We start from the raw sequence: 57,671 nt of genomic DNA on the forward strand, positions 1-57,671 counted from the left end.
TGTCGCCTGACGATAATGAGCCAGTAGTTCTTCCGTACTCATGTGGTTAACGATCGCAATCCGTTTCGGCATAAGACGTAGATAGATACACTGCAACGATCCCAGCTTTATTATAAGTATTTATCCGAACTTGATATTAGGGACTTTTGCAAGAGGTCTAATTAACAGTAGCCTCAGAAATAACTGTTACACAGGCATTTACTAAAGGTAACAACGGCCCTATTTGCTCTTGTCCATTCACTGCTAAATCGCTGTGGCACAAATAAACTCTTTCGGATACACGAGAGAGTAAATCTGTCAAAATCCTTTGCAGTCGTTGTTCTTCTGCTAATTTTTCATCTTCTGCTGTCCAAGGTTCGCCTAATCTGTCTCGCAGGAAAAACGGCGCACCGAATAAAGTCGCTGCACCACCTTTCGCCCACAAAGGTGAACCAGCATCGAGCCAAAAATGCCAACGGTGCGATCGCCTACTAGATCGATATTGAAATATAGTTGCTAAGGTGACAGCTTTTCTCGCTCCACCAATGGGACGCACCGGGTAAGCGTTGGCGGTAATCGTACCACGCCGCAGTAGTTGAATGAATTCAATAATAGTTGTCTGAGGCGTTGTCTCAGCTGGGGTAATTTGTCGTAATCTGGTGTCAATTTCCCAGTAGTGTTGGGCAGTTTCTAATAATTCCCGCAATGCTGCTAGTTGTTCGTAGGGGAGATTGCTACCATTCCATAAAAAGCGCTGAATTGCTCTGTCTAAGAGAGAAATAGGACTGGGAATTAACCGCAATTCTTGTTGCGAGCGCTGCTGTTCTAACCACTGTAATATCTCACTATAGGCTGTAGTAGCTGCATAGCCGATTCGATCCCAGCGCTCGAAGGCTGACACTGGTAGCAAGTTGGGGCGATCGGGATGGGGTACAAAGCAGTAATCTGCAATCAAACCAGCACGTACCGGGTCAATATCAGTGCTGAGTTGTGAGTGCTGAGTGCTGAGTGAGGAGTTAGGAGTGAGAAGTGAGGAGTTTTCTGGTGGTTGTTGTTTCCTGCTCAATACAACCAGCATTTCTGCCACCGCATCTCGATCTACCAGGCGTCCCAAGCCGGGATAAACTAGTGCCAGCATGGTGAGTAAGGCGCGAATAACGGGCGAACTAATTAGGGGACGTTGGTCATTGAGCGATTCTACTGGGATATTTTGCTTGACGAGGATTTCTACTAAAGTATAACGAGCGATCGCATCTAAACCTGGTGCAATAATCGCCACTTCTTCTGGTTGCACTTGCTGCGATTGGATAGCATTAGCAATTACCTCTGCTGTTTGCCGCAATAATTGGGCGCGGGAGGTGGTTTGAATTGAATGCACTGTTTTTGGTAAACTCAACATTACCATCGGGGAAGTGACTAATTCCACCATCTGTTTAGTCAGTTGCTCGCTCAGAGACTCTGGAGGCGGCCCATTCAATATTTCTACCCGACAACGTTCTGCTAATCCTTCTAAATAGTTAGGATCTGCTCCCAATCCCAATCGCACCGCACCGTCAGGATTGTAGCTAAACGCGCCAACTGCACCTCGATCTAATAGCAACTCAAACAAAAGACGCGCTACGCTAGGATAGTCATCGACATCATCCGCCAGTACTGCCTGATAGCGTTTAGTTAGGTGCTGTTGGTAGTTGCGATCGCTTAATAAGTGCTGACTATAAAGTTCGGTAATAATCCCATAAGTCAGTAACCCCCTCTCTAAACACCAATTACGCCAATCTAGCAGCAAAGATGCCAAAAATTCCGGCTCTAAAGTTGTGGTATTTTCCCCAAAACCCTTGGACAAAATCTGGGCAATATTTTCGCAAGGTATACCACTGTAAGCTGCTAATTGTAATAAGTCCAAGATGCGACGCACCAAGCGAGATTCATTCACTCCCGCAAGACGTAAAATTTCTTCGTCTAATTGCGCACGCCAAAGTTTGGTTGCTAACTCTTGTTCGGTTTCCGGTCGCAATCTTACCGGAAACTGTGCTTTCAGGTTCAACGAGTTAATCAGCAACGGCCAAAATAAAATAACTTCATCCTGAAAAAAACCTAGTGGCGTCTTGGCACGAACCGGATATTTACCTAATGTAGATGTGACAATTATATCTCCTAATTCTCGGCGATTATCATCATTGGCAGCTAAGACTAAAACTCCTGGCTCTGTTTGTTTAAGATATAACAATTCAGGTACATCGCTAGTTTTTTTACGCCCTGGTTTTTTTGTATAAAATGATTCAGTATATTGTTTTTCTGATGTTACCCAATTACAAAATTGCTCTACTAAGCGAGCCGTCTTACCACTACGGCTAGTGCCAACAATCCAAACCGAATGAGAAACCACAAACTTTCTCCTTGTAGATTTGTTAGTATACCTCGTGCGTTAACTTAAGGTTAATAGTCATCAAACAATGCTGAATGATTGTCTGCAATGAAAAATTCTGTTTTTAGTCAAAAAATCTATTCTTTCTTGCTTGCTGCTTTTCGATGGTACTTACAGACTCCTGAACGTTCTTTAGATGAAGCTTACAATGCAGCATTAAAAATTCAGGAAATAGAAGATAAGCATTTCAATGGTAATAAAATAGACATTGACTCGTCCATGTACAGTAACAGTGTGATGGATTATTTTGAGTCAGACCTCAAGAAGCTATTAAAAATTGCTAGGATGCGGCTGACGGAGTTTAGAGGAAGCCGTTGGTTTCTAAATGAAGAAAATCAAAAAGCTGCCGAGAAAGCAGGTATAGAGTATCTAAGTCCTTCTTTAGTTTTGGAAAAGCTCAACTTTATCGATCGAGTTATATCTAAATACACAACAAGTTCAGATAAAACAACTTCTAACGCTTTAGTAGTACAACCTCCAAATCTACCAGTTAACTCTGTGACATCTGACGACAAATCGCTGCTCGTTAACACTCCAACATTACCACCCAAAATACCAAATCCAAACTTAAACAATAAACCAAAAGCCAAGAGCAAAACCGATACAACAGGTGTTTTACCTCGCTCTATTTTAAGTACTATCAGTCGTCTGCAAGTTGAATTAGACCCTAATTCGGAACAAGAAGTAATTCAGAGTTTTCGTCAAACTCAAAAAAGAACAATAATATCTATTAGGTTTATTTTACTATTAATTATTGTACCACTTTTAACGCATCAGATAGCAAAAGCTTTTGTAGTTGGCCCAATTATTGAGAGATTTAGAAGTACTGAGGAAATGCAGATATTTCTCAATTCTGAAATGGAAGAGGAAGCCCTTTTAGAATTAGAAAGATTTGAAGAAAAGCTCAAGTTTGAAAATCTCATTGTCAAAGCTCCTCCACTGTTACCTGAGGAGATGGAGACTGAAATGAAAAAGAAGGCGAAAGAGCTTGCTGAAGAGTTTCGTCACGAAAGCTCTGGTGCGATCAAAAATGTTTTTGCAGATATGTTCTCGGTGGTTGCTGTTATCTGGCTTTTGCTAGTCAGTAAGTCTTCTATTGCTGTGCTCAAAGATTTCTTTGATAATATTGTCTATGGACTTAGCGATAGCGCGAAGGCATTTATCATTATTTTGTTTACTGATATCTTTGTCGGATTCCACTCTCCTCATGGCTGGGAAGTCTTGCTAGAAGGAGTATCACGCCATTGGGGATTACCGGCAAATAGAGATTTTATCTTCTTATTTATCGCTACATTTCCGGTGATTTTAGATACTATCTTTAAGTATTGGATCTTCCGATATTTGAATCGGATATCGCCTTCTGCTGTTGCCACTTACCGTAATATGAATGAATAAAGAATAGGGCATTGGGCATTGGAATTGGAAAAAATTTTTGGTGTTTGATTTTGGAATTTGAGCGAGGTGGGAGAATCTTAAAAGTTTTGAATTTTCATGAAAAAAACACTTATTGGGTTAGGAAAGTTTAACAAAACTATCGCTATCAGCCTACCTGTGATTTTGTCGATTTTACTGGTGCGGATGCAATCTTTCACGCATCAGGAACTCCTTGCGCCAGAATGTCAGGTGAAAAAGTGGGATATACCAGTGTCCTTGACTGCTGAAAATCAAGATGCATTTTTGCAAAAACAAAAATTACCATTAATCCAGAGACTACCAATTACTTGTTGTCAAAGTGATACCTCTTGTCTGGATGAAGTCATTTATGGCAAAATACCAGAGAAAAAGGCGCTGATCGGTGCGATCGCTCGCAGTCTCCAATATCTGCAAACAGCTAATGCTGCGGCTGCTTATCAAAACTATCCGGTGGCTGGGATTACGCGCGATCGCGTCATCAAAAGCTTGCAAAGATTCCGCGAACTTCTATTAAAAACCAATTCTGCAACAGAATTACATCAAGCCATTGAGCAGGAATTTGTTCTTTACCAGTCAGTCGGTAAAGATAACCAAGGTTCCGTTTTATTCACCGCCTATTATGAGCCACTTTACGCAGCCAGTCGCGTCCCCACAACAGAATATCGATATCCCGTTTATCGCTTACCTCCCGATTTCAACTCTTGGACTAAGCCTCATCCGACACGCGAGGAGTTAGAAGGAGCTGATGGTTTACAAAGTGCAAAAGGGAAATTGCGAGGATTAGAGTTATTTTGGTTTCGCTCTCGCCTTGAGCCATATCTAGCTCAAATTGAAGGTTCGGCGAGGCTTCAACTTCCCGATGGAACTCAGACAACAATCGGCTATGCCGGTCATACCGCTTATAACTACAAAAGTATTGGGCGAGAATTAGCGAATGATGGCAAATTACCACTAGAAGGTATGACTTTGCCAATTATTCTCGATTATTTCCAAAAATATCCCCAAGAATTAAATATTTATATTCCGCGCGATCGCAGCTTTGTTTTTTTTCAAGAAAATCACGGTGAGCCAGCCCAAGGCTCTATTAACGTACCATTAACAGCAGAGCGTTCTATTGCTACAGATAAATCTCTTATGCCTCCTGGGGCTTTAGCGTTGATTCGTGCTTCCATTCCCTTTGTTAATCCTACCGGAAAAATGCAGGAGCGCATTATCAGCCGCTATGTTCTCGATCAAGATACCGGAGGTGCAATTAAAGGTGCAGGTAGAGTGGATTATTTTTTAGGTACTGGGAAAATCGCAGGCGATCGCGCTGGCGTTACAGTCAGCAATGGACAATTATTTTATCTCTTACTCAAGTCCAAAAATTAAACACACTGCGATTTTAATACTAAAATTCCCGACTTTTTTAGAGAAGTCAGGAATTTTAGCCTTTTGGTGAAAATGAAGCAGCCATTCCAAATCAATGGAACGCTTACGCTGTATTCATTTTGAATTTTGAATTTTGTTAGCGCCGGCGGCAAGCGAGTCTGCGAGCGTCATTTTGAATTCCGCCTTGCGCTACTAGGCTTCTAAATCCATGTCACCATCATCATCGTCATGATCGTAAGGGATATCGTCAAGGTCTATCATTTCGGAAATTTCTTCTACTTCAGTTAGATACTCAGATTCTTGATGTTCGCGTTCGATTAGACGACCAGTTGACTTCAGCCATTCCAAGAGAATAAATTCATTACTTGTACGAATTACAGGCGCTCGCTGGTTACGAGGTTCTTCACGCAAAGGACTTATAGGCATAAAAAAAACTCACTTTGAATTTACAGGTTAGCTTACAAAAACGTCAAAATTGTACATTAAGCTCAAATGTCTTGGATGACAAGTCTTTTCTCAACAGACAAAATATGACCCATTGAAATTTTGTCTCAAGTCTATTTAGCTACTTACCATGAAAATGTCCAGATGTCAGTTTTAATCATAAATATTTCAACGGATGCAATATATATTACAAAGCATTTGGTACCTAGACGAGAGTTTCATACATATCAGAGGGTAATGCAGACAGTCTATTCGCTACAGCGACTGCATCAGCTAAGTTACTAAATTGACACCGGACTATCTCTTGTCCATTTCCTGAAGGAAATCGTTTCCTAGCTTTATTAGCTACAGCACAAATAATTGCTAAAGCTTTGGCGAACCCGTCTTTTGTCAATATTCTTTCTTGAGCGAACCCTTCAACAGGGATAAGACAAACCTCAAACCGATAGCCAGGTCTGGGAGAAACAGCTATGTCGATATATGGTTTATCTTCTTTTCTAATTCGGCGTAAATATTTGGCTGTTGAATTAGGATCGTGCAAATTAGTCCCAAGGGCGTAAGTAAAAAAGCAATCTTCTGTGAGGGACTCAGGACGAGTAATTATATCCGTGGGCATAAGTTCCAGTAGTATCCGTATGTTGTCTGCGTGTATGACACACTAGACTTGTCCGTTCTTAGTAGCACATTTATCTTTGACAGTTAAGTGTATTAGTGTCACGCGAGATGTTACAATACATTGCGACTAACTAAAATTTCAAATTTTGGAATACTTGTGACATCAAACACCTTCAGAATCAGAGGGTGTAGAGATTTAGATTCAAAGAGCAGTCTATATAGTCAGTCACATGAGCGAAAATATTTCTCAATAAATAAAATCATAACATAGTTGACGCCAAACCCTGCGATCGCATCACCTGACAGCATCGGTGAATACCTAAAAGCGATCGCGATCGCAAACTATCTGAATATTTATTTATACCCATCAACTTATAAACTTCAATGGTACTCAATTTCCTATCTCTAGTTGAATCAGATAAACTTCTAAAATGCTTGACTATTACTGCTAATCATGTCTTAAATTTGCTAAATCAAGATATTTTCAGGAGTTATTGAGATAAAATTATCGCCTTAATAAATCCCCAAGATTATAAATATAATCCTGGGGTATTACTTTCATATCTTTGCCAAGATATTTAAAAATCTAAAGGATACGAGGGAGGATAATACCAAAAACAGTATTCACCCAATTATGGTTTGACGTAAGTATTCACAACATTTTGAGACAGAGTTTTAATGGCAGGGGGAAGAGGAGCATATCCCCGATTTTTAGCGATCGTGTCTCCGGCTGCTCCGAAAGCCCAACCGATCAATCCTTTAATACCAGCTGCTACTTTAGCGTCTGCGTATTTATCATAAAATAGCACGTAAGTTGCGGTAACAATGGGATAAGCATTTGCAGCTGTTGGATCTGTAACTACGAGTTTAATCCGTTGAGCATTTGCATCTTGGTCGCTCGCACCGACAAAAGCGTTTGAAATTGTAGTTGGTGAAATGGCATTGTAAGTACCTGCCTTGTTCTGCAATAGAGCAGCTTTCAGATTGTTAGCTAACTGCGTAGCATTATCCACATAACCAATTGCACCAGGAGTGGTAGCGATCGTAGTGGCTACACCTCCACCTCCTGTAGCACCTTTGGAACCAACTGGCCAAATAACTGTATCGGCTGGTATTGTTGAGGGTACAGAGCCAACAATACTTTTTTTACCAGTTCCTCTGTTCCATGTAGAAAATGCCGCCTTGAGGTGACTGCTTAAAGCAAAAGTAGTACCGCTGTCGTCACTACGATATACGAGAACGATGGGCTTATTTGCTATTGTTACGCCACCGTTATCTGCTTTGATTTTGGCATCATTCCAATTTATGATGTTGCCTTGAAGAATACCAAGGTAAGTAGCTCGTGAAAGCTTAATTCCACCAGCTGGCACGTTTAGACCAGTGGGGTTATAAGCTAAGGCGATTCCAACGGTGATTGCAGGTACTTGGACGTATGCATTTGCTGGCGTGCCAGCGTTATTGGGACTGCCACTAACTTTTTCTGTTCCTACTACGGGGTCGTCACTAGCTGCAAAAGAGACAGGGCGATTGATAGTAGGACTACCAGCTGGTACGGTTTGAGTGAAAAAAGCTGTTAAGCCTTTACCACTACCAACCGAAGCATATCTAAATGTGACAGCCGCATTTACTGGGCCGGGAGGATTGAGGCTTGAAGGATTTCCAACACCGTAAGTGTTAAACCATGAGCCTTTCGGAGCAAAAGAAGAGGTAGTTCCTGTACCTATAAACAAAGTAGTTATACTGCTTGCACCTGCACCATTTATGGAAGTTACTCCAGTTGTGGGAAGAGTGGTAGAGGTCTGAGCTAGAGATTTATGAGTAGCAGATTGACCTACTACTAAACCAGTTGCTATGGCAAGTACAGAAATTGAACTTGCTAAATAGGTCAATTGGCGATTAGGATAAAAGTTAATGTCAAGATCCTTCAAATTAATTTCCGGTTCAACGCCTATAAAATCAAAATCAAGTGTCAAACTGACGATTAAAAACAACCTCATATCTGCATAAGCAATTAGCATTATCAAGGTTATTTCTAAATTAGAAATTGACACAAAACGCTGAAAAATGTAGAGCAAAACTAAGACAAAACTTTCAAGATATAGAGAGTATGGCTCTATCGCTAATCCACCCTAAAAATGATATTTGCTAGTTAAAAGCTCTACATTCTTAAAGTAAGTTTGTATAAATATTCAGTGGCTTTAATATAAGAGAGTAGTTATTAGGACTATGAATCATGTTTCCATTAGCATTCTTCTCTTATTTACTTTTAAAAGCCATGTTTAATTTTACCCACTTACTTGTTTAGTATGGCAATTTTATTTGAATTATGGAAATCACTTTCTTCAATATCAATATACAGTAGTTTCTTACAAACTACCGCTAAGTGCGAAGTAAAGAAATTTAGTAGGATTCCACAATTTTTTGATAACTGCTATAGGTAATAGCTGTTAAATTTTGCCAATGGAATCAAGAGTATAATGTCAAGGTAAATTTTAAGTCATGGTTACATTATGAAATGATTAAAAAGCTTCAATATATTTTGGTAATTTAAAGGTGTTTTAAAAGTAGTTTTTGTAGTACAATTATTATTTATTTGGAGAAAAATAAAAACATTTCATTTAAGTACGTAGTTTTTTTATTAAGATTTTTTAGAGGCTTTAATCAGTATTTAATAGAGTTTACAGTTACTTGACAAAAAGTACGCCATCTGAATTATTTTCACTCCAGAGTATGTGACTATATTTTGTCAAAATCGTGGATTTTTCCCTGTTTTTTGTGTTTTTCACGACATCAAAAAAATAAATCATGGTTTATGCTACCTAACGAAATCATTAATCGTGTCATTCACGTTATTGACTCAGTGCTAGTACGGTTTTTGTGTTGTAGGTAAAACAGGCTTTCTGAGTCCTTTCAAATAGGGCTATACCAACATTTAAGGCATTTTATTACTCATACCTAAACTGAAAAGTTATACCAGTTTTAGGTAAAACTGCGATCGATACATAGATTGAGTCGTAGCAATATCTTGTAGATGACGGGTAAAACCTAACACATACAAGATATAGAGGTATTGGGTTGCCTCTTCAAACGCCACTTGCTTCTCTCTTTAGGTAAAAGGGAGAGGCTAGGCGTAGCTTTTAAATGCAGAAAAGCTGGAAAACCCTTCTACAGAAGTGGCTTTCTAACCTACATTTGTAGCGATCGTTTTTCAAATTGGTATTAGTCATGAGTAGCAGCGATGCCGAAGGCGGGCTACGCCTACGCAAAATCCGTTAGAACTAGCTACTATTCCGTCTCCATCAAACTTTTTTGAGGTATTCAATGAACAAGATTAATCTGCACAAACAACAACACCAGACCAAAAATCAATACCTGATTTTTACTTCTTTGACTGTTTTGGCTTCTTCATTAGTACTACCCTTCCAACAAGCCTTTGCTGCAACATTGACTACTGTTGTAAATTTCAACGGCACCAACGGAGCTACACCAAGAGCTGGTGTACTTAAAGGCAACGGTACTGATGACAATCTTTATGGAACTACTTCTGCTGGTGGCACTTCTGGCAAAGGAACTGCATTCAAGTTAACTGCTACTGCTTACACTACTCTGACCACACTGATAAACTTCACCGGAACCTCTGGAATTAACAAAGGGACTAATCCAGTTGCTAGATTATTCCAAGCAGCCGATGGCAATTTATATGGGGCAAGCTTTACAGGTGGTACAAGTGACCTCGGTAGTGTGTTTAAGTTGGCGAAAACGGCTTTTACAACCCTGACAACTCTTACAAATTTCACAGGCACTAATGGGGCTAACCCAGCAGGGCGACTGATTACAGGTACTGATGGCAATTTGTGGGGGACAAGCTCTACAGGTGGGGCTAATAATAAAGGAACTATATTCAAGGTTTCGCCAACTACCGGGGCGCTTACCACCATCAGAAGCTTCAGCGGTACTGATGGAGCAACTCCACTAGCAAGATTGCAACTGGCTACCGATGGAAACTACTATGGCAGCGCCTCTGCCGGTGGAGCAAGTGCGAAAGGAGTTGTATTCAAGTTAACTCCCGCAGGAATACTTACTTCATATAGCTTTAATGGCGCCAATGGGGCAAATCCGCAGTCTGGATTAATTGAAGTTAGTGGATTCCTCTATGGGACTTCTAAACTAGGTGGAGCCAACAATAAAGGAGCTGTATTCAAGGTTCCCATCGGTGGCGGTACACCCGTTTTAGTTGCCAGTTTTAATGGCACCAATGGGGCCAACCCAACGGCTGCACTCATAAAAGCAAGCAATGGTAACTTCTATGGCACAGCTTCTGCTGGTGGGGCAAGTAACAAAGGAGTTATCTATCAGCTGACTGGAGCAACCATCACTGGCTTAATTAGTTTTAATGGCACTAATGGGGCAACGCCAGAGTCCACGCTAATTCAACTCTCAAATGGTGCCTTTTACGGTACTGCCTCTTTTGGCGGTAGTTCTAATCTAGGAACTGTGTTTAAGTTTGTAATCTAGTTCCAAATCTAATCGGCGTGTAGAAAATGGTAAAACGTAGATTTGAACGTCTACCTCTACCATTTTTCTACAATCGATCTAAACTTTTCAAGACAGATATTTTAATTTTGGTGACTCAATATTGTTTCATATTATGTTCGCTCCGAAGAACCCTAAAGAACAAAAGCTACGCTTGGTCTGCCCTAAGAGCAAGCCTATGGTGTACATACAAGTCTGAAACATTTATAGCGCTTCGCTCAGATACCTATGAGGTGGAGAAAGTCAAGGCTTGGAAGTTGGTCGATCGAGGCTATCTGTATGAGAAGATTGAAAAAATTCTCAAAGTCGAGAGGAATCTACCAGTTTAATCTCGATACTTGCAATCCAGCTTCTCAAATCGGAGAAATTTCGTTTTAGATAAATCTTAATATCATGTTAACTTAACTTCAGAATACTGATGTAGAATATAGAACTTTACTACAGGTTTATAATTTGATTAATAATGAAATGATGTTAAAGTATGTTGGATTGTAAAATTTGATACAAACAAGGATAAATCATAGTACACCATAGGAAAATTAGCAAATGTTTAGACAAAGTTCTCACAAGAGAAACTTTTTCAAAGCTTTAACTGGTAGTGCGGCGAAAGAATCTCACAAGTTAAGACGGGCATTTAAATCCTGTCTGACTATTCTGCTGGAATCTGTACCTTTTTTGATTGCTTGTGCTGTATTGGTTAGCGTTATCAGCCTCAAAAGTCCTATCTTGATCTTTTGTTTACTGGTTGGTAGTTTAATTGCTCTCATCACCCAGCAAATTGGTCAGCAAGTGAATTTACCAAGGCGATCGCTAATATTATTACAAATTTTAGCAGCGGCGATCGTTCTAAGTTTATATTGGTTAGACTGGTTTGCAGCCCCCGCACAAGCTCAATTTTTTGGAAAAGCTGAAACCTTTTTCAAAGAGAGCTTCCGTGGTTCAATAACCAATGGTAACGATCCCAACTTCGCAATAAGTTTGATATTTAATGTGTTACGGGCGATTTACTTACTCTATATTGCAATTTCCCTAGTTGGTGTGATTAACGCAGTGCGTAAAGATGAAGATTGGCAAAGCATTGCCAGAACTCCCCTATTAGTGGTTGTTGCTGTTACCATTGCTGATGTACTCACAGGCTTTGTAATTGGCACTGGCCCTAATAAATAATTCAGATATTTCAAATGCCTCAAGAGCAGGAACAAGAATTTCGTCCAGTCAATCAGGTTCTAGGAAGCCAACCTTCACTAGGGCCAATTCCTGCCGATCAAATTCTTCCTTGGACGGTAATCGCCTTAGCCTCCTATTTTACTATCAATGGAATTTTCGGGGGGTTTTTCCAAGAAGAATTTCAAAAATGGTTGTGGACAGTACTAATGACTGGTTGGGGAATCGGAACTTGGTGGATCTTAACTGGTGGTAGGAGTTGGAGTTTTTTAAGTAAATTTATCGGGGTTCCCACTTGGACAAGAGGCTTTGCTCGTTATCAAAGCTTATTGGAAGTTAACCATGAAGCAAAAAATCGGAAAACAAAGCGTCAGCGTCGCCGGAAATGAAAGTAGATTAACACCATTTGAAGATGCCTTGCACTTGGCAACAATGCTGCGTGTTGCAATGAATGGACGTGATATTGGCGCTTACCTGTTGACAAAAGGTACTCAAAAAGATCGGTTCTGCTTTGTTTTTGGTTTTGATTGTAAGGGAATTCATACCACCTTAAGACCGGAACAAATTGATACACTTTTTAATAACATTGAAGCTGGATTAAAAGACATTCCTAGCGGTGAAAGGATGACGCTGCACTTGGGTTCTTTTAGTTCAGATAAAGAGCGCCAAAAAGAGTTAGCGGCATTAATCAGAAATGCATCATCGCGAGACATTAAATATTTGTTGATGGCGGAAAGAGCCAGAATTAAAGAACTGACTATTTCTGGGATTCGTAAACCTAAATTTTTACGGATTTATGTAACTTACACCATTGAATCTAACTCGCAACACGCAGATGATTGGATAGAAAAGCTTTTAGTCAAAGCAGAATCATGGTGGTTGAAATTTAAAGGCGATCTTTTAGAAGTAGAAAATCAACGTATTGAAACTTTGATTACAAATGCTTACAACCAGGGGTTTCTCCGCTGGGAACAAATCTTATCTAACAAGATGGGATTGGATGTCAAACCTTTGACTGCTAATGAACTCTGGGGAGAAATATGGAAAAGGTTTAATGATACGCAGCCAATAGATATTCCCCAGTTAATGACTTTAGATGAAGAAGGATTACACGAACAAGTTAATTCAGATTTAGCTAGTACGAAATTACTTCTAGACAATATCCACGGCACAACTTTGCTGATGGAATCTAGTGTACCTTGTGCCGATCGCCGTTGGGTTAATGTTAACAATCGTTATATTGGTACGCTGTCATTTCTGGAAAAACCCGGCGGTTGGCCCAATAAATCGGCTCAATTGCGCTATTTATGGGAACTGTTGGCCAGAGAAACAGTAATAGATACAGAAATTTTTTGTGAATTGACTGCTGCCAATCCAGCATTGGTAAAAACGACTCTGCAACGAGTACTGAAGCAGTCAAACATGACAACAATCCTGGCTCAAGAAAAAAGTAAAACTATTGATGTCAACGCTCAATTAAAATTGAAAAAATCGGTAGCAGCACAAGAACAGTTATTTGAAGGTGCAGTCCCGATTTATACGAGTATTGCCATTTTAGTACATCGTTCAACTTTAGAAAAATTAGATGAGGCGACAAGATATATTGAAAACTGTTTTCAACGTCCAGCTAGGGTAATTAGGGAAACTGAATATGCTTGGAAAATTTGGCTGCAAACTCTACCGATAGTTTGGGAGGGTTTATTAGCAACACCCTTTAACCGTCGCCAGCTATATTTAACCAGTGAAGTTCCAGGATTAATGCCTCTAGTTTTAAGTAAAAAAGGTGATAGACAAGGTTTTGAGTTGATTGCTGAAGAAGGCGGAACACCCATACATTTAGATTTATTTAATCAGCACAAAAATTTAGCTTTGTTTGCCACAACTCGTGCTGGTAAATCGGTGTTGGTGTCAGGAATTTTAACTCAGGCTTTAGCGCATGGGATTCCGGTTGTGGCGTTAGATTTCCCTAAACCTGATGGAACATCTACTTTCACTGACTACACAGAGTTTATGGAGGGGAATGGAGCCTATTTTGATATTTCCAAACAATCGAATAACTTATTTGAGCAGCCGGATTTACGATCGCTAGAAGCAGAACAACAGCGCGATCGCTTTAACGATTATACCGCCTTCCTGGAATCAGCGTTAATGACAATGGTTTTAGGATCGTCCACTGAAAGTCAAATTTTATCGCAAACCGTGCGATCGCTGCTCAACCTCGCTTTAGAAGCCTTCTTTAGAGATGAGGGCATCAAAGAGCGATATCGACAGGCGATGGAAGGAGGATTTGGCACTCTTGCTTGGCAGAAAACTCCTACTTTAAAAGATTTTCTCTTTTTTTGCTCGCCCGAACACTTGCAGCTAAGTTCTTTAACTGGTAGGGTCGAAGATGCTCTTAGTCAAATTCAGTTGCGCTTACGCTTTTGGCTTTCTAGCCGCGTGGGACAAGCCATTTCTGCACCATCCAGCTTTCCTACCGATGCACAACTTTTAGTTTTTGCTCTTAGAAATTTATCAGATAGTGAAGATGCAGCCGTACTATCCTTGAGTGCTTATTCAGCCGCACTCCGACGCGCATTAAGTAGTCCAGCTTCCATATTCTTTATCGACGAAGCACCAATTTTATTTGAGTTCGAGCAAATTTCTGATTTAGTTGGTAGAATTTGTGCGAACGGCGCTAAAGCTGGTATCAGAGTCATATTATCAGGACAAGATCCTGACACCATTGCTAAATCTAAAGCTGCATCGAAAATATTGCAAAACCTGACAACACGGTTGATTGGACGCATTCAGCCAGTTGCAGTAGATAGTTTTGCAGACATCTTGAAATATCCCCGCCAAGTTATTTCTCGTAATGCCTCAGAAAGCTTTTTTCCCCGCAAAGAAGGCGTTTATAGCCAATGGCTATTAGATGATAACGGTACTTATACATTCTGTCGTTACTATCCAGGTTACGAACAATTGGCAGCAGTTGCTAATAACCCTTACGAACAAACTGCACGTAGCCAAATGATGCAACTTCACAGCGATAAATATGAAGCAATTTCTGCGTTTGCGCGTCAATTAGTGGCTACTCTACGTAGTAGTTAATTAAACTAAGTAGATAGTTAATATTGAGTCAAACCATTTTGGATTTTAGATTTCTGATAGTGTAGCACTAGCGAGTTACGAGCGTCTTTTAGATTTACTGCACCCATTTTTGGGTTGTAACTTAGGAATTTTAGATTTTAGAATAGCGTCGGGGATTGAACCGAAAAACTAATTCTATTATCCAAAATCTAAAATCAGAACGGTTCAAAAGCTAAATTTTTACCTCACTATATAATGTAGTCTACCTTTTTCAGGCACAGATGTATGCAAAAAACTACCATTTTTACTTTTACCTTGCTATCTCTGGCAATATTACCAGCAGTTGCACAAATTCAGACGGGCGGATTAGGCCAGGTTTGGAGTGACTTTCAATCATATTCCCAAGATATGCAAGATTACTTTCAACATAATAATTTGAAAAATACCTTAAATCCTTTAGAACAAGGCCAGAGTCAAATTGCTATTGACAGTGCCAAGGGAGATTTGAAGATACCTAACCCCGTTGCTGCAGGACAAAAAATTCGTGATGATTCAATTAACTACTCTTATAATTCAGATGCTAAATCAAGTCGCTTTGAGAATAATGCAGCAGTACGGGGAAATTTAGTTAGTAATGAACTTAATCGTATAATTACCCGTGGAGTAGCGGTAGGTGTTCTTGGTAAAAATGGACAAATTCGGACAAAAACGAAGTTAGAAAATACAGAGAAAAGTCTGGAAGAGATTGAGGGATTTGCCCAGGATTTTGAGGGTAGCAATAATGCATTAATCGGTAAAATTCAGTCTAATATTACTCCGGTAGTACAAGGCGCCAATCCAGCAGCAAGTGCATCAGCAAATGTAGCAGCAAATGCTATTTCTGGATTGGCAGAATTGCTGGGTGCTAGTCAGTTGCAAATGATGAAAATTCAACAAGAACAAATAAAAATTGTAGCGGAAACATTTGGTCAGACATTACAAAATAATCAGGCTTTACAATATTCAAACTTAAATTTGGCAAACATTTCTCAGCAGGCGGAAGAGGCAAATCGCGCTCGGAGAGTAGAAACATCTACAGAAGCAGCGCGACTTTTACGAGCGACTTCCCAACTAGATTTGTTTGGCAGAAACGTTAATAATTTGGATTTGAAGAGAAAAAAACTCTAATCTTTTAGACCATTTTTAAAATACTTGAAATTTTGATAAACCAATAGTAAATCTAAAAAACAGTTTAGCAAGGGTGGGTTATTTTCCTAACCCACCTAGCAAAATCTCAGAAAATAGCCCAGAAACTCAAAATGCAACTTGCTATTAAACTAATTTTTGCCCAAGTAGGCATCGATCAGGTTATCGATAATGGTGCTGCAACTTCCCAAAGTATTGCCGAAGGTTGGGACAAACAATGGCTGGATTTATTACAAAATAACACCAGTAATAACTTGTATGGAGCGCTGACAAATCTGGGTATTTTTTTCGCTGTAGGAACGTTGTTATTTTTTATGATACAATTCCTCAAAGACTTAATATCCTACGAATATACCCGTCCCATATCAGCTTTAATTTGGCCTTTTATTGTGGTAGTACTTTTAAGTAATTCAGGCAATGGAAGTATACTGTCTAATTTGACGCTAGGAGTGCGAAATTTTTTAAACGGTGTGAATCAGCAAGTAGTGGTTTCAGCAGATGCAGATAATATATATCAGCAAGCACTGAATATGAGTGTTGCTGAAGAAGTAGCTGGTTCTTTACTACGTCCTTGCCAATCGTTAACTGGCGAACAACAAAGTCAATGTTTTGTCAAAGCTGCTGAAAAAGTTAACGTTCTCTGGCAGAAATACAGAGAGATTTATGGAAATAAAAGCTGGATAAATAGACTACAAACTAAGATAGATAATATTAGATATGGCACTGGCATTGTATCAGAAACCTCTTTTAATTCTCTGTTAGGTTCTACAGTGCAAACCAGCATCAAAAACTTTTTAGTTTCCTTACAATATGCCTTTCAAAATTTAATAGAAGCTACTATGTTGTTAATAGCAGCTTTAGGGCCAATAGCTGTAGGTGGATCTTTGCTACCTGTAGCTGGCAAACCTATTTTTGCATGGCTGACTGGATTTCTATCTATTGGAATCGCCAAAATTTCCTTCAATATTATCGCTGTGCTAACTGCTGCAGTGATTGTCAATGGCCCAGGTCAAAATGCTAATGTCGATCCAGATTTAATGTGGTTCATAATTTTTCTGGGAATTTTAGCACCAATTTTATCTTTAATTGTGGCTGCTGCTGGTGGTTTTGCAGTCTTCAGCGCAATTAACAGTACGGCTTCTTTAGTTAAAGAGAGGATATAGTAAATTCAAAATTCAAAATTCAAAATTCAAAATTCAAAATTAATAAACTAGTTACAGGTGTTGTAACTAGTAAGTATATGCAAAACATCATATATAATAGCTGAAGTTTTTGCAGTAGGAGGTGAGGAAATGGTGCGTTTACTAGAAAAAAGACAAAAAACAGCAAGTGTTTTGACGTTTTTTGCGATCGCAACCTTCAGTTTACATATATTAGTTTTATTTTTATTTTTATTACAAGGGCTAAATATTCGCCAACTCAGTTTGAGAAAACCTCCTAACTTTGTGCAATTAATCAATGGTAAACCAGTAGCTAATATTGATGATTTAGCAAGAGAACCAGAAGCAATTCGCCAATTTATCAGCAAAACGATGATCTCAATGTTTAGTTGGTCTGGAACCTTACCACCACAAAATATTGAAGAAGTCGCAAGCCCCAAACCAGATTTAGGAATACTGATTAACACACCTCAAGGTGGTAGCCAAAAAATTACTACCAGTACTTGGGTAGCTAGTTTTGCCTTATCAGAAGACTTTCGCAAAGGTTTCTTAAGCACAGTTGCAGAAATGACACCGCCAGAAGTTTTCTCAGAAAATCCCAACCAAGCGATGACTTCACAACTAGTAATTAAGAGAGTTTATCCGCCAAAACAAATTGCACCAGGAAAATGGCAAGTGGGTATGGTAGCCGACTTAGTTCAAAAAAATCGAGTTGGTGGTGCAAAACTTATAACTCCTTTTAATAAAGATTTCCTTGTACGTGCATCAGATTATTTTGCTAATCCCCAAGCTGACAATAGTACCGACTTGCAAAAAGCAATTTATAGTGTCCGTGCTGATAAACTAGAAATTTATGAAATTCGGAATTTATGTTTGCTAGATGACTACAACCCGAACAAAAATCAATCACAACAATGCGGAACTGGACAAACATCTGATAGTTTTATCAGATAATCAATTTCTGACGTAAAAAAAAGTTCAGTATTATAATTCTACGAACGATTATTAATGCAATTACTCAAACCAGAAAATAATAAAAAAAATAGCCCTTTACCCCTATTGGCAGTAGGAACATTTGGTTTACATCTATTTACCTTGCTGTTACTAATATTTCACTGGTCTATGTTACAACAGTTAGGCCGACAACTCACACCTCAAAGTTTAGTACAACTTGTTGATGGTCATGCGATAACGGTAGACCCCCAACCCAATTTAGAGCGGCAACCAGAGACGATTCGGCGTTTTGTGGGTGAAACTATGAGTTTAATGCTTACCTGGTCACAACAACAGCCGCCAACACAAGTCTGGGAAATTACCTCACAACTGGTAGCTGATGATTTTAAAGAAAAACTTAAGTCAGAAATTACTAATTTAAATCCAGATAGCCAATTTGAAAATGTTAATAGAGGTGCAGAGAATGTCTTAGTAATCCAAAAAGTTTCTCAACCTCAAGAAATAAGTAATGGAAAGTGGAAAGTAGAGATACTTGCAAATCAATTAATTTTTAACAGTTATGATAAATTAGGGAAGTCAGTTTCCTTTAATAAACAAATTTTAGTTAGAGCAATAGATCGACCTGTAACTTCACTACCAAATGCAGCACTACCTTCGCAGTTTGCAGCTTACCGCCTTGGAGAAGCCAGATTAGAAATTTATAATATATGTGAAATTAAAGATAATAATTGTTCTGGAAATCCAAACTAGGCTCTACCATGACCCGATACTCAATTCCTGCCGAAACACCTCCTCAAAATGGATTTACTTTAACTACCGACGATCGCCAACCAGAAGTAGAATCTGGAGATTGGGAATCGCGGATGTCAAGGTTGGTCGGTTTTGAAGAAGAATCTTCTAGTGACACCGAGGGATCGGAAGACTCTGCAACGCCGCCAGAGCCGCTATCTCAACCACAAGAAGTTCAAACTAAGCAAGCACTCTCATCTAATCCCTTTGCCAAGTTAGGCTTGGTAGGGGCTGCTACCTTAGCGATCGTTTTGGTGGGTGGTGTGTTTTTGTCTCAGTTGATGAGTGGTAGCAATCAAAAGCCAAAAACTATTGTTTCTCCACCAGTGCAAGAGCAGCCTACTGATGAATCCATATCTCAACAGATGGAAGCCCAAGTAGATACTCTCAAAACGAAATTAGCTCTGACTGAACAAGCACAGATGGTGAAAGATGCCCAACAACAGCTCAGAATTGCTAAATCAACGCCGACAGTAGCCTTACAACAACCGTCAGTTAGACAGAAAGCGATCCCAACACCCCCACCAACAGCTTACGTACCTCGGACAGTTACAGTTGAGCGCATCATTAGAGTACCTGCTTCTCAACCTTCGCGATCGCCCCAGCCACCAGTTGTGAAGCCAAATACTCAACCGATAGTTAATGTAACTCCACCATCTCCACCAAGCCCATTTGCAGAGTGGGCAAGGTTAGCAAAGTTAGGTAGCTACGGTCAAGTCACTCCTAGCAATCAACCTACTAGTAACATAGCTACTTTGGAACCTGCAAACAATGCGCAGCCGCAGCAGCAAGAAACACCAAACCCCAATCCTGAGCAAACCCCACAAACCTCACAACCGGAAAATTCTGCGGTAAGTCAAGCTCAACCACAGGGAGAGAAATCTGTAGCAGTTGGGAGTAGTGCTAAAGCTGTGTTAGCGACAGCAATATTTGGAGAAACTACTAATAAATCAGGTGGTGGTGGTGATGCAGATGAAGCGAAAAACGTATTTGTGATCCGATTGAAAGAACCACTAAAATCTACCGATGGTGCGATCGCTCTACCCGCAAACACCGAATTCCTAGCTGAAATTGGTTCGCTTTCCGAACAAGGCCTTTTGCAGATGAACGTAGTCAAAGTTATCTCGCAAAATAATGGCAACCCCACAGAACGAAGCTTACCCAACAATGCAATTATTCTTCGCGGTACCGAAGGTAAACCTTTAATCGCAAATAAATATCCCGGTCAAAGTTCGTCTATAGCCTCGATGGATGCAGGACTATTCGTTTTGGGAGGTATTGCTAAAGCAGCAGAGTTAATAAATCGCCCTGATACCAGAGTTCTGCCTTTATATGGCGGTAACCTCAGCAACATCGACTCTAACGGCAATCCTATCGAGAACGACAACAACGGCAACAACGGCAACAACGGCAACAACGGCTACGTTACTGGTTATACTACTATTACTGAGAACAGACGCAACCTTTTAGCTGGGGTTGCAGAAGGTGGTATGAACTCTGTAGTTCCCCAAATTGCCCAACGCAATCAACAGGCGATCGCCCAAATGTCTCAACAAGGTGGTGTTTGGTTTTTGCCAGCAGGCACAAATATTGAAATATATGTTAATCAACCAACTCAGTTTTAAGGGGTAATATTTATATCAATTTTAGATATTTGCAACCATGAAAAAGAATATTAATTTGTCAGGAAATAACCCAAAACATTCTTATTTCCTACCTATAGCTTCCTTAACTTTCTCGGTTGCTATGTTTTTATTAGTAGGTCGCGCTGTAGCTAATAACGCCGTTCTGCGTTCCATCTTTTCCTGCCAAGCACAAGGTTTAGGTGGACTAGTGCCTACGGTTGATGTCTGGTATCAACAAGGAACAAACTTAAGTTTTATTCCGGCTGGAGAAGTAATTAAAAAAGTTTGGTTAAATGACCCATCACAGGTAACGATGGATTTTGATGGGCCAGTATGTATGCAGTTTGGTCAAGAAGCTAATAGTAATTCAGGAGATTGTAAAAACTCCGCAGCAAATGTAATTCAACTCAGACGAATTCAAAAACTGGACATACCTGGACTTCCTCCCACCAGCAATACACTTTTAACAGTTGTTACCGAAGCGCAAGGTAAAAACAAGTTGTATACTTTTAAAGTGATATATAAAACAGATAATCCTGAATATCACACCTTAGCAATTTTTCCCGATCCTTCTGGTCAGGAAGGAGCTTGTTCGAGAGTTTTACAATAAAGTTCTAGTAAAATTACCCGATAGCCACAGAAGTTTCGCCTCGACAAAAAGTGTTCATGCTTACGTATGTCTGCATTGTAGCCGATCGAAAGCCTTGCCATAATTCCCTGCCGATAAAAAAGGGTTAGGGAAGATTTAAGTCTTTGGACAGTTTTTTTTCTTTACATAGCACGGTTAAGATAAAGCGTGGGTTACTACTCTAGTGCAATCAATTGAAAAAGGCTATAACTTCACAGATTTAACTGACTCAGGCTTTTTTAGCCTACATCTTTATAAATCTTCAGACAAAAACTAACCACAAATTCCAAATCCGTGTAAATATAAAGAAAAGCTTAAGAGGTTACAGACTCATGGTGACAGCGAAAATGATGCAACAGCTTTGGGCTGTAATCGAGTCTACCCAGGTCAACACCCTGCTCCAGTTTGACGATGCTGCTTTAGTACAATTGCTTCTCCAGCAGTTAAAAGCGAAGCAGGGGCTTGATTCCCAGGCAGATAGCACCCTCAATACTTATATAAAATCTAAACTGCCCCTAATTCGTGATACAGCTGAGGGTCGATTATCTTTAGAACAAGGCGGCAATCATTAGTCCGAAAAATCAATCAAATTATTGCTCGCTGCCAAGCATACGCTCAGAGTTCAAACAGTGGAATATTATGAATAACTGGCTAGTAATTGCCCTAGTAGCTTATCTAATTGGAGCAGCGATTGAAGGGGTGAGTACAGCCAGTCAGCTATCTCATTCAATACCAGAACTAGCTAAAAACACACAAGCTCATCCTTCAGAGTCTGACAGTAGCTCTAATTCAAGTTGGCGAGTTGTGGCCGCTATCGCCTCAGTCAGCATTTGTGGAGCTTTTTTGTGGCCTTGTCGCCTTTTCCACCGTTTGATTAAAGGCAACGTTCGTTCGTAATTCTAAAACGTAAATACAGTAATTTTGGAAGAAGCTCTCCCCTTGTGAGAGAAGAGTTTTAAGTTTGGCTTCCGCTTACCTATCATGCAGTTTGTTCGGGTTCTGTCGCTACAGGTTGTCCAATTTTTGGCTCCGTTCCCGCAAACAGTCGTTCAATATTAGCGCGATGACGCAAAATCACATACAACCCACCGGCAATCCCAAACAGAATATAGGGTAAAGGTTGATGCAAAAGTACCATGAAAATGGAAACTGCGATCGCACCTGCAATTGAACTTAAAGAAACAATCCGCGATATTGCCACAACGACGGCAAACACACCCGCTGTTGCTAAACCTACCTGCCAACTCATTGCCAATAAAATCCCCAAACTGATAGCAACGGATTTACCACCAGTAAAGCCTAAAAAAATTGATTTACTATGTCCCAGGATGGCAGCTAACCCAGATATTGTTACTAACCACGGTTGCCACAGTTGTGCATCTACTGTTTGAGGGATATAATTTTGAATTGGTTCAAAGTTGAACAACCAATAAACTAGAGCGATCGCTAATACTCCCTTTAAGGAATCAAGTACTAAAACCAATGCTCCTGGCCCTTTGCCCAAGGTTCTTAGTACATTAGTTGCGCCAGTGGAACCCGAACCAACTTGCCGAATATCAATACCTTTTAACTGCTTCACAGCAATGTAGCCAGTGGGAAAAGAACCCAGCAGGTAAGCTACGATCGCAATTGCTCCGCATAGAGTTAACCAAATAGCCATAATAAAATTCAAAATGACGCTCGAAGACTCGCTAACGCTACGCTAACAAAATTTAAAAAAGTCAAGAGGTATTACTCTTGACCAATGACCAATGACGGCAGTTGCTCCACTTGGGGAGACCCCATCGCCCTTGGCGTCTCCCCGCAGGAGTTGACCACACTGCCTCCCCAATGCCCAATGCCCAATGACTCATTTAAAAGTCATCATCATAGTTTCTCACTATTTTGGGGTCAGGGGCAAAGGCTAACCATAGGGGAAATTGCAACAGTGACAAACTGATTTGTTCTTCGGAATCGTCAATGATAATTAAAGGCAATTGATTGGCTTTCGTCAATCGGTCTGCTTTTTGAGCCAGAGCGTCAGATGCCTCAAATAATACCACACCCCGGTCTGGGCCAAAATCTGGGCGACCGATTCCTAGACAGTCTTGCAAGCCGCGCCGCCATTCACCTAATCGCTCCGGTGTATTAGCTAAGACTAAAGTACGGACGCGATCGCCATAGAGCTTGTGTAATATCGAAATAGCAGCTGAGGCAATCAGAATATTTTGTAAGCGGCTACCCATTGTCCGCAAACCACCCCTTCCTCCTTGGGTAAAAAACCAATTGGAGATTCGTTCAGCGTGGATTGGTTCAAAGGTACGGCGTAGTTGCCACGGTGGGCCGTAGTAATCTGGTTTATTGCGGTATTGGTCAATGAGGCGGCGAATTTGCTTTGTCGTATCTTGAAACTGCTGTTGGGCAAATTGGGGTATTCCAGGTTGGGGTTCAGCTGGTTTAGCCTCTTTTACAGATGGTTTTTCTCGTTCCACCACACTTGGCGTTAGTTGCAACTGCTCGGCGGCAGAGGCCAAATCCTGTAAACTACCCGTGAGATAGTCTTTAAAACCCTGCACCCGAATTGCCAAGTCTTGGGATGCACCGGCAAAAGTGGTTCGCATCTCGTTGCGGATACGTTCTTGACGGCGTTCTAGTTGTTCTACAGAAATTTGCAGCGTTTGTTTGCGTTGTTCTAACTGCAAAAGTGACTCTTGTACAATTCGTCCCAGTGAGGTTTGAGTTTCACTCACCTGTGCTTGCAGGTTTTCATAAAAAGCTTGCAGCTTGGCTATTTCTTCCTTAAGAGATGCTTCAGCACTCTGCAACTCTGCTATCCGCTGCTCTGCTTCTACATATAATGAATGATTTCCCGATCCTATTTCAGACCCCAGAGCCACATTTTCCGCTTCTAACTGCGCTACAAACTCGCCATTTGAATTTTCTGTTAGTTCTACTGTAGAATCTACCACTTCTGCACTGGAAATGAGTGGCTCAAAATTTGTGTAGTCCTCCGATGAGCTAATGGATTTTGTGTCTATCACTGTGTCTACCACTGACTCAACTGATGGATTTACTGGATGTTCAATTGCATTGTTCTCTTCTGGTTTTTCTGCCAACCGCTCATCAGTTGGTTCTGGGGTTTGAGATGCCTCTGGGTTCATAAACAATAGTGTAATTCCTATGACGCGAATAAATAGCTTTCAGAAATATTACAATTGACCTGCCATAAAAGTCCTGAGCATGAGTGCTGAGTTCTGAGTCTAGATCAAAACGACTCAGAACAGATGGCAATCAGCACTAAATACGCGGACAACGTTGTTCTAAACAAGTTTTCAAGGTGTTGGGGTCAAATAAAATCGGCAAAAAGTGAATACTTTTAATTTCTTTAAAGTAAAACAAAATGGGGACTCTATTCCAAAAGATCCGCCAGTTTTGCCATTCTTGGTACGGAAAGCGTCGAATCAATTTTTCGCCTCTGTAAATATCTAAGTCGGTAGCGGTAAATTGCAAACGCAGCGTTAACGCTTGAAACATCAGAAACAAACCAAACAGCGTGAAAACAGAGCCTACCCAAGGTTGTACCAACAATAATGGAATCGCGGCAATCACCAACACTATGGGTATATTGTAACTAGGCTTGAGTTCCACAGTTGATGTGGAGTTAGAAACAAATGAACTGGTCACAGTCTTAAATCCTGCTTTGTTTATTAGGCATCTCTCCTATTTTAGGAGTCAGGAGTTAGAAGTTAAGAGTTAGGAGTGAGGAGTTTTAACTCATAACTCATAACTCTTAACTCCTCACTTCTTACTTCTATAGCCCTATGAATGCACTGCCAGTCCCCTGAAACATTAACCAAGAAAGAAAGAAGTTGCTAACAAATATAATCAGCAAGGCAGTCACAACAGCTGTTGTAGTTGACTGTCCTACACCTTTGGCACCTCCTGTTGTCGTCAACCCCCAACTGCAACCAATTACAGCGATTAAAATGCCAAAACAACAAGCTTTAATCATGGCACTAAAAATATCCCAGATGCCAAGAAAGTTACGGGCTGAGTCGAGAAATACCGTATCAGACAGATTGTAGATATTTGTCGCAACTAAAAATCCTCCGAACATCCCCGTCACTAAAGACAGAAGGGTTAAAATTGGTAACATAAAACAGCAAGCAAGAACGCGGGGGATAACCAGATAATCAATTGGATCTGTTCTCAACATCAACATGGCATCGATTTGCTCTGAGACTCGCATGGTACCGATTTCTGCTGCAAAAGCAGAACCGACTCGTCCGGCCAAAATCACTGCTGTTAACACAGGAGTGAGTTCTCGTGTCAACGCTACAGAAAGGACTCCGCCGATAATGTTTCCGGCACCAAAGTTAATGAATTCTCGCGCCACCTGAATGGTAAACACCGCACCAACGAAAATAGCCGTCAATAAAGCAATAAATAAGGAATCTGGCCCAACTGCTGCCATTTGTTCTAAGGTATTGCGCCGATGGATTTTGCCTCTCAATAGGTGAACTAGTACTTGCCCACCCAGAAAAATCGCCGCCAGCAGCCGCTGACTCCATTCCCCTAAACTGGATTTGGATGTAGTCTGGTTCAATGTTCTGTAGCTAACTCGGTAACTGCCTTAAGAATAGCGGAAGTCATGGGAATGGGGAAGGTGGGGCCCCCTCTGGGGATAAGGGGTAATGGGGAATGGGAAATGGGGAATGGGGCATCGGGCATTGGGCATTGATTATTATCCTCTGCCCCTCTGCTCCCCTGCTCTCCACTTCCTCAAGAAGGCTAAATATTAACTTAGATTAAAGGTGTTCTCAGAAAATGAAGCTATTCTTAAATGTGCTGCAAAGCAATAAATAAGTAATACTCTTGGCAATAACCTTTATTTTGCAAGGCTTTTGTAGATTTCAACCGCTTTTTATATCCCCAGCATGGGCTGTAACTGCTAGCCATTTATTTTAATGAAAACTTAAGATTTTTGACAGATTGGCTGCTTTGGAGCGATCGCCCGTATTGTAGAAAATGACAAACCGCTATCTTGCTTTTGTCATCTCTACTCACGGAGTTTGTCTTAAATGACTATTTTCACTAACTTTCTCCGCTCCCTACTACTCACAATCATTTTTAGTTTTGTCCTTCCCATGTTTTTCGTTGGCGGCGGATTCCTCGTTCTATCCCTCATTGGTCACTTCCCCTGCTTACAAGATTTCACTGAGGCGATCGCAACTGAGATTATCCATTTTCTCGCCACCTTCGGCAGTGGAACTCCCCTACGCGGATTATTTGTAATTAGCTTAACCTGTAGTTTCGTTGGCGCACTGTTTGATATGTTTGTCTATTATCGGTATCAAATTTTACGAATAGATTCTTGAGTAGTTAAATCGCTTCATCAGGAGATTATTGGGCTGTAGAAGACAGGAAAAAGTGATATTTTCAAGAGTGAAAGCACAACCGATCTTAACCTAAATAGAGATTGGTGTTGCTGAATGAATTTTTATTAATTAAGTTGAGTGTCGAAGTAATTGATTAAATATTTATATATTCATTAGTTATTAGTGATTAATTACTGACAACTAGTAAACGTGTGCGAACGCGAGTAAAAACAGTCTTCAATCATTCAAAAAGCCGGAAAAACAAGGCATTGAGAAGTTTTAATTTGGCAAAATAGCTAAAATAGCTTTTCTAAATCATCAGGTTAACGCTAAACTAGAGTTTGGCATTTTGTGCTAGCTGTAATCTTTAAGGATTTGATTAGCATTAATTGAGAATATCAAATAAAACTCACTGAAAAATATAAAAATTTCCTTAAAATTCTGACGAGCGCAATGCCTGCTCATGTTTCTTAACAGAGGAAAGCAGGTCGTTTGACCGTTGGGGATCTTATATTGAATTTATTACGAGGTATGTTGACAGCTCATGGTTTGGCCGTTTAAGCCCAAGTTTAGAAAACAAATTGCGCGGATTGAAATTACTGGTGCGATCGCCAGTGCTACTCGCAAACGCGTCCTAGAAGCCCTGAAAACTGTAGAAGAAAAAAAGTTTCCGGCATTATTGCTACGTATCGATAGCCCTGGCGGCACAGTCGGAGATTCTCAAGAAATCTACAGTGCCCTGAAGCGTTTACGCGAGAAAATCAAAATCGTCGCTAGCTTTGGCAATATTTCGGCTTCTGGAGGAGTATACATCGGTATGGGAGCCGAACACATCGTTGCTAACCCAGGTACAATTACGGGTAGCATTGGTGTGATTCTGCGTGGGAATAACTTGGAACGCTTGCTAGAAAAGATTGGTGTTTCCTTCCAAGTAATTAAATCTGGCCCTTACAAAGACATTTTGGCTTTCGATCGGCAACTGACCGAACCAGAAGAAAGCATCCTGCAAGAGTTGATTGACACAAGTTATCAGCAGTTTGTCCAAACGGTAGCTGATGGCCGTTCTTTAACGGTGGAAGCTGTAAAAAGTTTCGCCGATGGTCGGATTTTTACTGGACAGCAAGCCCTAGCTTTGGGTGTTGTAGACCGCTTGGGCACAGAAGAAGATGCCCGTCGTTGGACAGCAGAACTGGTTGGTCTCGATCCAGAAAAAACTCTCTGCTATACCCTAGAAGAACGTAAACCCTTATTGAGTCGCTTTATACCAGGAAGTCGTCAGTTTTCATCAGGAATTGGAGCCGGTATTGATTGGCTCGAATTTGAAATGTCTACTAGCGGTTTACCCCTGTGGTTATATCGACCCTAAATATTTGTTTGTCATTAGTCATTAGTCTTTTGTTTTTTTGCTCACAGTCAAATGACCAATGGCCAATGACCAATGACCAATGACCAGTGACTAATTAAGGAGGATTTTGGCGTGGACTGGCAAATGCGGGCTATTCGCGGAGCAACAACCGCTTCAGAAAATACTGTTGAGACAATCCAAGAGGTGGTGACAGAACTATTAGATGAACTGGAAAACCGAAATCAATTCCAGCCAACAGACATTATTAGTGTGACTTTTTCAGTGACACGCGATTTGGATGCAGTTTTTCCAGCTGCGATCGCTAGAGCGCGTCCTGGTTGGGATAATGTGGCTATGTTGGATGTGCAGCAAATGCACGTCGAAGGCAGCTTGCAGCGCTGTATTCGCTTCTTAATTCACGCTTATCTGCCAACCTCTGCCTCAATTCATCATATTTATTTACGCAACGCCGCTAGCTTGCGTCCCGACTGGAGTTTGCCTCAGATACAAGCATCACAGCAAGCAGTTAAGTCAAAAGTGTAACAGAACTTAATATTTTTCAGATGAAATCCAGTTTTCCAATTGGAAATTAGAAATGCGGCTGTAGTGACGAGTATTGTTTGTTACTAAAGTGTAATTTTCTGCAATTGCAACACTAGCAATTAGTAAATCAAATTCAGCAATAGTTTGTCCTATTCTACGAAGTTCTGCCTTTAATTCACCATACTTTATTAGAGCAGGATCGGTTAAAGGTACAACGGGTAAGTTTTGAATAAATTCTTCTGCACGAGTTAAATTTTCCACTACTCGTTGAAAATTATAAGCATCAAAATATAACTCAGCAACAGTGATGCTGCAAATAATAAATTTGCTCTTCATTTAGGATTGCTATAGTTTACAATAAGTTTTGTTACATTTTCCCACCCGGAAATAAAAATTATACAGCAGGTTGGTTTTTAAGTGAAATTAAAAATGCAGTACGGGAGCATCAGATATAAAAAGCTTCTGCCTCCTGCCTCAAAACTTGTAACTTTGTACTTCATGGAAATGAAAACTGCTGTATGTATATACGCAGTTAGTATGATTATTTATGACTAAATATAGCTCCTTTGGTAGTTTCATTACTTAAGTAAGAAAGCGTAAACATTACTCGTGTAAGATAAATAAGCTGATAATCTCAGCGATTGTATCAAGTAAAAATATAGTTCTATTAGATATGCGATCGCATATCTTCTTAAAATAATGCCAAACTCCAACTTGAAAGATGACTCATTATGGTTCAAAAATGCAATTATCTACGAATTAGGTGTTCGCACATTTGCTGACAGTAATGGTGATGGTATTGGTGATTTTCCAGGGCTGACAGAAAAACTAGACTATTTACAAGATTTAGGTATTACTGCCATTTGGTTGTTACCTTTTTTTCCTTCACCACTCAGAGATGATGGTTACGATATTGCCGATTATACTAGTATCAATCCTATCTATGGCACGTTAGAAGACTTTAAAGCGTTTTTGAGCGCTGCTCATCAGCGCGGTATTCGGGTAATTATTGAGTTAATTATTAACCATACCTCTGACCAACATCCTTGGTTTCAAAGAGCACGTCGCGCCCCGAAAGGAAGTCAGGAGCGAGATTTTTATGTTTGGAGTGATACTCCTGAAAAATACCAAGAAGCGCGAATTATCTTCCAAGATTTTGAGACATCTAACTGGGCTTGGGATTCAGTTGCCAAAGCTTATTGTTGGCATCGTTTCTATTCCCATCAGCCGGATTTGAATTATGACAATCCCTTGGTGCGCGAGGCAGTATTTAATGTTCTAGATTTTTGGTTGGAGATGGGTGTAGATGGACTACGCATGGATGCTGTACCTTATCTATACGAACGACAAGGAACGAACTGCGAAAACTTACCCGAAACCCATGCGTTTTTGAAGGAGTTGCGATCGCACATCGACGCGAAATTTCCTAACCGGATGTTATTAGCTGAGGCCAACCAATGGCCTGAAGATGCAGCCGAGTATTACGGTGCGGGAGATGAGTGTCACATGAACTTTCATTTTCCCCTAATGCCGCGTTTGTTTATGGCAGTACGGATGGAAGATAATTTCCCGATTGTAGATATTCTTCAGCAAACTCCATCGATTCCTGATAACTGTCAGTGGGCATTGTTCCTCCGCAACCATGACGAACTGACTCTAGAAATGGTGACAGATGAAGACCGCGATTTTATGTATGGGGCCTATGCACAAGACCCGATGATGCGGGTAAATTTAGGCATCCGTCGCCGATTAGCGCCGCTTTTGGGTAACGATCGCCGCCAAATTGAGTTACTCAATAGTTTACTATTATCTTTGCCAGGAACCCCCGTACTTTACTACGGTGATGAAATTGGCATGGGAGATAACGTTTATCTAGGCGATCGCAATGGTGTTCGCACACCTATGCAGTGGAGTTCCGATCGCAACGCTGGTTTTAGTCGCGCCAACCCGCAACGCTTGTATCTACCCGTGATCGTTGACTCAGAATATCACTACGAAGCACTCAACGTCGAGGCACAACGGACTAATAGCAATTCTCTTTGGTATTGGATGAAACGTTTACTCGCTACTCGCAAACGGTTTGCGGCATTGGGTGAAGGGCGTTTTGAATTGCTACAGTCTAATAATCGCAAAGTTTTTGCCTTCAGTCGGATTACCTCTGAAGAACATGTCTTGGTAGTAGCAAATTTATCTCATTACGTGCAAACGGTGACGTTAGATTTATCAACTTTCAATGGGCTACTACCAGTAGAAATTTTTGGTTCCACTGAGTTTCCACCGATTACAGAATCGCCCTATTTCCTCAGCTTAAGTCCTTACGGGTTTTACTGGTTCACTTTACAACGTAAACTTAGCTCAACTCAAGAGCCTAAACCCCAAGCAGATTTAGTAACTCTGCTAGTAAATGGTTCATGGCAGAATGTGATTGGGCAACGAGAGTCAAAAAGCGTTCTAGAATCAACACTGCGGGATTATCTCTATACCTGTAGCTGGTTTGGCGGCAAAACTCAGACTGTACAATCAGTACAAATCATTGAAGCGATTTCTTTACCTTATAATCAGCAGATAGCTCAAATTGTTTGGTTGCAGGTAGACTATACCCAGGGAAACCACGAAACTTATCTGTTATTTCTCGCCTATGCAGAAGGTGAGCAAGCAACACATCTTTTAGCAGAAATGCCGCAAGCTATAATTGCACGGCTTGGGGTGCAAAGCAAAACAGACACTCCTCCACCCAATACTCAAGAAGTTGGAATTTTATTTGATGCTTTAGCAGACAAAAACTTTCTCACCTCATTGCTAGATGATGCGATCGCTAATCATCACTCTTATAAAGGGATAACCGGAGAATTATTTGGCACTACTACTGATTCATTCTCCGAATTGCGCCGACAGTTAACCAATCATGAGCCGACTGTTCTGAATAAAGAAGAACAAACCAATACTTATATAATTTATGGCGATCGCTTGTTGTTAAAACTCTTCCGCAAAGTCGAGGAGGGTTTGCACCCAGATTTAGAAATAAGGCGTTTCCTATACCAGAAAAAACGTTTGCAAAACTCAGTTTTCCTAGCTGGTGCTTTAGAGTACCGCCGTGGAAATAAAACAAGCAATAAAACTGCCCAAGCCACGACTATAGGCATATTACAAGAGTTTATTTCAGATATCCGCAATGGCTGGGACTACACCCTTGATAGTTTGCAACAGTACTTTGATTTAGTGACCACAGAACACGCCACTATTACCGAAGTGCCTCTGCCATCAGGTTATTTGTTGGATTTACAGAGAATTGAGATTCCAGAATTGGCAATTGCAACTATCACTTCTTACTTGCAAAGTGTTGAGCTATTAGGTAAATCCACAGCTGAATTCCATATAGGGCTGGCTACAAATATAGATAGCTCAGACTTTGCTCCAGAATCTTTTTCATCACTTTATCAACGTTCGATATATCAAAATGCACGTAACTTAACTGGACAAGTATTTCGGTTGTTAAAAGAACGAGTAAAATCCTTGCCAACCGATACTCAACCATTAGCATTAGAAGTTCTGAATAGCCAAGAGAAAATCTTAGAACGCTTTCAGTTAGTTGTCGGGCAAAAAATTACTGCATTGCGTACTCGTCATCATGGAAACTACCATTTATCGCAAGTATTTTACACAGGAAAAGACTTTATTATTCCTGATTTTGAAGGCAAAGCAGATCGTAGTTTTAGCGAACGACGCATCAAGCGATCGCCTCTACAAGATGTAGCAGGAATGCTGCTATCTTTCAACTACGCAGTTAACGAAGCTCTGGGCTATCAAAAAGAATCTGGAATGATCCGGTCTGAAAATTTACCCCTTATAGAACAATGGGGACAGTTTTGGTATACCTGGGTTAGTACTAGATTTTTGAATTCTTATTTAGAAACTGCTAGTCAAGAATCTTTCCTTCCCAAGACAACACAAGAACTAGATGTGCTGCTTTTTGCCTATCTTTTAGAGCAAGCGATTGATGCACTAGGTAATGAACTAAATAATCGCTCCGAGCGAGTGGAAATTCCACTTCAATTTATTCTGCGATTACTGAGCGAAACTGCTTAAACAGTTTTTCATAGTACAAACAAAATCTGCCTTTGCAGGTTTTAAAGCGTAGTACGGAAATCTTAACTGTAGGTTGGGTTGAACTTTAGTGTTACCTAACAGAGGCGGGAATGTTGGGTTTCGTTCCTCAAACGCCACTTGCTTCAAGCCGGGGAACCCGTCCAACGCAGTGGCTCCCCAACCTACAACTACAACTTTTAAACCTGAATGAGGTGATGCGATCGCGCCTGATAAATTAATGTGAACAGTGCGATGTATACTTCCTAAATGTACGTCCAATCGGTAGAAGAGAAATTGCGCGATCGCGGCTGATAATCTAATTTATAATTGCAGAATAAGTCATAGTTCTAAGTCTTCATTAAATATTGATTCAATGTCTCTTGCAGCATGAATGACTCGGAGAATATCAATTGCTGATTCAGTGATGCGGTAAAAGATGAGATATTTTTGAAATTCTTTGATAGATATTTGTCGAATTTCTGCTAGATTTGGATGGACAAATTTACATGGTTTTCCAATAGCCGGGGTTTTTGCTAATTGTTTAAATGTTCCTTCAGCTGCTGTTAAAAAGCGGTCTGAAACATTTAAGTTATCTTGTGCTATGTACGTTGCTAAGTCTATTAAGTCCCGGATAACTTGAGGTCTTTTTTTTATTTCAAACATCACGTCTAAATTGCATCTTGATGTTTGTTCATTCTTTCTCGGATTGTTTGACGGATATCTTCCCAATCTTGAACAGTCATGTCTGTTGCATTTCCAGAGTTTAACCCTTCCAGAAGCATTGTTTCTAGACGTTCTTTAGCTCTCTGTTTTTGGTCTTGTCGCACTAATTCACGAAAATATTCGCTAACACTGCTATAACCACCTTGAGCTACCTGTTCTTCTATATAAGTTCGCATGGTATCAGGTAAGGAAATATTGATACTTTTCACAAGTGTTAGTTTTTGAATCTGTTTTCTATATTATGGCAAAAATTGCCATTTTATGCCATTGCACAGAAGATGTTATTTAGGATTGAACTGTGGTAATTGTTTCACTCCACAGCATACAAGTACGTCCTATTCTTAGAAGAGAAATTGCGCGATCGCGGCTGATAAATTTATAATTACTTCAAAATAGGAGATTTTCAAAAGGATAACTTTGCTTCCAGCGATAGGTATTAAAGTCACGCCGATCTACTGAAAAAATGCGTCCATGGCCTAAATGTTCTGCTAAAATTACCAGGGAAGCATCAGCCAAATCCATTGGAAGATCGGCATATTTTTTCATTAATTCAATAATTCGAGCAGTATGGTGAAGTTCTAAATTAAAAATCGTAAATAATTCTTCTTGCAGACTATTTATAAAAATAATTTCAGCGTCAATTCCCTTGCGAGTTAGCAAAAGATAACAGGTTTCTGTTACAACACACCATGTTGTAATTAAAGGTTCATTATATTGTTTTAAAGCTTGTTTTGCTCTTTCGTGGTGAGTGTCTTTTTTATCAATAAGAGCTAACCAAAATCCTGTATCAACGACGCTCATATTTATTATCTAATGTATTAGATAATACTTGTTTATAGGTTGTTGATAAATTTTCGTCAACAGAACAACAACCAATTAATCCAATTTCATCAAACTTATCATAGAGACTTTTTTCTTGACTATGATTTTCTGATTCTGATTGAGGATACCGCTTTTTGAGTAACTGAATAAAATCAAGTAGTAATATTTGAGCTTCTTCTGGTAAAGTACTAATATCTCTATATATTTCTTCAAATTTTATAAGCATAATTAACTTCTAAGATTGAGGAAAATAGTATGACCTTATTATAGACTGCTTTTCAAGCGATCGCGGCTGATAATCTAATTTATAATGGCATACAGCCAAATAATCGAGACTAACTAATGTTGAGTGTTTAAAGCAGAGTCCAGTTTTCCAGTTTTAATCCGTTGATGCGTTCATAATGACGAGTATTGTTTGTTACTAAAGTGTAGTTTTCTGCAAGTGCAACACTAGCAATTAGTAAATCAAATTCAGCAATTGTTTGCCCTATTCTACGGAGTTCTGCTTTTAATTCACCATACTTTCTCAGAGCATGATCGGTTAAAGATAAGACGGATAAATTTTGAATAAAGTCTTCCGCATTACTTAAGTTTTCTGAAACTCGATTAGAATTGTATGCACCATAATACAATTCAGCGGCAGTGATGACACAAATGCATACTTCATCCCATCCGACTGCTAATAATTTATCTCTGACTGGCTGGCGACCCTTAAGCCAATAAATACATGTATCAGTGTCGAGTAAATAATTCACAAGCTATAATTGCGATCGCTTACAGTACGACTTGAATATATTTCATCAACAATTTCTTCTGCGGTGCGTGTATCTTCCCAGCTTCCAAAGGTTTCTAAAAAACCTTCTGATGCATTGGGTTTTGGCTGCTGTTCAGATGAGACAATTATTTCATTCACTATCAATTGATTTGCTTCTGGGACTCCTAATTTTTTGGTTTCTTCTTTAGCTATAACCATGATTTGCATTAACGTTATAGCCTGACGCAAAACATCACTTTTACTTGTGCCTATTTTATTTGCTAGTTCGTCTAATATCTGATTTAGTTCAGGTGACAAATCTAAGTTTAAGCGAACCATATTTTGAGCATCAGTCATGGTTCCATCCTTGTGTAAAATATTGAGTACATTATTATAATAGTTGAATGCAAACTAAAAAATCAGTGTGGCATGGTTGCTATACTGTAATTATAGTAAATATTACTACAGCTATTAAAATTTGATATAACTAAATTATAATCATAACTTTAGCGTTAAAAGTCTCTCTATTTTTATGCAAAAAATCTTTACAGAAGATCCAGATTATGAGCAGTGGCAAATGCTCTCAAACTTCATATATCCCTCAAATATAGACAGATTTTTTTCTAGAAATGGAATAGTAGATTATGATAAAGAGCTTTTAGAATCGATTTCTGGTTCAATTTTGCAATCTCAAGAGTACTTTGCTGCTGCTAATTCGGTTTCCCTAAATACATCCCCATTACTTTTATACTATGGAACTGTTAATCTTATGTATGCAGCGTCGATGCTTGTAAGTGGCAAAAAAATTGATATTGAAAATCACGGCATGAGACTGGACAATAATAGCAGTAATGCTTTAACAAAACTTGGTGATTTTGAGTTTACACCATTTTTTGCAACTATTAAGGGTGGTTTATTTCAATTTTGTAAAACATTTTGTCCTGATATCAGTATTTCACAATATGAAAGTAAATCTAAATGGACATTGTTGGAAATTTTAGGGTCAATTCCAGAATTAAAGAATGATTTTGAGGAATGTTACGACACTTTATCGTATATTATTCCGGTTCAAATTGTGCGGAATCAAAATGATTATGTTGAAAGGATAGATAAACATGAATTCAAGAACTTCGATGTGCTTCAAGAGTTATCAAAAATATTAGATTTTGAAAAAACATATATAAAGCCAATATTAGAATCACCTTATGTGAGATATAACCATGTCTTCTTAAGGAGAAAGATAAAGAGTAAACCTATAACTGAATCTTCTGTGTTTGGTCAAATTTTTCTGAGAAAATGTCATGAAAAACTTAGTCATTGTATAACACTTCCACTTATCATGTATATGTATATGGGGTTATTTGTGCTGGGATACTTATCTAGGTATAAACCTGTAGTTTGGAGTCCATTTGTCAGAAACGACTCAACAGGAGAAAAGAGAGTAATTGAAAAATTTATTAATATTACTAAAAGAGTGATACCAAATATAATATTAAATTTTATTTATAAAACTGAATTTTATTTTGTTAAAGAAATATATGAACCACTAGAATTATCTAAAACAGTTTCAGAAGATCGTATTAGGGCAATATTTAGAGAAGAGATAAATAGAGACAAAGGATAAGCTTTTTGATGACGATTCAAAACAATACTAACAGTTTATGTAAATTAATTCAGTCTTTTTCCCTTAAAAGGCAAGTTCAAGATATATTTTATCACTTAGATAAATCAGGAAGAGAAGTTACACTTAGAACAATTGCAAACCAAATAAATAGACAATTTTTAGGTTATTTGCTCGCAAACTATTCAATAAAAGAAAAAAAACAAAATACTTACATAACATCTAATATACAGTTATTGTCTTTAGAAGAATTAGGCACATTAGAGCAAGCTCATCATTTATTACTTTATATAACTCATATGATATGTATTTTAGATAATTTATTACCTAATGCTCAAGTATCAATTAATCCATATACCGATTATAATTACATTTCAAACAAATCTGAATTAGTAAAGTTTGAATCAGAATTAAAATTAATAAGTGATACTTTAAACGTATTGAAGGAAAATTTTAAAAATCACCCATCGATATATGTAATACAAGACTGTCTTAAAAATTTGAGTGAGATTGAAACTTCTATACAGCCAGAAGATTTACTCAATGTTGTTTTGAATTATCGCAAAGCTATAATTAATAATAGTCTCACAGATATTCCACGTCAGTTAGAATTAGAACTATTTAATAAAGAAGATTTTAAAACATATTATACAGGAAAACTTATAAGGAGCTTGATTGTATTAAGAGATTCTATTTTTAATGTGAATCAGTTTTTGTATCAATCTTTGAGGTACGAAAAACCTCTAATTTTCAATAGAAATAATGTTTTTGCAAACGAAGGATTACATCAAAACTGGTTAGGAGAAGTAACATATCTCAAGGTACAGCCTATCGCTAAAGAAGTATATTTGTGCCCTGGAGATGCTGTCTTAGTTTCTCTAAATTTAGGAGATTCACTCAAAGACGGATTTTATAGAATTGATCAAATTAATATTTTTGAAAGTAGTGATTTTGGCTTAAGTATAAAATTCGGTTTAAGAAAAATAAATGAAAATATGGTTTGCTATCCTCAATTATTGATTTAACATTTATTTTAATTTCAATTTGAATCCATATAAATAAAAAACAGATGTTAGGTATAAAGATTTTGTAATATAGCAATTTTATATATAACTTCTGTTTTAACTAATTTAAGAATTTTAATCTATAAAACCTTACTGTTAATGCACTAGCACTAATGTGATCGCACTTTTCCTCAAGTCTCCACATTCCCCACGCTTCCAGATAAAAATATCACCCTTCGTCCTAGCTACAAAAATCAAGTTTTGTGACTTGTAAACTAAGTTTCTGACTCATAAACTAACTTTTGCAACTCCAAAACTAGCTTTTGCGACATCAAAACTAGCTTTTGCGACATCAAAACTAGCTTTTGCGACATCAAAACCAGCTTTTGCGACATCAAAACTAGCTTTTGTCAAAGAATTTCAGCAAATCTACTTCCATTTTTCTTGCTTGCTAACTTCTCTTCAATAAAAAAACGCAAATATACGCATTCTGACGCAATTTCAGCGTTTATATACGTATAAATGCGATAAAAGTAGAAACAATTCCAGCTTTATTTAATGGGCGTTGCTGAATCTAGAGATGAAACGCAAAGGAAAATTCAATAAAATCATCCCGCATTTATGCAATATTATTTAATGAACTAACGCGATCGCACGTTTTGTTAACGCTTCAGCAGTCAATCCATTAAACGCCATCAACTCACCAGCACTTGCGGTAGTTTCGCCACGTTTCCATGCAAAGGTGTCGCGCTTCGCTGTACTCCGTAACAAAATTGGTTCTAGCATCGACGCAGCACCACCAGTAACCGCAATTAGCGCATCGCCATCAAATAATTCGGCAAATTTCGCATCATCTAAGAAATCGCCATCAGGTTCGGAACAGATATCCCATGCGGTATCGTGGGGACGATACAAACGTCTGGGGTTAATAACAGAAACTATCTTTGCACCAATACCTTCAGTTTCCAAGAAAGCCGCAGCTTCAAATACTGGCATTAATGTCATATCGCCAATTACAGCAAATACGACTTGTTTATCACCAGCGATTTCATGTAATAACACTGCACCATCGCGCAACCCTTGACGAGTTTGTTCTAAAGTTGTGCGAATTGGTAACGGCGATTTACTGGCTGTAATTACAATTCCCTTATTCTTAGTTTTCAATGCCCAATCATAACAGGCTTGAATACTATTAGCATCAGGCGGAAATAATGGGAAAACATTTCCATTTCGCATCAACGAAGCAAAGTAAGCTTCAATTTCTGGACGTTGGTGAGTCCAACCGTTGCGCCCTTGCTCTAATGCGCCTGCTGTGAATAAAGTAATAGTTGAGGGAGTTTTACGGCGCAATTCTGCCATTGATTGGGTTACAGTTTGCCAAATTGGTAATCCATTGATGGCAAAAGATTCGTAAGAACACCACAAAGTTCTCGCACCCATTAACGCCAAACCCGCAGCTAAACCGGCACAAGCATCTTCACTCAATGGTTCATAAACTTGTCCGTTTGGCGCTTGATTATATAAGTCGTCGGTTGTGGGATGGATAATCTTTAATGCTTGGTTGATGTTAGCAATTCCTGATGCTTCATTACCATCGGCGTTGGTGACAAGGAAATTCCGATCTTTATTTCCAACTATTCCCACCAATCGTCCCATCGCAGTTGTAGAAACTTTTGGTTCGCCACCAACTGCATATTCTTCTAAAGGTAATTCGCCTAATTCTGGTAATGGAAATTCAAATTCTGTTACCACAGTTTTTGCTGCTGGGCCACTACCGGCGCGTTCGGCATTTGTTCTGACTAATTGCCAAGCTTCTGCTGATAAAGCACGGGTTTGCAATGCACTAACAATATGGGGTGCATCCAGCGTATCTTTAGGATACAAGTTGTGAGATTTCGCACCCCGCGCGTGGACTCCTGCACCTTTGAGTTGTTTAATAATGAAGACGGTAAGTTTGCCACCAAGAGCCGATCGCGCTGCTTTATCTATACCAGAAAGTACTGCTTGAGTAAATTCTAGGCGTTTCTCAAAGGAAAAGGCGGTACTATCAACGTAATCCCCTGGCTGATCTCGATCGTCGAAATCCTTGGCATCAACTAACACAACTTCATCAAAACCGTTACCTTGCCAATATGCTTGCATCTCTGGGTTGGTTTTCAGGGAAACCATACTGTGATGTTCTTGGCTGTAACCGTTCCACACCAACACTGGTAAAAAATTGGTGACAGTAGGATAAGCTGTATGAAAATGCGCGATCGCACTGACAATATAAGGCTCACCCAATCCCCCATCCCCAACTGTAAAGGGGAACAACTTATCTTTGTGCAGTAGTGCAGCCGCCATTGCAAAGTGTTGCCCTTGTCCCAAAGGCCCCGCAGGTGCGAGAATACCGGGAATGTAACCGGAAAGGTGTCCTAAAAGTCCGTGCTTTTCTCGAAAGCGATCGCGCAATTGTTGGACTGTAAAAATTCCCATGTCCTCTAGCGAACGATCCAAGAACATGGCACTATAAAATCCGGGGGCGTGGTGTCCGACTTCAGTAATAATGTTCTTGTATCCCAGCATGACAAGAGATGCGTAAGCTTCTGCTTGGCTGGCGAATCCGCCGGGATGCCCAGAAGCCTTACTTCCGGTAACTTGTAAAGTCAGGTAGCGCAGGGCATCGGCAGCTAGTAAAGTTTGATATACAGCTGCTTTATCTGTGGTCGATGCGATCGCTACTTTGCCCGACTCAATAGCAGGAGTTGCACCATAAGTTTCAAAATCTGGTAAAACTTCACCAAAATATTGAATTCCTTCAGAAAAATTGGGAAGCGCTGAAGATGGCTTTGAGGAGATTGCAGTCATGCTGAGTACCTTTTGACGATGAGGTGAAACTGTAGATGCTCGTTGAATTTAACAAAAATTTTACATCTTTGAGGTTGTAACAGTTTATTGCTTTTTTGCAACGTTAGAATAAGTACTTTAAATGGTTACGCAACCAAAATTTAAGTTAATTGAAGTAGCGAAAAAATATTAAGTAGGAAAAAAAATTTATGAGATTCCCAAATGGACCGCAAACTCCAGCAGTTTCACAGATGCTACGCTGGATTGCTAATCCGATGTTATTTATGGAGGCTTGTGCCAAAAACTATGGCGAGATTTTTACTCTCAGATTAGACAAAAATCTGCCTCCTATGGTAATCGTCACCAACCCCCAAGCGATACAGCAAATTTTGACAACTGATACCAAAGAATTGGAAGCCCCTGGCGATGTGAATCAGCTGTTTGAACCTTTACTGGGTAAACGTTCTGTGATTACTATCAGTGGCGCAGAACACCAGCGTCAGCGCCAGTTGTTAATGCCTCCCTTTCACGGCGAAAGAATGCGGAATTATAGTCAGGTAATTACCGATGTCACCAAGCAAGTCATCAATCAATACCAGATAGGCAAATCCTTCAATATTCGGTCTGCAACTCAAGCTATTACCCTGCGGGTGATTATGCAAGCTGTATTTGGGCTATATGAAGGGCCTCGCGCCGAAAAACTCCAACAATTTTTGAGCAATCTTTTAGAAAAAGCCAGTTCTCGGTTAAATGTGGCTTTGCTTTATTTTCCAGCTTTGCAAAGAGATTTTGGCCCGATTAACTTCTGGGGAAACCAGATGCGCCTCCAGCAAGAAGCTGACAAGCTCATCTACGAGGAAATTCGAGAACGTCGAGAACAACCAGATTCATCACGCACGGATATTCTTAGTTTACTCATGGCTGCTAGAGATGAAGCCGGTCAACCTATGACTGATGAAGAGTTGCGCGATGAATTGATGACTCTGTTAGTCGCTGGTCATGAAACCACAGCCACAGCCTTAGCATGGGCATTATACTGGATTCACAAAATCCCATCAGTGCGCCAAAAGCTACTGCAAGAATTAGATAGCTTGGGCGATAATCCAGACCCCAGCACCATTTTCAAATTACCTTATCTCAACGCTGTTTGTTCCGAGACATTGCGGATTTATCCAGTAGGTATACTAACTTTTCCCAGAAGAGTTAGAACATCGATATCGCTAGGCGGTTACGAACTAGAACCCGGTACAGTCCTAATTGGTTCTATTTATCTGACCCATCAACGGGAAGATATTTATCCAGAACCTAAGCAGTTTAAGCCAGAACGCTTTTTAGAACGGCAATTTTCTGCCTATGAATTTTTGCCCTTTGGCGGTGGTGCTAGGCGTTGTATTGGGCTAGCATTTGCCCAGTTGGAAATGAAGCTAGCACTTGCTCAAATCCTTTCTAGCAAGGAATTACAACTAGTTAATAAAGGTGAAGTGCGACCTAAACGCCGTGGTTTAGTGACAGGGCCAGATCGTCCCATTGAGATGGTTGTCACGAGTCAACGTCAGGTGAAGTCTTCCATCCTCCAGACAACCTCTGTTTAATGCTGCGAGGTTTAATGGTTGCGTTCACCAAACTGTCAATCATCTATACATTTAGATAGATTTTCAATGCTTTTAAACAATCCCCTATAGTCCTCTTTAAATGAGGACTATAAGGGATTTTGATATATTACAACTGTAAAAAGAATGAATTTGAAGATGGATAGTATACATCAAAATAAAGCATTTTAATATCACCAAAAGACGTAACTTTAATATGTGTATCCAAAAATAATTGAGTAAGTTTTTTCTGTAAATCGCTTTCAAAATTCAGAAAAAATATTATCATTAACTTTGTAAAAATTAATAGTGATTAATTACCACTACGGTTTACTTAGTGTTAATTAACTCCCGACTATCCCCTGAAAATATTAAAAAAGCTTGCCCTAATTGCATCTTTTTTAATGAGTGTTAGGGAAAAGTAAGCCTTAACCCAAGCGGATTGAATTATTTGCACCTTCTGAAATCCTAAAAGTATCTAATAAACAATGAAACTATTTGATAATCTCAGCACACCAGCGTTGTTACAAACTCTGCAATTAATTGCTGAACCAACAAAGTTTTTAGAAAATAATGCTGCTAAGTATGGTGATATTTTTACAGTACAGGTAATGGGTTTAAAGTCACCACCGATAGTATTTTTTAGCCATCCCCAAGCAATTAGCGATTGTTTTGCCATCCCTGCACAAAAGTTAGATTTTAAGAAGGCAACCCATGTATTTAAACCCTTGTTTGGTGAGAATTCTATTGTATTTCAAGAGGCGCGATCGCACCAACAACAGCGACAGCTATTACTCCCAGCATTTCATGGCGATAATTTAAAATCTTATGGACAAGCAATTTGTCAAATAACTGAAGAACTTACACAACATTGGACATCAGATACAAATATTTGTATACACAAATTAATGTCAAATATCACTTTAGAAATTATCTTACAAGTGGTATTTGGGATTACTCATGGTGTGCGTTACCAACAATTAAAAGAACAATTGAGTTCTTTATTAGAAGACGTAACTAAACCTTGGTATTCCAGCTTGTTTTTCTTTCCTTCGCTGCAAAAAGATTTAGGCGCATGGAGTCCTTGGGGAATTTTCTTAAAAAGACGAGAGCAAATTGACAAACTCATCTATGCAGAAATTTCTGAAAGGCGTTGGCAAAATGATCCTGCGCGTACAGATATTCTCAGTCTGCTGATGTCAGCTTATGACGTAAATGGGCAACAAATGACAGATGAGGAATTACGCGATCAACTAGTTTCATTATTGCTATTGGGTTACGAAACTACATCTGGTGTATTAGCCTGGATATTTTATTTAATTCACTCTCACCCCAAGGTTAAACATCGGCTAATGCAAGAACTAAATACCTTGGGCAATGTCACAAATCCTGAAACAATTGCCCAATTACCTTATCTCACCGCCGTCTGTCAAGAAACACTGCGAATTCACCCTATTGCTTTAATTTGCACGCCGCGAATGGTAAAAGATAGAGTGGAAATTATGGGGCATAAATTTACATCAGAAACAGTTTTAGTTCCCTGTATTTATTTAGCACATCGCCGAGCCGAGACTTACCCAGAACCAGAACAGTTTCAGCCAGAAAGATTCCTCAACCAAAAATTTTCACCTTACGAATATTTACCCTTTGGTGGAGGTTATCGCGGTTGTATTGGTGCAGCCTTTTCCATGTACGAACTAAAATTAGTAACAGCCATAATATTATCTCGTTTTGAATTAAGCCTTGCTGATAAACGTCCTGTACATCCCGTCCGTCGTGGAATTACAATTGTCCCTAGCGGTGGTGTAAAAATGGTTGTTACTAAAAAAGCAAAACTTAAAAAACAAACAATACTTTCTACTTAATTAAGTAAGTCGGTGTTAATCTTTCAAGCTATGTTAATAAACATTTCAGTAGTAGCGTGTTAAAGCTAAAATAGTGCATAAAATTTAGCTTTTGTGGGGTGGGCATCTTGCCCGCCCAGACGGGTGAGGACACCCATCCCACAAGAAAATTTATTCCAACAATTTAGCCTTGACACGCTACTACATCTACATCAATTTATATTTGTTCACATACATTGAATTTTTCTCGCCGGCTTACTTACTCAATCCCCCCATTTGCATATATCGTAATATAGAGCCGCTTGTTAGTATTTAGCCTTTACAGTAAATAATAAGAGGACATTTATGAGAATTAGTAATTCATGCCTAATGAGCATCGGTTAGAAGAAGAATTTCTATCCCAAGAAGCTGAAAAACAAGTATCCAATCAGCTAGATGAAGTAGAAGAAATAGAAATAGATGTAAAAACCGATCTGTTAAAAATACTTCAGGGACAGGCGGATGGAGTTGCAGTTGCAGGGCAAGGATTAGTCATTAAAGAAGACATTCGCGTACAGGAAATAAAACTGCAAACAGATAGTATAGCCATCAATCCTTTTAGCGCTCTTTTTGGTCAAATAGAACTGAATGAGCCAATCAATACTATTGCTAGGGTTATACTCACAGAAGTAGATATTAACCGCGCCTTGACTTCAGAGTTTGTTCGTAGCCAGATGCAAAACTTTGAATTGAATGTAGATGGAGAAATTGTCAGTTTTGAGCCAGAAGAAATTCAGGTATTTTTACCTGGTGATGGCAAACTAGAATTTAAAGGAAAGGTGCAGTTAAAGGAAATGGGAAATACTCGCCCTTTAGCTTACACTGCGATCGCCCGCCCACGAACTCATTCACAACCCGCCATGCTAAAGGCTTTTAACTGCACTGAGGGAGAAGGGATTTCAATAGAATTAACTACAGCATTGATGCAGAAAGCTAAAGAACTGATGAATATACCATCTTTTAAATGGGAGGAGATAGCTTTTTCTATCAAAAATTTAGAAGTACAAAAAGGTACTTTAATACTTATGTTAGAAGTTCAAGTAAAGCAAATACCCCCATCGTCAAGTTTAATATCTCCTTAGTAGGATTGACATGAGTTAAAAATAATTTTTGTTACTGAGGGATGATGTCAATGTAATAAAAATTTTCTAATATTTTAGAAAGCTACTTATTTCTAAATTCCAACTATGCAAGAGTATGATGTTGTGCTGATCGGTGCTGGACATAATGGACTAGTTTGCGCAGCTTATTTGCTAAAAGCTGGTTATAGCGTTCTGTTACTAGAAAAGCGTTCTGTACCAGGTGGCGCAGCAACAACTGAAGAATGCTTACCGCAAGAAGCTCCTGGATTTAAATTCAATTTGTGTGCGATTGACCATGAATTTATTCATTTAGGGCCAGTTGTTGAAGAATTAGAACTAGAAAAATATGGCTTGCATTATTTGGAGTGCGATCCAGTTGTTTTCTGTCCTCATCCTGATGGGAAGTATTTTTTAGGACATAAGTCAGTGGAAAAGACTTGTGCAGAAATCGCCCGTTACAACCAACGTGATGCCAAAAAATATGCAGAATTTGTAGACTTTTGGCAGCGAGCGCTAGGTGCAATGATTCCCATGTTTAATGCACCACCAAAATCAGTTATAGACATTCTTGGTAACTACGACATCACCAAAATCAAAGATTTAGTTTCAGTTATTGGTTCCCCTAACAAAACGCTGGACTTCATTCGCACGATGTTAACCAGCGCTGAAGATTTGCTTAACGAGTGGTTTGATGAAGAATTTCTGAAAGCACCATTAGCTAGACTAGCAGCAGAACTTGGTGCGCCGCCATCACAAAAAACCCTTGCTATAGGTGCAATTATGATGGCAATGCGTCATAATCCAGGGATGGCCAGACCTCGCGGCGGAACAGGCGCACTTGTGCAAGCTTTAGTGAATTTAGTCACAAGTAAAGGTGGCGTTATTCTCACAGACCAGCATGTTGAAAAAGTTTTAGTTGATGATGGCAAAGCTGTAGGTGTGCGGGTTGCTGGTGGTAAAGAATATCGTGCTAAACACGGGGTTATTTCTAATATTGATGCCAAGCGGTTGTTCTTACAAATGACAGATAAAAGCGATATTGATGGAGCCGACCCAAATTTATGGCAAAGATTAGAACGCCGCATCGTTAACAACAACGAAACCATCCTCAAAATAGATTTGGCTTTAGACGAACCACTCCACTTTCCCCACCACGCTCACAAAGATGAATATCTGGTTGGTTCTATTTTGATTGCTGATTCTGTGGCTCATGTAGAACAGGCTCATAGTAAATGTACTTTGGGAGAAATTCCTGATGCTGACCCATCAATGTATTTGGTGATGCCTAGCTATTTAGACCCCACATTAGCACCACCAGGTAAGCACACTCTATGGATTGAGTTTTTTGCTCCTTATCAAATTGCTGGTGCAGAAGGCACTGGTTTAAAAGGTACTGGTTGGACGGATGAATTGAAAAACAAAGTTGCAGATAGGGTGATTGATAAATTGGCAGACTATGCACCCAATGTCAAGAATGCAACTATCGCCCGTCGGGTAGAAAGTCCAGCCGAACTAGGAGAAAGATTAGGTGCGTACAAAGGGAATTATTACCATGTTGACATGACCCTAGATCAGATGGTATTTTTCCGTCCCTTGCCAGAAATAGCCAATTACAAAACGCCAATTGATAATCTATTTTTGACTGGTGCAGGGACTCATCCAGGTGGTTCAATTTCGGGAATGCCGGGACGCAATTGTGCGCGCGCATTTTTACAGGCAAAACATCCCATTAGCCAAACTTTGAGAGATGCGCGGGATTCAATTAAGTCAACTGTCGAGTCAGTGTTTGGCATTAGTTAAGCCTTGCACAGATAGAGTAGACCTCTTGCAAAAATATATTTTTGCACTCTAAGGGTAAAGGGAAAAGGGTAAAGGGAAAAAATTTTGAGTTTCTTTACCCCGACAAATGCCAAGAAGTCTATTGTAGAGACGCGATTTATCGCGTCTTTACTCAAGGATGTGTTGCAATCATTAATTGAATTGGTATAAGTCCTGGATTCTTTAGGCAATCACGAAAATATTTGTATTAGTCATAGCTAGACCTATTGCTAGTTGAGCAACTTGGATTTGACTGAATGAGCCTGTACCATCAGCATCAAAGAATAAACCTCCTGTATTATTGTTGTAAATAAAGCGATCGCTACTATCTTCTGCTACTGAACCAATAAAAAATTGCGTGGCTTGAAGTATACCCTCACTAAGTCCACCTCCAAACCCGATTTTAGAAACATAAATTGTGTCATCTAAGGACGAAAAATCTGTAATATTATCAATACCCTCAGAAGGGGTATTAATAGTAAAAACATCAGATCCAGTTCCTCCCGTTAGGGTATCGTTACCTAAACCTCCAACAAAAGTATCATTACCACTTCCCCCTATAAGGATGTCATTGCCATTTCCACCATTTAAATTGTTATTACTAGTATTACCAGTCCCATTAATATCATCTGCACCTGTAAAAGTGAGATTTTCTTCATTGGCTGATAAAGGCGAGCTAACAGTTGATGAAACGGTCATATTTGGCGAAGTAGGCGTATTATTGGTAACAGTGAGTAAAGTTCTAAATACCTTTTGGTTGCTGGTTAGACTTTCATCAAACTCTTGGATTGAATTAGTTGGATCTAGAAATGAAATAACATAGTAATTTCCAATTGGGATATTAGGAAACGCACCGCTCCAAGTCGCTGTTCCCGAATTGAATGGATTAATCGAAGAAATAGTTGTATTACCAATTAAGTAATGAGAACCAACATTATCAGTAATATTGGCATCAGTAGAAGCGTAAAACGAAACCGAGAAAGTGCCTGTCGCGGCTGTACCATTGTTGCGAGGATAGACTGTGATGCTGAAATTTTCCCCATATTTGATAATGTTATTACTAAAACTTCCAAGAGTGGTGTTAAACCACACATCAGAATCTACTAAATCAGCTTTGTCAGTGGGTTGGCGCGCGGTATTGTCTTGGTCGATCCAGTTTTGAATCTCATTAGATCGAGTGCTTGTAATTCGGGCGAACTCGTTGTAAAGCGGAGTTTTGTTGCTGGTTGTCTCATTTGAAGCTACTCCATAAATAGTTGGTTTATTTGTGTTGGAATTATTAAGCCAGAGAGGGCCTCCACTATTTCCAGGTAGGATATCTAGCTCATTACTACGCAAGATCGAGTCAGTTGTACTTGTGATTTTTCCACTCTGAGTCCACATATCATAGTTGTCAAATTTCCCATCGCTATTGGAATCAAATTTATCAGATGGGTATCCAGTGACATTCATTAAAGTTCCACTGCTGAGATTATCGTCATATCCATAGTTAAACCAGCCAGTGAAGTTTCCAATATTGCGGTCAAGAGTAACTAATCCTATATCGTATTGAAAAGTTTCGCTTTTAGTTTGATCTCCTTGAGTCCATCCATCAAAAGAACGTGTATAAACAGATTTAGCTTCACTATAATATTCATAATCAGCCCGGTTTGTACCAGCAATGATATTTCCTTTAGAACCAAGCATCACCTCAATTTTATCTGCCCAACCTCCATATCTCGTATCATATACACAATGTCCTGCTGTTAAAAAGTGGTAGGAATCAATCATGGCGCCAGAACCGTTGATGATAATATCATCAGCAGTATTAATAACCCCATCTGGGCCTTTCCAACTTATTCTCATTTTTCCTACAGCATTAAATGGAGAAGTTGTCGTGTTGCTAACTTTTATCCGACCATCAGGGGAGAAAAGAGACATACTTTTATATCCTAAATAAAAAATGATGAATACAAAATATGCAATTTTAATGCCAAAAATTATCTCATGGCATTATGAATGCACTAGCAATTTTTATGAGAATTTTTCCTGCTACTAAGTTTTGAAGTAATATCAAAACTCTAAATTGCCATATATTTAATATAAATTATTTCTACGATTTATCAATATTTAGAGCTTACTTTGAATTTTATTTTCAAGCAAAAAATCAAATTAGTCAATAGAGATAGAGGTTGGAAAAACTAACTATTCTGATATTACTTCTGTCTTCACCTCTGCGTTCCTGGCTAATTTATACCGTCGGCATTTGTGGTTTGAAGAAGCTTTTTATCAGAGTAAATTACTACACGAGTGCGATGTTTACGACGAGTCACAGCTACGCAATATATATAGCAACACAAATAATTGTTTTTTGAGTAAAACAGGTTCTAAGCGATTGCTTTATGTGTATTTAATATGATATTATTATATCCGCTTGATTTTGATAAAGTTTTATGCATCGTCAACAAAACTTTTTGGGAAAATAAATATAAGTAAATTAATGGGTAAAAACTAGTGTATTTTGATAATACTCAAAAAACTAACAAATTTGAACATCATCTAATAATTTTTGTAGGTACAGCATGGTTTTTCGGCACTGCTTCGTTGCATCTGGCTTGATAGCTTTCTTGACATTTGGCTGTAGTGGTGGGGGAAACTCATCGGCAGAAAATACTACACAGGTTGTCCAAGAAAGCAATGTAACCCAACTTTTCATAGAAGCGAAGGCTACCCAAAAAGCAGAAGATTACTTTCATCAAGGTAATAATTTATTAGATAGACAAAATTATGAAGATGCCATAAAAGCTTATGATAAAGCGATCGCCATCAAAGTTGAGAGTCCTGAAGCTTGGATTAACCGTGGCATAGCCTTAACATCGTTGCAACGCTACCAAGACGCTCTTGCATCTTACGACAAAGCGATCGCCATCAAACCCGACAAATATGAAGCTTGGTATAATCGTGGCATTGCCTTAACATCGTTGCAACGCTACAAAGATGCTCTTGCATCTTACGACAAAGCGATCGCGATCAAACCCGACAAATATGAAGCCTTAATTAACCGAGGCATAGCTCTGACAAAGCTGCACCGCTACCAAGATGCGATCGCATCTTATAATAAAGCGATCGCCATCAAGCAAGATTTGCACCAAGCGTATTACAACAAAGCTTGCTCTTATGCTTTGCAAAGCAATCTGGAATTAGCAATTGAGAACCTAGACAAAGCAATCAAGCTTGTTCCTGATAAATACAAGAAGTTAGCAAAAACTGACCCAGACTTTAGCAAAGTGCGTAGTAAAAAGCAGTTTCAGGAATTACTGCAATAGTATTTTGTAATCATTACTGGGCGTAAATTAAAGTCCAAGTCCACTATATTCCTGTGCATACCCTCTGTAGCAGCGATTTTAATCGTCCGGTGCAAAATGTAAGATCAATTACTTTAAAATAAAAGACAAGTCAAAATGAGTTAAACCATTAAATTATACAGGTACGGTATGATACCTTGGTATTGGTATGCTACCTTTGGTTTTATCGCTTTATCTCTAACCAGCTGTATTAACAGCCGCAAAACACCTGGAGAGATTGCCAAAGAAGCGCAAGAAAGTGTGGTTTTAATCAACTACGCAGATAAACCAGGACAAGGTACAGGATTTTTTGTGCCAGGAAAAAACAAAGAAGTCTGTACCGTACTTACGGCGCGTCATGTAGTACCACCCAGCGCCAAATTACAATTACAAACCAACGACCAAAAAATCTGGACAGTAACAGATATCACACGCTTTCCCCAGCAAGATTTAGCTGTAGTGACATTTAAACCTGATGGTGGAACCTGTCTTTATAAAGCCCTCCCCTTGGGTGATTCTGACAAAGTGAGTCTGGGAGATAGCATCTACATCACTGGTTTTCCTGGTAATAGTTTAAAGAGACAATTTATTGTCGGTACAGTATCATCAATTGACAGCCTAACCGATGGCTATGGAATTTCCTATAGTGCAACAACCGCAGGAGGGATGAGTGGGGGCCCAGCGATGAATGCAATAGGAGAAGTGATTGCAGTGCATGGGCTTACCGAATTAGAACTTATTAGACAAGCTGAACTTAAAGGTGAAACACCACCACCACAACAGCAGTCTACAACAATTGCTAATTCACAACCTGGCGATGGCACTTTCAAATGGGGTATCCCGATTAATACATATTTGACTGAAGTTGTGAAGCAAGCGGAGATTACCCAAAAGTCGGAAGATTTTTGGAATGAAGGCAATAATTACTTTGTCAAGCAAAAGTATAAAGAAGCGATCGCATCTTATGATAAAGCGGTTGCCATCAAACCTGACGACCATCTAGCTTGGAATAACCGAGGTGTTTCCCTAGCTAACTTGCAACGTTATTCCGAGGCGATCGCATCTTATGATAAAGCGGTTGCCATCAAACCTGACGATCAGGACGCTTGGCATAGTCGAGGTATTTCCCTAGATAACTTAAAACGTTATTCCGAGGCGATCGCATCTTATGATAAGGCGATTGCCATCAAACCTGACTACCATCTAGCTTGGCATAATCGAGGTGTTTCTCTAGAGAGGTTGCAACGCTATTCTGAGGCGCTTGCATCTTATGATAAAGCGACCGTCATCAAACCTGACGATCAGGACGCTTGGTATGGTCGAGGTTTTTCTCTAGGAAAATTGGAACGGGATTCTGAGGCGATCGCATTTTATGATAAAGCAGTTGCCATCAAACCTGACTTCCATGAAGCTTGGAATAACCGAGGTGTTTCCCTAAAGAACTTGCAACGGTATTCTGAAGCGCTCAAATCATACGACAAAGCAATTAGTATCAAACCTGATTTTCAATTAGCGATTGATAATCGCAAGAGTTTGCTGAAGCTGCTTGGGCGGTCAAATTAGACCTAAATTTAAGCCTAAAAATAAATTAATGTTATTTAATAGCAGTTGAGCCAGCCTTGATATCCTCAGCCGCCAGATAGTTTTCAAAATTAATCTCAGAGGATTTGAAGATAACACTTGGAGAACCAGAACCTTGTTCAACAGTAGTACCATTCTTCAAAGCTTGTGTCATCCGTCGCAGCGAGTCGTAGCCATTAGCATTAACTTTGAGAGTCACCAACAGATTGCAATTGTTGCGGTCTAGCTTGGTATTGACGCAGATTACAGATTGGCTGGGTGTTTTTGGGTCAAGACGAGAACTCAAACCAATTAAACCATCTTGGCGAAAGTTTTCTAATCGTTGAGCAATTACATCGCAGCGTTTTTGTGTATCCCAGTCATCACCAAAGCTGTTAACCATCCTTAGCCAAGGCTTTTTGCCTCGATCGTTACGATACATCACTGTCCACACTTCACCGCCGTTTTGTGTATCAGGTTGTAAAGCACAAGAAAAGCGGTCTTTTGAACCGAAGCCTGGTGTTTCTGGAGTCCAGCCAGTAGCAACAAGGTATGCCAAAGCTAAACCAGCAACACCCGCCACTGCACCAATAAAGCCAATAGTCAAATTCAATCCGTCAAATATATTTTTATTTTTAGACATAGAACCTGCCCTCAAATCCCCGTAAAGTGCTGGCATTATTAAGATACATCAGCTACACAATAAATTACGGAAAGAATTTTAAAGTAATTGCGATCGCGATAAAAACACAGGTTAATATATCTACAAATAAATGAATTATCAAATAGAACTTTAGTTTTACATAAAATATGAAAAGATTATTAATAACCGGAGCAAGCGGTTTTTTAGGATGGCATCTTTGCCAGCTTGCAAAACAAGAATGGGAGATTTATGGCACTTATTTATCCCATACTTTAGAGATTACTGATATGAAAATTTTACAAGCAAACTTAACAAATTTTCAGGAATTGAAACGTATATTTAATCATGTCAAACCAGCAGCAGTTATTCATACTGCTGCACATTCGCAACCAAATTTTTGTCAAACCAACCCTAAAGAATCGCACGCAATTAATGTGATAGCATCCTGCAATATTGCCGGACTTTGCGCGGATAATTCTATTCCTTGTGCTTTTACTTCAACCGACTTAGTTTTTGATGGTTTAAATGCTCCATATCGAGAAACAGATGCCGTGTGTCCTGTCAATCTTTATGGCGAGCAAAAGGCAATCGCAGAAGCAGGTATGCTAGAAAGATATCCTATGACCGCAGTGTGTCGAATGCCGTTGATGTTTGGTGCAGCAACACCCACAGCGAAAAGCTTTATTCAGCCATTTATTCAAACTTTACAAGCCGAAAAAGAACTAAATTTATTTATAGATGAATTTCGCACACCAGTAAGTGGGACAACTGCCGCCAAAGGACTTTTATTAGCATTAGAAAAAGTTAATGGCATCATTCATTTAGGTGGCAAAGAGCGGATTTCACGTTATGATTTTGGACAGATATTAGTAGAAGTATTGCAACTTCCCGCCACTAGACTTAAATCCTGTCGGCAACAAGATGTGAAAATGGCAGCACCTAGACCAACTGATGTTTCTTTGGATAGTTCCAAAGCTTTTGCATTGGGGTATCAGCCTTTATCTGTAAGGGAAGAATTAGAGGCAATACGCTTCAGTTAAGGCTAAGTGTTAATTGGATATGTATACATGGATATTCGCGTTTACAGATTTTGTAGAAGATGATTTTTTGGGATCTTTCCTTAAAAAATTTATATAACCCTCATTATTTCTGTGACTGTCAAGCACATGGTAGTTCTGTCCGCTTTTTCCCCTCCATGCGTTAATCACGTCATCGCAAATTTTCTGTGAAATCTTAAAGGTTGGAAAATAATTCCATCTTCCCGTCTTTGTCCCATCAGCTGTTCCATCATCCTTTAGTATAAAGTCTTCAATTTTATTGATGAAACTCTGTACTTCTTGTTGATGCTGCTCCTGCTCTTGGGCTTTTTTTTTCTCCTGCTCTTCGGCATTTGCCTTGGCTTTTTGGTCTTCTGTAGGGGGTGCTTTTACACTAGCAGGTAGTCCACTTCCCCACACTCGCTGCACATTTGTGGTATCTAATACTCCCCCATTTTGTTGTACAACATGGGTCAACTCATGCGCCAACAACTCCTGTCCCCCGCGACTCCCAGGATTATATTCTCCCGAACGAAAGAACACATCCTGTCCGGTTGTGAAAGCACGCGCCTGAATTGACCGATTCAATTGGTCAGATTGACCATCTGTGTGAACCTTCACCTTACTGAAATCAGCGCCAAATGCCACCTCCATCGGTTCGCGGATATTGTCTGCCATCAATTGTCCACCACCCCTAGCTTGGTTAATGGAGGCTTCCAGGTCTGGCGCAGCAGCCATTCCAGCATTAGCCTGACGCTGCACCATCGGTTTCATCTGTAATTCTTCCTCATCCTCTGGCACTTCTTGTCGTTGCAGTGTGCGATTGTCCAGAGATTTCATTTGCAATTCTTCTTCATCTTCTGGCACTTCTTGTCGTTGCAGTGTGCGATTGTCCAGAGATTTCATTTGCAATTCTTCTTCATCTTCTGGCAATGCTTCTCGTTGCAGTGTGCGATTGTCCAGAGATTTCGTTTGTAATTCTTCCTCATCCTCTGGCAATGCTTCTCGTTGCACTAAAGGAGTGATAGAATTTGCCAGAGGTTTCATCTGCAATTCTTCTGAATCTGGCAATGTTTCTCGATGGATAGACTGGGGATTTCCAGGTTGCGCCATTGTTTGCATTACCTGCTGTGCGACGCTATCAGCTTCCTGTTCGTATTTGTCTCCAGGCTGGCTAATTGAGAGTTTTGCTTGGGTACGCAGTGGTATGCGACTGATATCGTGAGTAACTGGTTTGTGGAGTGGTTGTATTTTAGGAATTGCTTGGCGTGAAATTGCCGACGACTCCAAACCAAAGCCGCGTATCGGTTGTTTCAGGGATGGAATTGAGAAGCTTGTAGTAGTTTTTTTCTGCCGACTGACATGTTCTCTCATTTTCTTCTCCAGATTGCCCAAGCAGTAGCTAGATGAATATTTTACTGTTAATAATATCTAGAGTACTGCGATCGCACTTGTAACACAATTTATCGAAAGTATAAATTTTCGGGAACCTGATTCTATTTTGCACTCTACAAGATTGGCGATCGCACTTTATCAACAATAATACATAGGCGATGTCTACGACGGGCTTTGCCTACTCAACACTATTTAGACAGTCGCTACGATAAAGGCGATCGCACTAAAATGTTAAGTAAATCAGAAAACGTTAACAATGCCAGCTAAAGATAAATTTCATGCTGTGGTTAGAATTGCTTTAGAAAAGGAGTAGTGGAAGATAACCGATGATCCTCTGCGACTGGAAGTTGGCGGAACTAAGTTTGAAATAGATTTAGGTGCAGAGCAACTGTTAGCAGCAGAGCGGGGTGAAGAAAAAATTGCAGTTGAGATTAAAACGTTCCTGAGTGATTCACCACTAACAGATTATCATGCTGCGTTAGGACAGTTTTTGAATTATCGGCTTGCCTTAGAAATCAGCGATCCAACTCGCATTCTCTATTTGGCAGTGCCTATAGGTGTTTATGAAGCTTTTTTCAAGCGGGAATTTGCCCAAATATCTGTAGAGAGATATCAGATTAAACAAATTATTTATGACCCAATTCAAGAGGTAATTGTACAATGGATACCCTAGAGTCTAATCGCCATATCATTCAGTCCTTGTTGACGGCTTATGCTGCTATCCCCATCGCAAATGGTCAGATTGATTGTTACACTGTTTTTGATACAAAACAAGACCATTACATGGTTATGAATGTGGGATGGGATGGTCATCGGCGAGTCTATGGTTGTGTTTTACATTTGGATATTAAACAGGGAAAAATTTCAATTGAGCAGAATATGACGGAAATGAGAGTGGCTCAAGAACTTGTAGAGCGAGGGGTTCCAAAAGATGATATTGTTCTAGGATTTCAATCTCCTGAAATGCGGGAATATACGGGCTATGGAGTTTTTTAACAATAACATCGCGATCGCATTCACCACACAATGCATCAAAGTCTAAATTGTACGAAAATCTATTTTATGCAATCGCCTCTCGCTGAAATTGTCCAGGCGTTGGATCGTGGCGATCGCACTTGTAACACAATTTATCGAAAGTCTAAATCTTCGGGAACCCGATTCTATTTTGCACTCTACAAGATTGGCGATCGTATTTTATCAACAATTATACATGGGCGATGTCTACGACAAGCTTTGCCTACGCAACACTATTCAGACAGTCGCTACTATAGCAAGGGACTGGGGACTAGGGACTGGGTGAAAAGCCTTTTTGTGTCTAAATTTTATCATCTGTTAATGTCCTAACCTTTTTGGCTGTTGCTATACAATAAAGGCGATCGCCTCTGGCTGAAATTGTCCAAGCGTTGGATCGTGGCGATCGCCTTCTTGGAATTAACTTTTGCCAAGACGTTTCGGTGTTTCGCGCAGTCTGTATCAACTTCTGCTTTCCCTGCGTTAAATTGTGAATTTCAATCATGCCGAATTAATATCTCTTGTAGGCTGCGTTAGGCGTTCGTGTTTGGATATTTTGACAGGCGATTTGGTTGTTTACGCCGTAACGCACCAAATTATTGGTTCGGTGCGCTAACGAAGTAACGCACCCTACAAGATCGGGCGATCGCACTTTTAAAACATTTGGGACAAGATGGCGATCGCACAGCGTGCGTAGTTTCAGTCGAACATACCCTTGGGTCCGTTCTTTGCCGAGTTTCGCACGTTGGACATTACCACTAGGTTATTCGTATCGTTATACGCGTCACTGGCTGATTTTTTGGCGATCTCACCGTCGTCTTCGGGTTGGGCATTATCATATATATACTCCTTCCAGTTTTTTTTGTGGTCTAGGGTAACATACGGTTCCTTGCCTATGCGGTCACTCTTAAGCGGACAGTACGTGCCATCCTCGCACTCGTATACTATGATGTTTCCTCGTTGTTTACTCTCAACTGACTCAAGCATGGTGTTCCACGTATCAGGGGTAAATGACGGACGAGTTTTGTTGTCCCACAGATGGCGTCTGTTACGCTCCAGTAACTTTACGCGATCTGCTTCTCGCTTCTGACTGACTGCATCTCTGCGACTCTGCCGCCCCCTGTCCCCGTCAATACCACCGTATAACTCTTTTTGGCGCTTGGTCATCCTGTTGTAATCTGCGCGTGAGCGAACCCGCCCGGCAATTCCCTGGTCCTCTTCGTCCCCGTTTAATTGGATCGTGCGATCGCCCGCCAATGCAGAAGGGGTTTTAATGACGGGGTGTTGCGATAACTGCTGCTGTAGTAAAGGCGATCGCATCACTGCTCCCCCATTCTGTTGCACAACATGGGTCAACTCATGCGCCAGCAACTCCTGCCCCCCCCGACTCCCAGGATTATATTCTCCTGAACGAAAGAATACATCTTGTCCCGTCGTGAAAGCCCGCGCCTGAATTGACCGATTTAACTGGTCAGATTGACCATCTGTGTGAACCTTCACCCTACTAAAATCTGCGCCAAATGCCACCTCCATCGGTTCGCGGATATTGTCTGCCATCGACTGTCCACCACTCCTAGCTTGGTTAATGGACGTTTCCAGGTCTGGCGCAGCAGCTATAGAAGCCTCACCTTGAGGCTGCACCATCAACTTCATTTGTAATTCTTCATCATCCTCTGGCACTTCTTCTCGTTGCAGTGTGCGATTGTCCAGAGATTTCATCTGTAATTCTTCTTCATCTTCTGGCAATGCTTCTCGTTGCAATGTGCTAATGTCCAGAGGTTTCATTTGCAATTCTTCCTCATCCTCTGGCAATGCTTCTCGTTGGATAGACTGGGGATTTCCAGGCTGCGCCATTGTTTGCATTACTTGCTGTGCGACGCTATCGGCTTCCTGTT

54 protein-coding genes and 1 pseudogene (1 of these 55 running past the window's edge) are annotated in these 57,671 nt (G+C 39.8%); 31 read left to right on the forward strand and 24 right to left on the reverse strand.

Going from position 1 to position 57,671, the window contains the following annotated elements:
- Window positions 1-157: 157 nt before the first annotated feature.
- Entirely contained in the window at window positions 158-2,365 is a 2,208-nt protein-coding gene (locus tag RMY32_RS06405) for a recombinase family protein (protein ID WP_322714660.1), read from the reverse strand.
- Between the two features lie 78 nt (window positions 2,366-2,443).
- On the opposite strand from RMY32_RS06405, the gene RMY32_RS06410 reads away from it, so the two are divergent.
- Together RMY32_RS06410 and RMY32_RS06415 are read left to right on the forward strand one after the other, a co-directional pair.
- On the forward strand, window positions 2,444-3,799 hold the full coding sequence (locus RMY32_RS06410; protein WP_322714661.1) for a proton extrusion protein PcxA: 1,356 nt from the start codon (window positions 2,444-2,446) through the stop codon (window positions 3,797-3,799).
- Window positions 3,800-3,895: 96 nt separating this feature from the next.
- The gene (locus RMY32_RS06415; RefSeq protein WP_322714662.1) at window positions 3,896-5,188 is read left to right on the forward strand and encodes a murein transglycosylase A; all 1,293 of its coding nucleotides are present in this window, start codon (window positions 3,896-3,898) and stop codon (window positions 5,186-5,188) included.
- A 192-nt stretch (window positions 5,189-5,380) separates the two neighbouring features.
- Here the strand turns inward: RMY32_RS06415 and RMY32_RS06420 are convergent, their stop codons facing one another.
- The 5 genes from RMY32_RS06420 to RMY32_RS06440 form a co-directional block, all read right to left on the reverse strand.
- Window positions 5,381-5,614, reverse strand: a complete 234-nt coding sequence (locus RMY32_RS06420) for a DUF3134 domain-containing protein (RefSeq protein WP_289797739.1) — start codon at window positions 5,612-5,614, stop codon at window positions 5,381-5,383.
- 223 nt (window positions 5,615-5,837) lie between these two features.
- Window positions 5,838-6,248, reverse strand: coding sequence for a hypothetical protein (locus tag RMY32_RS06425; protein WP_322714663.1), 411 nt, complete (start codon window positions 6,246-6,248; stop codon window positions 5,838-5,840).
- A 259-nt stretch (window positions 6,249-6,507) separates the two neighbouring features.
- Window positions 6,508-6,642: a hypothetical protein gene (locus tag RMY32_RS06430; RefSeq protein WP_322691185.1), complete on the reverse strand. Its 135-nt coding sequence runs from the start codon at window positions 6,640-6,642 to the stop codon at window positions 6,508-6,510.
- A gap of 237 nt (window positions 6,643-6,879) precedes the next feature.
- Window positions 6,880-8,298, reverse strand: a complete 1,419-nt coding sequence (locus RMY32_RS06435) for a substrate-binding domain-containing protein (protein WP_322714664.1) — start codon at window positions 8,296-8,298, stop codon at window positions 6,880-6,882.
- A gap of 917 nt (window positions 8,299-9,215) precedes the next feature.
- On the reverse strand, window positions 9,216-9,341 hold the full coding sequence (locus tag RMY32_RS06440; RefSeq protein WP_322714665.1) for a hypothetical protein: 126 nt from the start codon (window positions 9,339-9,341) through the stop codon (window positions 9,216-9,218).
- 227 nt (window positions 9,342-9,568) lie between these two features.
- On the opposite strand from RMY32_RS06440, the gene RMY32_RS06445 reads away from it, so the two are divergent.
- The 12 genes from RMY32_RS06445 (at window position 9,569) to RMY32_RS06500 (ending at window position 22,251) form a co-directional block, all read left to right on the forward strand.
- Window positions 9,569-10,762: a choice-of-anchor tandem repeat GloVer-containing protein gene (locus tag RMY32_RS06445; protein ID WP_322714666.1), complete on the forward strand. Its 1,194-nt coding sequence runs from the start codon at window positions 9,569-9,571 to the stop codon at window positions 10,760-10,762.
- A 564-nt stretch (window positions 10,763-11,326) separates the two neighbouring features.
- On the forward strand, window positions 11,327-11,947 hold the full coding sequence (locus RMY32_RS06450) for a hypothetical protein (RefSeq protein WP_322714667.1): 621 nt from the start codon (window positions 11,327-11,329) through the stop codon (window positions 11,945-11,947).
- A 14-nt stretch (window positions 11,948-11,961) separates the two neighbouring features.
- Window positions 11,962-12,333, forward strand: coding sequence for a hypothetical protein (locus RMY32_RS06455; protein WP_322671318.1), 372 nt, complete (start codon window positions 11,962-11,964; stop codon window positions 12,331-12,333).
- Window positions 12,287-15,034, forward strand: a complete 2,748-nt coding sequence (locus RMY32_RS06460) for a hypothetical protein (RefSeq protein WP_322714668.1) — start codon at window positions 12,287-12,289, stop codon at window positions 15,032-15,034. The genes RMY32_RS06455 and RMY32_RS06460 overlap by 47 nt, the downstream gene beginning before the upstream one ends.
- A 264-nt stretch (window positions 15,035-15,298) precedes the next feature.
- Window positions 15,299-16,180, forward strand: a complete 882-nt coding sequence (locus RMY32_RS06465; protein ID WP_322714669.1) for a hypothetical protein — start codon at window positions 15,299-15,301, stop codon at window positions 16,178-16,180.
- Between the two features lie 131 nt (window positions 16,181-16,311).
- Window positions 16,312-17,361 carry a hypothetical protein gene (locus RMY32_RS06470; protein WP_322714670.1) on the forward strand — a complete coding sequence of 350 codons (1,050 nt, stop codon included), beginning with the start codon at window positions 16,312-16,314 and terminating at the stop codon, window positions 17,359-17,361.
- A gap of 129 nt (window positions 17,362-17,490) precedes the next feature.
- Complete coding sequence (locus RMY32_RS06475) at window positions 17,491-18,312, forward strand: hypothetical protein (protein WP_322714671.1); 822 nt, start codon at window positions 17,491-17,493, stop codon at window positions 18,310-18,312.
- Between the two features lie 54 nt (window positions 18,313-18,366).
- Window positions 18,367-19,062: a hypothetical protein gene (locus RMY32_RS06480; RefSeq protein ID WP_322714672.1), complete on the forward strand. Its 696-nt coding sequence runs from the start codon at window positions 18,367-18,369 to the stop codon at window positions 19,060-19,062.
- An 8-nt stretch (window positions 19,063-19,070) separates the two neighbouring features.
- Window positions 19,071-20,726, forward strand: coding sequence for a TrbI/VirB10 family protein (locus RMY32_RS06485; protein ID WP_322714673.1), 1,656 nt, complete (start codon window positions 19,071-19,073; stop codon window positions 20,724-20,726).
- A gap of 37 nt (window positions 20,727-20,763) precedes the next feature.
- Window positions 20,764-21,336 (forward strand): hypothetical protein, encoded by a 573-nt coding sequence (locus RMY32_RS06490; protein ID WP_322714674.1) that lies wholly within the window; start codon window positions 20,764-20,766, stop codon window positions 21,334-21,336.
- 350 nt (window positions 21,337-21,686) lie between these two features.
- Complete coding sequence (locus RMY32_RS06495; protein ID WP_322714675.1) at window positions 21,687-21,926, forward strand: hypothetical protein; 240 nt, start codon at window positions 21,687-21,689, stop codon at window positions 21,924-21,926.
- Window positions 21,927-21,993: 67 nt separating this feature from the next.
- Complete coding sequence (locus RMY32_RS06500) at window positions 21,994-22,251, forward strand: hypothetical protein (RefSeq protein ID WP_322714676.1); 258 nt, start codon at window positions 21,994-21,996, stop codon at window positions 22,249-22,251.
- 82 nt (window positions 22,252-22,333) lie between these two features.
- Here RMY32_RS06500 and plsY read toward each other — a convergent pair whose 3' ends face one another.
- From plsY to RMY32_RS06520, 4 genes are all read right to left on the reverse strand, one after another.
- Entirely contained in the window at window positions 22,334-23,014 is a 681-nt protein-coding gene (gene plsY, locus RMY32_RS06505) for a glycerol-3-phosphate 1-O-acyltransferase PlsY (protein ID WP_322714677.1), read from the reverse strand.
- Window positions 23,015-23,207: 193 nt separating this feature from the next.
- Window positions 23,208-24,494 carry a DUF3086 domain-containing protein gene (locus RMY32_RS06510; protein WP_322714678.1) on the reverse strand — a complete coding sequence of 429 codons (1,287 nt, stop codon included), beginning with the start codon at window positions 24,492-24,494 and terminating at the stop codon, window positions 23,208-23,210.
- A 136-nt stretch (window positions 24,495-24,630) separates the two neighbouring features.
- Window positions 24,631-25,017, reverse strand: a complete 387-nt coding sequence (locus tag RMY32_RS06515; protein ID WP_194043054.1) for a DUF3119 family protein — start codon at window positions 25,015-25,017, stop codon at window positions 24,631-24,633.
- 127 nt (window positions 25,018-25,144) lie between these two features.
- Entirely contained in the window at window positions 25,145-25,939 is a 795-nt protein-coding gene (locus RMY32_RS06520) for an MlaE family lipid ABC transporter permease subunit (RefSeq protein ID WP_322667978.1), read from the reverse strand.
- 475 nt (window positions 25,940-26,414) lie between these two features.
- Between RMY32_RS06520 and RMY32_RS06525 the strand changes: the two genes are divergently transcribed.
- The 3 genes from RMY32_RS06525 to aroH all read left to right on the forward strand — a co-directional run bounded on the left by RMY32_RS06525 (window position 26,415) and on the right by aroH (window position 28,599).
- A complete protein-coding gene (locus RMY32_RS06525; protein ID WP_322714679.1) occupies window positions 26,415-26,711 on the forward strand; it encodes a hypothetical protein in 297 nt (98 codons plus the stop codon).
- A 544-nt stretch (window positions 26,712-27,255) separates the two neighbouring features.
- Entirely contained in the window at window positions 27,256-28,077 is an 822-nt protein-coding gene (sppA, locus tag RMY32_RS06530) for a signal peptide peptidase SppA (protein WP_322694031.1), read from the forward strand.
- A gap of 111 nt (window positions 28,078-28,188) precedes the next feature.
- Window positions 28,189-28,599, forward strand: coding sequence for a chorismate mutase (gene aroH / locus RMY32_RS06535; protein ID WP_322714680.1), 411 nt, complete (start codon window positions 28,189-28,191; stop codon window positions 28,597-28,599).
- 6 nt (window positions 28,600-28,605) lie between these two features.
- Here the strand turns inward: aroH and RMY32_RS06540 are convergent, their stop codons facing one another.
- Entirely contained in the window at window positions 28,606-28,935 is a 330-nt protein-coding gene (locus RMY32_RS06540; RefSeq protein WP_322714681.1) for a PIN domain-containing protein, read from the reverse strand.
- 363 nt (window positions 28,936-29,298) lie between these two features.
- Between RMY32_RS06540 and treS the strand changes: the two genes are divergently transcribed.
- Together treS and RMY32_RS06550 are read left to right on the forward strand one after the other, a co-directional pair.
- On the forward strand, window positions 29,299-32,685 hold the full coding sequence (gene treS / locus RMY32_RS06545; protein ID WP_322714682.1) for a maltose alpha-D-glucosyltransferase: 3,387 nt from the start codon (window positions 29,299-29,301) through the stop codon (window positions 32,683-32,685).
- 110 nt (window positions 32,686-32,795) lie between these two features.
- The gene (locus RMY32_RS06550; RefSeq protein ID WP_322714683.1) at window positions 32,796-32,924 is read left to right on the forward strand and encodes a hypothetical protein; all 129 of its coding nucleotides are present in this window, start codon (window positions 32,796-32,798) and stop codon (window positions 32,922-32,924) included.
- A 100-nt stretch (window positions 32,925-33,024) separates the two neighbouring features.
- On the opposite strand, the gene RMY32_RS06555 is transcribed toward RMY32_RS06550, so the two are convergent.
- The 6 genes from RMY32_RS06555 to RMY32_RS06580 form a co-directional block, all read right to left on the reverse strand.
- A complete protein-coding gene (locus tag RMY32_RS06555) occupies window positions 33,025-33,348 on the reverse strand; it encodes a type II toxin-antitoxin system RelE/ParE family toxin (protein ID WP_322714733.1) in 324 nt (107 codons plus the stop codon).
- A 5-nt stretch (window positions 33,349-33,353) separates the two neighbouring features.
- Entirely contained in the window at window positions 33,354-33,617 is a 264-nt protein-coding gene (locus RMY32_RS06560) for a type II toxin-antitoxin system ParD family antitoxin (protein ID WP_322714684.1), read from the reverse strand.
- A 178-nt stretch (window positions 33,618-33,795) separates the two neighbouring features.
- Window positions 33,796-34,209, reverse strand: a complete 414-nt coding sequence (locus RMY32_RS06565) for a type II toxin-antitoxin system VapC family toxin (protein WP_322714685.1) — start codon at window positions 34,207-34,209, stop codon at window positions 33,796-33,798.
- On the reverse strand, window positions 34,196-34,456 hold the full coding sequence (locus RMY32_RS06570) for a DUF2281 domain-containing protein (protein ID WP_322714686.1): 261 nt from the start codon (window positions 34,454-34,456) through the stop codon (window positions 34,196-34,198). The genes RMY32_RS06565 and RMY32_RS06570 overlap by 14 nt, the downstream gene beginning before the upstream one ends.
- Window positions 34,457-34,583: 127 nt before the next feature.
- Window positions 34,584-34,985: a type II toxin-antitoxin system VapC family toxin gene (locus tag RMY32_RS06575; protein ID WP_322714687.1), complete on the reverse strand. Its 402-nt coding sequence runs from the start codon at window positions 34,983-34,985 to the stop codon at window positions 34,584-34,586.
- Window positions 34,982-35,341 carry a CopG family transcriptional regulator gene (locus tag RMY32_RS06580; RefSeq protein ID WP_322714688.1) on the reverse strand — a complete coding sequence of 120 codons (360 nt, stop codon included), beginning with the start codon at window positions 35,339-35,341 and terminating at the stop codon, window positions 34,982-34,984. The genes RMY32_RS06575 and RMY32_RS06580 overlap by 4 nt, the downstream gene beginning before the upstream one ends.
- Window positions 35,342-35,516: 175 nt before the next feature.
- Between RMY32_RS06580 and RMY32_RS06585 the strand changes: the two genes are divergently transcribed.
- The gene (locus tag RMY32_RS06585) at window positions 35,517-36,608 is read left to right on the forward strand and encodes a YaaC family protein (protein WP_322714689.1); all 1,092 of its coding nucleotides are present in this window, start codon (window positions 35,517-35,519) and stop codon (window positions 36,606-36,608) included.
- An 8-nt stretch (window positions 36,609-36,616) separates the two neighbouring features.
- Complete coding sequence (locus RMY32_RS06590; protein ID WP_322714690.1) at window positions 36,617-37,630, forward strand: hypothetical protein; 1,014 nt, start codon at window positions 36,617-36,619, stop codon at window positions 37,628-37,630.
- A 267-nt stretch (window positions 37,631-37,897) separates the two neighbouring features.
- Here RMY32_RS06590 and RMY32_RS06595 read toward each other — a convergent pair whose 3' ends face one another.
- Window positions 37,898-38,023, reverse strand: a complete 126-nt coding sequence (locus RMY32_RS06595; protein ID WP_322714691.1) for a hypothetical protein — start codon at window positions 38,021-38,023, stop codon at window positions 37,898-37,900.
- Between the two features lie 219 nt (window positions 38,024-38,242).
- On the reverse strand, window positions 38,243-40,456 hold the full coding sequence (locus RMY32_RS06600) for a phosphoketolase (RefSeq protein ID WP_322714692.1): 2,214 nt from the start codon (window positions 40,454-40,456) through the stop codon (window positions 38,243-38,245).
- Window positions 40,457-40,644: 188 nt separating this feature from the next.
- On the opposite strand from RMY32_RS06600, the gene RMY32_RS06605 reads away from it, so the two are divergent.
- The 4 genes from RMY32_RS06605 (at window position 40,645) to crtO (ending at window position 46,789) form a co-directional block, all read left to right on the forward strand.
- Window positions 40,645-42,027 (forward strand): cytochrome P450, encoded by a 1,383-nt coding sequence (locus tag RMY32_RS06605; protein ID WP_322714693.1) that lies wholly within the window; start codon window positions 40,645-40,647, stop codon window positions 42,025-42,027.
- A 485-nt stretch (window positions 42,028-42,512) separates the two neighbouring features.
- Entirely contained in the window at window positions 42,513-43,889 is a 1,377-nt protein-coding gene (locus tag RMY32_RS06610) for a cytochrome P450 (protein ID WP_322714694.1), read from the forward strand.
- 341 nt (window positions 43,890-44,230) lie between these two features.
- Window positions 44,231-44,989: a DUF2993 domain-containing protein gene (locus tag RMY32_RS06615; protein WP_322714695.1), complete on the forward strand. Its 759-nt coding sequence runs from the start codon at window positions 44,231-44,233 to the stop codon at window positions 44,987-44,989.
- A 105-nt stretch (window positions 44,990-45,094) separates the two neighbouring features.
- Window positions 45,095-46,789 (forward strand): beta-carotene ketolase CrtO, encoded by a 1,695-nt coding sequence (gene crtO / locus RMY32_RS06620; RefSeq protein ID WP_322714696.1) that lies wholly within the window; start codon window positions 45,095-45,097, stop codon window positions 46,787-46,789.
- A gap of 201 nt (window positions 46,790-46,990) precedes the next feature.
- Here crtO and RMY32_RS06625 read toward each other — a convergent pair whose 3' ends face one another.
- Window positions 46,991-48,727, reverse strand: coding sequence for a trypsin-like serine protease (locus RMY32_RS06625; protein WP_322714697.1), 1,737 nt, complete (start codon window positions 48,725-48,727; stop codon window positions 46,991-46,993).
- A gap of 641 nt (window positions 48,728-49,368) precedes the next feature.
- Here RMY32_RS06625 and RMY32_RS06630 point away from each other — a divergent pair.
- Together RMY32_RS06630 and RMY32_RS06635 are read left to right on the forward strand one after the other, a co-directional pair.
- Window positions 49,369-50,112: a tetratricopeptide repeat protein gene (locus RMY32_RS06630; RefSeq protein ID WP_322714698.1), complete on the forward strand. Its 744-nt coding sequence runs from the start codon at window positions 49,369-49,371 to the stop codon at window positions 50,110-50,112.
- Window positions 50,113-50,280: 168 nt separating this feature from the next.
- Window positions 50,281-51,693 (forward strand): tetratricopeptide repeat-containing serine protease family protein, encoded by a 1,413-nt coding sequence (locus tag RMY32_RS06635; protein WP_322714699.1) that lies wholly within the window; start codon window positions 50,281-50,283, stop codon window positions 51,691-51,693.
- A gap of 31 nt (window positions 51,694-51,724) precedes the next feature.
- On the opposite strand, the gene RMY32_RS06640 is transcribed toward RMY32_RS06635, so the two are convergent.
- Window positions 51,725-52,333, reverse strand: coding sequence for a COP23 domain-containing protein (locus RMY32_RS06640; protein WP_322714700.1), 609 nt, complete (start codon window positions 52,331-52,333; stop codon window positions 51,725-51,727).
- Between the two features lie 167 nt (window positions 52,334-52,500).
- Here RMY32_RS06640 and RMY32_RS06645 point away from each other — a divergent pair, with 167 nt between their 5' ends.
- Window positions 52,501-53,373, forward strand: a complete 873-nt coding sequence (locus RMY32_RS06645; RefSeq protein ID WP_322714701.1) for an NAD(P)-dependent oxidoreductase — start codon at window positions 52,501-52,503, stop codon at window positions 53,371-53,373.
- A gap of 9 nt (window positions 53,374-53,382) precedes the next feature.
- Here the strand turns inward: RMY32_RS06645 and RMY32_RS06650 are convergent, their stop codons facing one another.
- Window positions 53,383-54,744, reverse strand: coding sequence for a DUF4157 domain-containing protein (locus RMY32_RS06650; protein WP_322714702.1), 1,362 nt, complete (start codon window positions 54,742-54,744; stop codon window positions 53,383-53,385).
- 277 nt (window positions 54,745-55,021) lie between these two features.
- On the opposite strand from RMY32_RS06650, the pseudogene RMY32_RS06655 reads away from it, so the two are divergent.
- The 3 genes and pseudogenes from RMY32_RS06655 (at window position 55,022) to RMY32_RS06665 (ending at window position 56,065) form a co-directional block, all read left to right on the forward strand.
- Window positions 55,022-55,438: pseudogene (locus RMY32_RS06655) on the forward strand (XisH family protein).
- Entirely contained in the window at window positions 55,426-55,761 is a 336-nt protein-coding gene (locus RMY32_RS06660) for a XisI protein (RefSeq protein WP_322714703.1), read from the forward strand. Before RMY32_RS06655 ends, RMY32_RS06660 begins: the two are co-directional and overlap by 13 nt.
- Before the next feature lie 88 nt (window positions 55,762-55,849).
- A complete protein-coding gene (locus tag RMY32_RS06665; RefSeq protein WP_322714704.1) occupies window positions 55,850-56,065 on the forward strand; it encodes a hypothetical protein in 216 nt (71 codons plus the stop codon).
- Between the two features lie 15 nt (window positions 56,066-56,080).
- On the opposite strand, the gene RMY32_RS06670 is transcribed toward RMY32_RS06665, so the two are convergent.
- Both RMY32_RS06670 and RMY32_RS06675 read right to left on the reverse strand, forming a co-directional pair.
- Entirely contained in the window at window positions 56,081-56,281 is a 201-nt protein-coding gene (locus RMY32_RS06670; protein WP_322714705.1) for a hypothetical protein, read from the reverse strand.
- 194 nt (window positions 56,282-56,475) lie between these two features.
- On the reverse strand, window positions 56,476-57,671 hold the 3' portion of the coding sequence (locus RMY32_RS06675; RefSeq protein WP_322714706.1) for a DUF4157 domain-containing protein. 220 nt of this gene lie beyond the right edge of the window; the window shows 1,196 of its 1,416 coding nt (coding positions 221-1,416); its start codon lies off the right edge, out of view; it ends in the stop codon at window positions 56,476-56,478.

This window comes from Nostoc sp. ChiSLP03a, assembly GCF_034531215.2.
GTDB lineage: Bacteria > Cyanobacteriota > Cyanobacteriia > Cyanobacteriales > Nostocaceae > Nostoc.

What these genes read in the sequence shown, in the direction of transcription:
- RMY32_RS06415 (WP_322714662.1), top strand. Translation starts at nt 3,896, where the DNA reads ATGAAAAAAACACTTATTGGGTTAGGAAAGTTTAACAAAACTATCGCT.
- RMY32_RS06420 (WP_289797739.1), bottom strand. Translation starts at nt 5,614, where the DNA reads ATGCCTATAAGTCCTTTGCGTGAAGAACCTCGTAACCAGCGAGCGCCT.
- RMY32_RS06425 (WP_322714663.1), bottom strand. Translation starts at nt 6,248, where the DNA reads ATGCCCACGGATATAATTACTCGTCCTGAGTCCCTCACAGAAGATTGC.
- RMY32_RS06445 (WP_322714666.1), top strand. Translation starts at nt 9,569, where the DNA reads ATGAACAAGATTAATCTGCACAAACAACAACACCAGACCAAAAATCAA.
- RMY32_RS06450 (WP_322714667.1), top strand. Translation starts at nt 11,327, where the DNA reads ATGTTTAGACAAAGTTCTCACAAGAGAAACTTTTTCAAAGCTTTAACT.
- RMY32_RS06455 (WP_322671318.1), top strand. Translation starts at nt 11,962, where the DNA reads ATGCCTCAAGAGCAGGAACAAGAATTTCGTCCAGTCAATCAGGTTCTA.
- RMY32_RS06460 (WP_322714668.1), top strand. Translation starts at nt 12,287, where the DNA reads ATGAAGCAAAAAATCGGAAAACAAAGCGTCAGCGTCGCCGGAAATGAA.
- RMY32_RS06465 (WP_322714669.1), top strand. Translation starts at nt 15,299, where the DNA reads ATGCAAAAAACTACCATTTTTACTTTTACCTTGCTATCTCTGGCAATA.
- RMY32_RS06470 (WP_322714670.1), top strand. Translation starts at nt 16,312, where the DNA reads ATGCAACTTGCTATTAAACTAATTTTTGCCCAAGTAGGCATCGATCAG.
- RMY32_RS06475 (WP_322714671.1), top strand. Translation starts at nt 17,491, where the DNA reads ATGGTGCGTTTACTAGAAAAAAGACAAAAAACAGCAAGTGTTTTGACG.
- RMY32_RS06480 (WP_322714672.1), top strand. Translation starts at nt 18,367, where the DNA reads ATGCAATTACTCAAACCAGAAAATAATAAAAAAAATAGCCCTTTACCC.
- RMY32_RS06485 (WP_322714673.1), top strand. Translation starts at nt 19,071, where the DNA reads ATGACCCGATACTCAATTCCTGCCGAAACACCTCCTCAAAATGGATTT.
- RMY32_RS06490 (WP_322714674.1), top strand. Translation starts at nt 20,764, where the DNA reads ATGAAAAAGAATATTAATTTGTCAGGAAATAACCCAAAACATTCTTAT.
- RMY32_RS06495 (WP_322714675.1), top strand. Translation starts at nt 21,687, where the DNA reads ATGGTGACAGCGAAAATGATGCAACAGCTTTGGGCTGTAATCGAGTCT.
- RMY32_RS06500 (WP_322714676.1), top strand. Translation starts at nt 21,994, where the DNA reads ATGAATAACTGGCTAGTAATTGCCCTAGTAGCTTATCTAATTGGAGCA.
- plsY (WP_322714677.1), bottom strand. Translation starts at nt 23,014, where the DNA reads ATGGCTATTTGGTTAACTCTATGCGGAGCAATTGCGATCGTAGCTTAC.
- RMY32_RS06510 (WP_322714678.1), bottom strand. Translation starts at nt 24,494, where the DNA reads ATGAACCCAGAGGCATCTCAAACCCCAGAACCAACTGATGAGCGGTTG.
- RMY32_RS06525 (WP_322714679.1), top strand. Translation starts at nt 26,415, where the DNA reads ATGACTATTTTCACTAACTTTCTCCGCTCCCTACTACTCACAATCATT.
- sppA (WP_322694031.1), top strand. Translation starts at nt 27,256, where the DNA reads ATGGTTTGGCCGTTTAAGCCCAAGTTTAGAAAACAAATTGCGCGGATT.
- RMY32_RS06540 (WP_322714681.1), bottom strand. Translation starts at nt 28,935, where the DNA reads ATGAAGAGCAAATTTATTATTTGCAGCATCACTGTTGCTGAGTTATAT.
- treS (WP_322714682.1), top strand. Translation starts at nt 29,299, where the DNA reads ATGCCAAACTCCAACTTGAAAGATGACTCATTATGGTTCAAAAATGCA.
- RMY32_RS06550 (WP_322714683.1), top strand. Translation starts at nt 32,796, where the DNA reads ATGTTGGGTTTCGTTCCTCAAACGCCACTTGCTTCAAGCCGGGGAACC.
- RMY32_RS06555 (WP_322714733.1), bottom strand. Translation starts at nt 33,348, where the DNA reads ATGTTTGAAATAAAAAAAAGACCTCAAGTTATCCGGGACTTAATAGAC.
- RMY32_RS06565 (WP_322714685.1), bottom strand. Translation starts at nt 34,209, where the DNA reads ATGAGCGTCGTTGATACAGGATTTTGGTTAGCTCTTATTGATAAAAAA.
- RMY32_RS06570 (WP_322714686.1), bottom strand. Translation starts at nt 34,456, where the DNA reads ATGCTTATAAAATTTGAAGAAATATATAGAGATATTAGTACTTTACCA.
- RMY32_RS06580 (WP_322714688.1), bottom strand. Translation starts at nt 35,341, where the DNA reads ATGACTGATGCTCAAAATATGGTTCGCTTAAACTTAGATTTGTCACCT.
- RMY32_RS06585 (WP_322714689.1), top strand. Translation starts at nt 35,517, where the DNA reads ATGCAAAAAATCTTTACAGAAGATCCAGATTATGAGCAGTGGCAAATG.
- RMY32_RS06590 (WP_322714690.1), top strand. Translation starts at nt 36,617, where the DNA reads ATGACGATTCAAAACAATACTAACAGTTTATGTAAATTAATTCAGTCT.
- RMY32_RS06600 (WP_322714692.1), bottom strand. Translation starts at nt 40,456, where the DNA reads ATGACTGCAATCTCCTCAAAGCCATCTTCAGCGCTTCCCAATTTTTCT.
- RMY32_RS06605 (WP_322714693.1), top strand. Translation starts at nt 40,645, where the DNA reads ATGAGATTCCCAAATGGACCGCAAACTCCAGCAGTTTCACAGATGCTA.
- RMY32_RS06610 (WP_322714694.1), top strand. Translation starts at nt 42,513, where the DNA reads ATGAAACTATTTGATAATCTCAGCACACCAGCGTTGTTACAAACTCTG.
- RMY32_RS06615 (WP_322714695.1), top strand. Translation starts at nt 44,231, where the DNA reads ATGCCTAATGAGCATCGGTTAGAAGAAGAATTTCTATCCCAAGAAGCT.
- crtO (WP_322714696.1), top strand. Translation starts at nt 45,095, where the DNA reads ATGCAAGAGTATGATGTTGTGCTGATCGGTGCTGGACATAATGGACTA.
- RMY32_RS06625 (WP_322714697.1), bottom strand. Translation starts at nt 48,727, where the DNA reads ATGTCTCTTTTCTCCCCTGATGGTCGGATAAAAGTTAGCAACACGACA.
- RMY32_RS06630 (WP_322714698.1), top strand. Translation starts at nt 49,369, where the DNA reads ATGGTTTTTCGGCACTGCTTCGTTGCATCTGGCTTGATAGCTTTCTTG.
- RMY32_RS06635 (WP_322714699.1), top strand. Translation starts at nt 50,281, where the DNA reads ATGATACCTTGGTATTGGTATGCTACCTTTGGTTTTATCGCTTTATCT.
- RMY32_RS06640 (WP_322714700.1), bottom strand. Translation starts at nt 52,333, where the DNA reads ATGTCTAAAAATAAAAATATATTTGACGGATTGAATTTGACTATTGGC.
- RMY32_RS06645 (WP_322714701.1), top strand. Translation starts at nt 52,501, where the DNA reads ATGAAAAGATTATTAATAACCGGAGCAAGCGGTTTTTTAGGATGGCAT.
- RMY32_RS06650 (WP_322714702.1), bottom strand. Translation starts at nt 54,744, where the DNA reads ATGAGAGAACATGTCAGTCGGCAGAAAAAAACTACTACAAGCTTCTCA.
- RMY32_RS06660 (WP_322714703.1), top strand. Translation starts at nt 55,426, where the DNA reads ATGGATACCCTAGAGTCTAATCGCCATATCATTCAGTCCTTGTTGACG.
- RMY32_RS06670 (WP_322714705.1), bottom strand. Translation starts at nt 56,281, where the DNA reads ATGATTGAAATTCACAATTTAACGCAGGGAAAGCAGAAGTTGATACAG.